This is a genomic window from Pseudomonas sp. R2-7-07, from assembly GCF_003852355.1.
In the GTDB taxonomy this organism is placed as follows: domain Bacteria; phylum Pseudomonadota; class Gammaproteobacteria; order Pseudomonadales; family Pseudomonadaceae; genus Aquipseudomonas.
Genome location: NZ_CP027759.1, coordinates 2755129 through 2811574, shown reverse-complemented (window position 1 = coordinate 2811574; position 56446 = coordinate 2755129). Strand labels below are relative to the sequence as shown.

55 protein-coding genes (2 of these 55 running past the window's edge) are annotated in these 56446 nt (G+C 61.1%); 31 read left to right on the top strand and 24 right to left on the bottom strand.

The genetic code is table 11. The features are described 5' to 3' along the window. The 3 genes in view from C4J86_RS12775 to C4J86_RS12765 are tightly spaced (at most 29 nt apart) and all read left to right on the top strand, a layout consistent with a single transcriptional unit that may run on beyond the window. On the top strand, positions 1-560 hold the 3' portion of the coding sequence (locus C4J86_RS12775; RefSeq protein ID WP_124370651.1) for a branched-chain amino acid ABC transporter permease. Its footprint begins 322 nt before the window's first position; only the last 560 of its 882 coding nucleotides appear in the window; the start codon falls outside the window, past its left edge; it ends in the stop codon at positions 558-560. 22 nt (positions 561-582) lie between these two features. Beyond that, the gene (locus tag C4J86_RS12770) at positions 583-1650 is read left to right on the top strand and encodes a branched-chain amino acid ABC transporter permease (protein ID WP_124370650.1); all 1068 of its coding nucleotides are present in this window, start codon (positions 583-585) and stop codon (positions 1648-1650) included. A gap of 29 nt (positions 1651-1679) precedes the next feature. Next, entirely contained in the window at positions 1680-3011 is a 1332-nt protein-coding gene (locus tag C4J86_RS12765) for an ABC transporter substrate-binding protein (protein ID WP_124370649.1), read from the top strand. Positions 3012-3029: 18 nt separating this feature from the next. Here C4J86_RS12765 and C4J86_RS12760 read toward each other — a convergent pair whose 3' ends face one another. Both C4J86_RS12760 and C4J86_RS12755 read right to left on the bottom strand, forming a co-directional pair. Beyond that, a complete protein-coding gene (locus tag C4J86_RS12760) occupies positions 3030-3569 on the bottom strand; it encodes a DUF2867 domain-containing protein (RefSeq protein ID WP_124370648.1) in 540 nt (179 codons plus the stop codon). Between the two features lie 41 nt (positions 3570-3610). Then, positions 3611-4231 (bottom strand): DJ-1/PfpI family protein, encoded by a 621-nt coding sequence (locus tag C4J86_RS12755; protein ID WP_124370647.1) that lies wholly within the window; start codon positions 4229-4231, stop codon positions 3611-3613. A 124-nt stretch (positions 4232-4355) separates the two neighbouring features. Here C4J86_RS12755 and C4J86_RS12750 point away from each other — a divergent pair, with 124 nt between their 5' ends. After that, on the top strand, positions 4356-4916 hold the full coding sequence (locus tag C4J86_RS12750; RefSeq protein WP_124370646.1) for a TetR/AcrR family transcriptional regulator: 561 nt from the start codon (positions 4356-4358) through the stop codon (positions 4914-4916). On the opposite strand, the gene C4J86_RS12745 is transcribed toward C4J86_RS12750, so the two are convergent. The 3 genes from C4J86_RS12745 to C4J86_RS12735 form a co-directional block, all read right to left on the bottom strand. After that, positions 4872-6197 carry a type II toxin-antitoxin system HipA family toxin gene (locus C4J86_RS12745; RefSeq protein ID WP_124370645.1) on the bottom strand — a complete coding sequence of 442 codons (1326 nt, stop codon included), beginning with the start codon at positions 6195-6197 and terminating at the stop codon, positions 4872-4874. The two genes, C4J86_RS12750 and C4J86_RS12745, sit on opposite strands and share 45 nt — an antisense overlap. Further along, positions 6190-6507 (bottom strand): helix-turn-helix domain-containing protein, encoded by a 318-nt coding sequence (locus C4J86_RS12740; protein WP_124366960.1) that lies wholly within the window; start codon positions 6505-6507, stop codon positions 6190-6192. Before C4J86_RS12740 ends, C4J86_RS12745 begins: the two co-directional genes overlap by 8 nt. Before the next feature lie 268 nt (positions 6508-6775). Next, positions 6776-7294: an SgcJ/EcaC family oxidoreductase gene (locus C4J86_RS12735; protein WP_124370644.1), complete on the bottom strand. Its 519-nt coding sequence runs from the start codon at positions 7292-7294 to the stop codon at positions 6776-6778. Positions 7295-7498: 204 nt separating this feature from the next. On the opposite strand from C4J86_RS12735, the gene C4J86_RS12730 reads away from it, so the two are divergent. The 7 genes from C4J86_RS12730 to C4J86_RS12700 all read left to right on the top strand — a co-directional run bounded on the left by C4J86_RS12730 (position 7499) and on the right by C4J86_RS12700 (position 14028). Next, positions 7499-8638 carry a sensor histidine kinase gene (locus C4J86_RS12730; RefSeq protein WP_372239268.1) on the top strand — a complete coding sequence of 380 codons (1140 nt, stop codon included), beginning with the start codon at positions 7499-7501 and terminating at the stop codon, positions 8636-8638. Further along, positions 8635-9288, top strand: a complete 654-nt coding sequence (locus tag C4J86_RS12725; RefSeq protein WP_124370642.1) for a response regulator transcription factor — start codon at positions 8635-8637, stop codon at positions 9286-9288. Before C4J86_RS12730 ends, C4J86_RS12725 begins: the two co-directional genes overlap by 4 nt. 10 nt (positions 9289-9298) lie before the next feature. After that, entirely contained in the window at positions 9299-11614 is a 2316-nt protein-coding gene (locus tag C4J86_RS12720; RefSeq protein WP_124370641.1) for an ATP-binding protein, read from the top strand. Then, positions 11611-12081, top strand: a complete 471-nt coding sequence (locus C4J86_RS12715; protein ID WP_124362759.1) for a response regulator — start codon at positions 11611-11613, stop codon at positions 12079-12081. The genes C4J86_RS12720 and C4J86_RS12715 overlap by 4 nt, the downstream gene beginning before the upstream one ends. A 219-nt stretch (positions 12082-12300) precedes the next feature. Continuing rightward, the gene (locus tag C4J86_RS12710) at positions 12301-12633 is read left to right on the top strand and encodes a carboxymuconolactone decarboxylase family protein (RefSeq protein ID WP_124370640.1); all 333 of its coding nucleotides are present in this window, start codon (positions 12301-12303) and stop codon (positions 12631-12633) included. Positions 12634-12674: 41 nt separating this feature from the next. After that, complete coding sequence (locus C4J86_RS12705; RefSeq protein ID WP_124370639.1) at positions 12675-13781, top strand: alkene reductase; 1107 nt, start codon at positions 12675-12677, stop codon at positions 13779-13781. A 28-nt stretch (positions 13782-13809) separates the two neighbouring features. Next, positions 13810-14028, top strand: coding sequence for a 4-oxalocrotonate tautomerase family protein (locus tag C4J86_RS12700; protein ID WP_057725565.1), 219 nt, complete (start codon positions 13810-13812; stop codon positions 14026-14028). A 240-nt stretch (positions 14029-14268) separates the two neighbouring features. Here the strand turns inward: C4J86_RS12700 and C4J86_RS12695 are convergent, their stop codons facing one another. From C4J86_RS12695 to C4J86_RS12665, 7 genes are all read right to left on the bottom strand, one after another. Next, positions 14269-14598: a co-chaperone YbbN gene (locus C4J86_RS12695; protein WP_124370638.1), complete on the bottom strand. Its 330-nt coding sequence runs from the start codon at positions 14596-14598 to the stop codon at positions 14269-14271. A 50-nt stretch (positions 14599-14648) separates the two neighbouring features. Further along, positions 14649-15347: a DsbA family oxidoreductase gene (locus C4J86_RS12690; protein ID WP_124370637.1), complete on the bottom strand. Its 699-nt coding sequence runs from the start codon at positions 15345-15347 to the stop codon at positions 14649-14651. 3 nt (positions 15348-15350) lie between these two features. Then, positions 15351-15941: a TetR/AcrR family transcriptional regulator gene (locus C4J86_RS12685; protein ID WP_124370636.1), complete on the bottom strand. Its 591-nt coding sequence runs from the start codon at positions 15939-15941 to the stop codon at positions 15351-15353. A gap of 50 nt (positions 15942-15991) precedes the next feature. Further along, positions 15992-16765, bottom strand: coding sequence for an SDR family NAD(P)-dependent oxidoreductase (locus tag C4J86_RS12680; protein ID WP_124370635.1), 774 nt, complete (start codon positions 16763-16765; stop codon positions 15992-15994). A 98-nt stretch (positions 16766-16863) separates the two neighbouring features. Beyond that, entirely contained in the window at positions 16864-17418 is a 555-nt protein-coding gene (locus C4J86_RS12675; protein WP_124370634.1) for an OsmC family protein, read from the bottom strand. A 163-nt stretch (positions 17419-17581) separates the two neighbouring features. Further along, positions 17582-18157 carry a TetR/AcrR family transcriptional regulator gene (locus C4J86_RS12670; RefSeq protein ID WP_124370633.1) on the bottom strand — a complete coding sequence of 192 codons (576 nt, stop codon included), beginning with the start codon at positions 18155-18157 and terminating at the stop codon, positions 17582-17584. An 85-nt stretch (positions 18158-18242) separates the two neighbouring features. Then, positions 18243-19112 carry an NmrA/HSCARG family protein gene (locus C4J86_RS12665; RefSeq protein WP_124370632.1) on the bottom strand — a complete coding sequence of 290 codons (870 nt, stop codon included), beginning with the start codon at positions 19110-19112 and terminating at the stop codon, positions 18243-18245. Between the two features lie 140 nt (positions 19113-19252). Here C4J86_RS12665 and C4J86_RS12660 point away from each other — a divergent pair, with 140 nt between their 5' ends. From C4J86_RS12660 to C4J86_RS12640, 5 genes are all read left to right on the top strand, one after another. Then, entirely contained in the window at positions 19253-20128 is an 876-nt protein-coding gene (locus C4J86_RS12660; protein ID WP_124370631.1) for a LysR family transcriptional regulator, read from the top strand. Positions 20129-20337: 209 nt separating this feature from the next. Beyond that, a complete protein-coding gene (mexE, locus tag C4J86_RS12655) occupies positions 20338-21579 on the top strand; it encodes a multidrug efflux RND transporter periplasmic adaptor subunit MexE (protein WP_124362756.1) in 1242 nt (413 codons plus the stop codon). A 15-nt stretch (positions 21580-21594) separates the two neighbouring features. Next, positions 21595-24774 (top strand): efflux RND transporter permease subunit, encoded by a 3180-nt coding sequence (locus C4J86_RS12650; protein ID WP_124370630.1) that lies wholly within the window; start codon positions 21595-21597, stop codon positions 24772-24774. Continuing rightward, complete coding sequence (locus tag C4J86_RS12645) at positions 24771-26186, top strand: efflux transporter outer membrane subunit (protein WP_124362754.1); 1416 nt, start codon at positions 24771-24773, stop codon at positions 26184-26186. The genes C4J86_RS12650 and C4J86_RS12645 overlap by 4 nt, the downstream gene beginning before the upstream one ends. 218 nt (positions 26187-26404) lie before the next feature. Further along, entirely contained in the window at positions 26405-26929 is a 525-nt protein-coding gene (locus C4J86_RS12640; protein ID WP_124370629.1) for a hypothetical protein, read from the top strand. A gap of 829 nt (positions 26930-27758) precedes the next feature. On the opposite strand, the gene C4J86_RS12635 is transcribed toward C4J86_RS12640, so the two are convergent. After that, positions 27759-28775, bottom strand: coding sequence for an AraC family transcriptional regulator (locus tag C4J86_RS12635; RefSeq protein ID WP_124370628.1), 1017 nt, complete (start codon positions 28773-28775; stop codon positions 27759-27761). A gap of 168 nt (positions 28776-28943) precedes the next feature. Between C4J86_RS12635 and efeU the strand changes: the two genes are divergently transcribed. From efeU to efeO (C4J86_RS12615), 4 genes are read left to right on the top strand one after another with little or no spacing between them, the layout of a single operon-like run. Then, positions 28944-29789 carry an iron uptake transporter permease EfeU gene (efeU, locus tag C4J86_RS12630; RefSeq protein ID WP_124370627.1) on the top strand — a complete coding sequence of 282 codons (846 nt, stop codon included), beginning with the start codon at positions 28944-28946 and terminating at the stop codon, positions 29787-29789. 10 nt (positions 29790-29799) lie between these two features. Then, the gene (gene efeO, locus C4J86_RS12625; protein WP_124370626.1) at positions 29800-31002 is read left to right on the top strand and encodes an iron uptake system protein EfeO; all 1203 of its coding nucleotides are present in this window, start codon (positions 29800-29802) and stop codon (positions 31000-31002) included. A gap of 13 nt (positions 31003-31015) precedes the next feature. Continuing rightward, a complete protein-coding gene (gene efeB, locus C4J86_RS12620; RefSeq protein WP_124370625.1) occupies positions 31016-32320 on the top strand; it encodes an iron uptake transporter deferrochelatase/peroxidase subunit in 1305 nt (434 codons plus the stop codon). Positions 32321-32346: 26 nt separating this feature from the next. Next, positions 32347-33165, top strand: a complete 819-nt coding sequence (efeO, locus tag C4J86_RS12615; protein ID WP_124370624.1) for an iron uptake system protein EfeO — start codon at positions 32347-32349, stop codon at positions 33163-33165. 64 nt (positions 33166-33229) lie between these two features. Here efeO (C4J86_RS12615) and pssA read toward each other — a convergent pair whose 3' ends face one another. After that, on the bottom strand, positions 33230-34573 hold the full coding sequence (pssA, locus tag C4J86_RS12610; protein WP_124370623.1) for a CDP-diacylglycerol--serine O-phosphatidyltransferase: 1344 nt from the start codon (positions 34571-34573) through the stop codon (positions 33230-33232). Between the two features lie 125 nt (positions 34574-34698). Between pssA and C4J86_RS12605 the strand changes: the two genes are divergently transcribed. Beyond that, on the top strand, positions 34699-35262 hold the full coding sequence (locus C4J86_RS12605) for a TetR/AcrR family transcriptional regulator (protein WP_124370622.1): 564 nt from the start codon (positions 34699-34701) through the stop codon (positions 35260-35262). A 42-nt stretch (positions 35263-35304) separates the two neighbouring features. After that, positions 35305-35784: a nuclear transport factor 2 family protein gene (locus tag C4J86_RS12600; RefSeq protein WP_124370621.1), complete on the top strand. Its 480-nt coding sequence runs from the start codon at positions 35305-35307 to the stop codon at positions 35782-35784. Positions 35785-35916: 132 nt separating this feature from the next. Here C4J86_RS12600 and C4J86_RS12595 read toward each other — a convergent pair whose 3' ends face one another. Beyond that, the gene (locus C4J86_RS12595) at positions 35917-37074 is read right to left on the bottom strand and encodes a PQQ-dependent sugar dehydrogenase (RefSeq protein ID WP_124370620.1); all 1158 of its coding nucleotides are present in this window, start codon (positions 37072-37074) and stop codon (positions 35917-35919) included. A gap of 11 nt (positions 37075-37085) precedes the next feature. Further along, positions 37086-37412, bottom strand: coding sequence for a hypothetical protein (locus C4J86_RS12590; RefSeq protein WP_124370619.1), 327 nt, complete (start codon positions 37410-37412; stop codon positions 37086-37088). A gap of 186 nt (positions 37413-37598) precedes the next feature. Here C4J86_RS12590 and C4J86_RS12585 point away from each other — a divergent pair, with 186 nt between their 5' ends. Continuing rightward, positions 37599-38438, top strand: a complete 840-nt coding sequence (locus C4J86_RS12585) for a Ku protein (protein WP_124362743.1) — start codon at positions 37599-37601, stop codon at positions 38436-38438. 24 nt (positions 38439-38462) lie between these two features. After that, positions 38463-40994, top strand: coding sequence for a DNA ligase D (gene ligD, locus C4J86_RS12580; protein WP_124370618.1), 2532 nt, complete (start codon positions 38463-38465; stop codon positions 40992-40994). 19 nt (positions 40995-41013) lie between these two features. Here ligD and lpxO read toward each other — a convergent pair whose 3' ends face one another. Further along, the gene (gene lpxO, locus C4J86_RS12575) at positions 41014-41913 is read right to left on the bottom strand and encodes a lipid A hydroxylase LpxO (RefSeq protein WP_124370617.1); all 900 of its coding nucleotides are present in this window, start codon (positions 41911-41913) and stop codon (positions 41014-41016) included. Positions 41914-42180: 267 nt separating this feature from the next. Further along, positions 42181-43518 carry a Wzz/FepE/Etk N-terminal domain-containing protein gene (locus C4J86_RS12570; protein ID WP_124366938.1) on the bottom strand — a complete coding sequence of 446 codons (1338 nt, stop codon included), beginning with the start codon at positions 43516-43518 and terminating at the stop codon, positions 42181-42183. Between the two features lie 332 nt (positions 43519-43850). Here C4J86_RS12570 and C4J86_RS12565 point away from each other — a divergent pair, with 332 nt between their 5' ends. The 4 genes from C4J86_RS12565 to C4J86_RS12550 all read left to right on the top strand — a co-directional run bounded on the left by C4J86_RS12565 (position 43851) and on the right by C4J86_RS12550 (position 48723). Continuing rightward, a complete protein-coding gene (locus C4J86_RS12565) occupies positions 43851-44237 on the top strand; it encodes a TIGR03067 domain-containing protein (protein ID WP_124362739.1) in 387 nt (128 codons plus the stop codon). A gap of 228 nt (positions 44238-44465) precedes the next feature. Continuing rightward, positions 44466-45704 carry an MFS transporter gene (locus C4J86_RS12560; RefSeq protein WP_124370616.1) on the top strand — a complete coding sequence of 413 codons (1239 nt, stop codon included), beginning with the start codon at positions 44466-44468 and terminating at the stop codon, positions 45702-45704. A 142-nt stretch (positions 45705-45846) separates the two neighbouring features. Further along, the gene (locus C4J86_RS12555; RefSeq protein WP_124362737.1) at positions 45847-47433 is read left to right on the top strand and encodes an ABC-F family ATPase; all 1587 of its coding nucleotides are present in this window, start codon (positions 45847-45849) and stop codon (positions 47431-47433) included. Between the two features lie 117 nt (positions 47434-47550). Continuing rightward, complete coding sequence (locus C4J86_RS12550) at positions 47551-48723, top strand: MFS transporter (protein ID WP_124370615.1); 1173 nt, start codon at positions 47551-47553, stop codon at positions 48721-48723. On the opposite strand, the gene C4J86_RS12545 is transcribed toward C4J86_RS12550, so the two are convergent. Continuing rightward, entirely contained in the window at positions 48717-49754 is a 1038-nt protein-coding gene (locus tag C4J86_RS12545; protein ID WP_124366929.1) for a dienelactone hydrolase, read from the bottom strand. The genes C4J86_RS12550 and C4J86_RS12545 overlap by 7 nt on opposite strands. Positions 49755-49946: 192 nt before the next feature. Next, positions 49947-50558, bottom strand: a complete 612-nt coding sequence (locus C4J86_RS12540) for an FMN-dependent NADH-azoreductase (protein WP_124370614.1) — start codon at positions 50556-50558, stop codon at positions 49947-49949. A gap of 126 nt (positions 50559-50684) precedes the next feature. Between C4J86_RS12540 and C4J86_RS12535 the strand changes: the two genes are divergently transcribed. Both C4J86_RS12535 and C4J86_RS12530 read left to right on the top strand, forming a co-directional pair. After that, positions 50685-51593: a LysR substrate-binding domain-containing protein gene (locus C4J86_RS12535; protein ID WP_124362733.1), complete on the top strand. Its 909-nt coding sequence runs from the start codon at positions 50685-50687 to the stop codon at positions 51591-51593. Further along, positions 51590-51940 (top strand): MmcQ/YjbR family DNA-binding protein, encoded by a 351-nt coding sequence (locus tag C4J86_RS12530; protein WP_124362732.1) that lies wholly within the window; start codon positions 51590-51592, stop codon positions 51938-51940. The genes C4J86_RS12535 and C4J86_RS12530 overlap by 4 nt, the downstream gene beginning before the upstream one ends. On the opposite strand, the gene C4J86_RS12525 is transcribed toward C4J86_RS12530, so the two are convergent. Together C4J86_RS12525 and C4J86_RS12520 are read right to left on the bottom strand one after the other, a co-directional pair. Then, positions 51935-52318: a DUF1294 domain-containing protein gene (locus tag C4J86_RS12525; protein ID WP_124370613.1), complete on the bottom strand. Its 384-nt coding sequence runs from the start codon at positions 52316-52318 to the stop codon at positions 51935-51937. The two genes, C4J86_RS12530 and C4J86_RS12525, sit on opposite strands and share 6 nt — an antisense overlap. After that, the gene (locus C4J86_RS12520; protein WP_124362730.1) at positions 52315-53145 is read right to left on the bottom strand and encodes an undecaprenyl-diphosphate phosphatase; all 831 of its coding nucleotides are present in this window, start codon (positions 53143-53145) and stop codon (positions 52315-52317) included. Before C4J86_RS12520 ends, C4J86_RS12525 begins: the two co-directional genes overlap by 4 nt. Positions 53146-53371: 226 nt before the next feature. On the opposite strand from C4J86_RS12520, the gene C4J86_RS12515 reads away from it, so the two are divergent. Continuing rightward, the gene (locus C4J86_RS12515) at positions 53372-55006 is read left to right on the top strand and encodes a methyl-accepting chemotaxis protein (protein WP_124370612.1); all 1635 of its coding nucleotides are present in this window, start codon (positions 53372-53374) and stop codon (positions 55004-55006) included. Positions 55007-55254: 248 nt separating this feature from the next. On the opposite strand, the gene dnaQ is transcribed toward C4J86_RS12515, so the two are convergent. Continuing rightward, a complete protein-coding gene (gene dnaQ, locus C4J86_RS12510) occupies positions 55255-55995 on the bottom strand; it encodes a DNA polymerase III subunit epsilon (RefSeq protein ID WP_164485286.1) in 741 nt (246 codons plus the stop codon). A gap of 70 nt (positions 55996-56065) precedes the next feature. Next, positions 56066-56446, bottom strand: the 3' portion of a protein-coding gene (gene rnhA, locus C4J86_RS12505) for a ribonuclease HI (protein WP_057725161.1). The gene runs 72 nt beyond the window's last position; only the last 381 of its 453 coding nucleotides appear in the window; its start codon lies beyond the right edge, outside the window; the stop codon is at positions 56066-56068.

Sequence of the window (56446 nt, the reverse complement as noted above, 5' to 3'; positions counted from 1 at the left end):
TTGCGCAGTTCCTGTGGGGCGCACAGGTGCACGGGCTGGACCTGGGCATCGAAGACGAACCGCTGGAAATCCGCGGCATGCTGCTCTCGCAATTCGACCTGTTTGCCGCCGGCACCGCAGCCGTGCTGGTGATCGTCCTGTCGCTGCTGTTCAACAAGACGCGGGTGGGCCTGTCGTTGCGCGCGGTGGCCGGCGACCCGCTGGCGTCCATGGCCATCGGTATCCGCCTGCCCCGCATCTGGGCCCTGGTGTGGGCGGTGGCAGGGTGTGTCGGCCTGGTGGCCGGGTTGCTCTGGGGTGCGCGCCTGGGCGTGCAGTTCTCGCTTTCGCTGGTGGTGCTCAAGGCGCTGCCGGTGCTGATCATCGGCGGGTTCTCGTCCATCGGCGGGGCGATTGTCGGCGGCTTGATCATCGGCGCGGCAGAGAAAGTCGCCGAGATCTACCTCGGCCCGCTCATCGGCAGCGGCATTGAAAACTGGGTGCCGTATGTCCTGGCGTTGCTGTTCCTGCTGGTGCGGCCTGCCGGGCTGTTCGGCGAGCGCGCCATCGAACGGGTTTGATTGTCCCTGAGGAACTCTCTGCATGCTGTATCAAGAAACCGGTCAAATCAGCACCTCCTACGCGGCCGAGCGCCGTACCTTTCGCCTGCGCCAGGACCGCGTCGCGCTGTGGCTGCTGCTGGGCCTGGCGTTTTTTGCGGTGCCTTGGCTGGGCAATGACTACTGGTTCAGCGCAATCCTGGTGCCGCTGCTGGTGCTGTCGCTGGCCGGGCTGGGGCTCAACCTGCTGACGGGCTACGCCGGGCAACTCTCACTGGGCTCGGCGGCGTTCATGGCCGTGGGCGCGTTTGCCGCCTACAACCTGCATTTACGCGTACCCGGTCTGCCGCTGCTGGTGAGCTTTGCCCTGGGCGGCGTGATTGCCGCCGGGGTGGCGGTGTTCTTCGGGCTGCCGAGCCTGCGCATCAAGGGATTCTACCTGCTGGTGGCGACCCTCGCCGCGCAATTCGTGGTGGAGTGGGTACTCACCCGCTTCAGCTGGTTTACCAACGACAACGCGTCCGGCGTGATCACCTCCCCGCCGCTGCTGATTGCCGGACTGGATTTCAGCTCCCCGCGCGGCCGCTACGTGCTGACGCTGGCCGTGGTGGTGGCGCTGTTCTGGCTGGGTAAAAACCTGGTGCGCAGCGAACTGGGGCGTAACTGGATGGCGGTGCGCGACATGGACACCGCCGCTGCCGTGATCGGTATTGGGCTGTTGAAGGCCAAGCTGCTGGCGTTTGCAATCAGCGGCTTCTACCTGGGCGTCGCCGGGTCCCTGTGGGCCTTCGCCTACCTGGGCACGGTGGAACCTCACGGCTTTGACCTGAGCCGTTCGTTCCAGGTGCTGTTCATCATCATTATCGGCGGGCTGGGCAGCGTGCTCGGCAACATCCTCGGCGCCGCGTTCATCGTGTTATTCCCGATCCTGCTGGGCAACCTCTTCGCCCTGTTGCCCGCCGGGCTGATGGATGCGGGCCAGCTGGAGAACATCCAGAAGATGCTGTTTGGCGCGCTGATCATCGTTTTTCTGATCAAGGAACCGGAGGGGCTGGCCCGTCTGTGGCAGCGCTTTCGTCAACGGGCCAGGGTTTGGCCGCTGCGTTACTGAACTCAATAACCCCCCCAGGAATGACCTCCATGACACACCGCTTATCGCTGCGCCGCCTGGCCCTGTGCCTGGCCCTGATCACCACCGGGCTCACGGCCGGCGCCCAGGCCGCCAACGAACAATACTTCCCTTTGCAGAGCTACCGGGTCGGCCCTTACGCCGCTGGCGGCAGCGGTTTCTTCGGCGGTTTCATCGACTACCTGCAATACATCAATGCCAACGGCGGAGTGAACGGCGTCAAGCTGACCTGGAGCGAATGCGAGACCGAGTACGTGGTGGAAAAAGGCGTCGAATGCTATGAACGCCTCAAGGGCGGGCTCAACGGTGCGCCGGCCGCCGCCACCAACCCGCTGTCAGTGGGCATCGCCTACGCCACGCTGGAACGTTCAACGGCCGACAAGTTGCCGCTGATCACCATCAACCATGGCCGCACCGACTCCACCGACGGCAGCGTATTCCCTTACGTATTCCCGTTGCAGTTGAACCCGTATTCGGAAGTCTCGGCGATCATCAACTACATCGGCCAGCGCGAAGGCGGCGCCGACAAGCTCAAGGGCAAGAAAATCGCGGTGCTCTACCACGGCTCGCCCTACGGCAAGGAAACCAACGGCGTGCTCCAGACCCTGGCGAAAAACGCCGGCTTCGAACTGACCTTGCTGGAAGTGCCGCACCCCGGCAACGAGCAACAATCGCAGTGGCTGAACATCCGTCGCCTCAAGCCCGACTGGGTGATCCTGCGCGGCTGGGGCGTGATGAACCCGGTGGCGCTTAAATCCGCGCAGAAAGTCGGCTACCCGGCCGATCACATCATCGGCAATATCTGGAGCAACTCCGAAGAAGACGTGGTGCCGGCCGGTGCCGCCGCCAAGGGGTTTATCTCGATCACCACGCACCCGTCGGGCACTGACTTCCCGGTGCTGCAAGGCATCGCGCAAAGCGTGGTGAATGCCGGCAAGGGCAACCTGGCCGACCCCAAGCGATTTGGCACCGTGTATTACAACCTGGGCGTGGTCAACGGCATTCTCAACGTCGAAGCCCTGCGCCTGGCCCAGGAAAAATATGGCCAGAAGCCCCTCACGGGCGAGCAAGTGCGCTGGGGCTTCGAACACCTGAACCTGGACGACGCGCGCCTGCAAGCGCTGGGCGCCAAGGGCCTGGTGCAACCGCTGAAACTGTCCTGCGCCGACCACGAAGGCGGCGGCGCCGTGCGCTTCCAGCAATGGGACGGCCAACGCTGGAACCTGATCAGCGACTGGGTACAAGCCGACCGCGCGCTGCTGCGACCGATCATCGAAGCCTCCGCAGCCGGTTACGCGAAAGAGAAAGGCATCACGCCGCGTGATTGCAGCCAGGAGCAGTGAGGCATTTGCGATCCGCTGTCAGCGAGTTGCTCCTACGCCAGCCAGCGGCCAACCGACGCGCGCCGCCCGAGCGAGACTGGCCTTGACAACCCAGCGGTGAAACGGCGCGATAACAAAAATGTAGGCCCGGCCCAGGCGGTTGTGGCAGTGGACAACGGTTGAAAAAACCAGTTGGCGACTGCCGTCTGGCTCGGCCTCATCCGCACACAGGACCGATATGCGAAAGTCCAGGTGCTTGTCGTCTTCGCCCAACACGATTTCGCTGCGGTGGGTGCTATAGACCTTGAAGACGCCTACCCGATCAGCCAGTGATGCCAGGTACCTGGCGGTCTTGAGACCAAAACAGGCAACGATCGTGTCGCGCACCGTCATGAGCCAGCCGACCCACGCTGGCTGGTGGGACAGGATGAATCGCGCCAGCACATCCGCGTCACCGGACGTGCCCGCCGGGAGCCGAATCGCAAAAGCGTCAGCTAGGTGCATCGATTGATAAAGGTGGGTGATGCCGGACCTTGAGGGGACAGGCACGGCCGTAACGAGCGCGAATTCTCGGGGCATCGGGGGGATCTCTTCTGAGTGCCAAGGGACATGAGCATGGATCAAAGGGATGTCGTCAACGTGCCCACTTCTGCTTGCCGAATACTGAGCCCGATCAAGGCATCATAGAGCGCTTGCTGGCCGGTTGGCAGTACCGGAAGCAAAGTCGCACGGCGCTTGTCGACATCGAACCAGGACTCCACCAGCCATCCCACCAGATAGAGCGCCGAAAGGCATCCGCCAGCGGTTGCAACGTTTCCGTGGAAGACAAGAGGCCGGTCCATGCACTCAACTCCAAGAGCCTGCAGCTGTGATCGTGCATCCGGGTGCGTCGTGGCCTGGCCGCTGAGCAGCCCAAGCCGTTCGAGAATGAAAGCGCCGGCACAGATGGCGCCGATGCGCTGGCGTTTGGGGTCAAGTTCAAACACCGGCAGGAAATCCGGGGCGGCAAGTGCAGCGGGTATGCCTTCCTTACCGCTGACGAACAATACCGCGTCGGCACTGTTGGCCTCGCGAAGCGGACCGTGCACCGAAACAGGCAGGCCGTGCGCCGATCGCACCGTGGGACTGGCACCCACTATTCGCACGTGCCAGTCCTGCGTATTGCGGCCTAGAATGTCCCACATCAGGAACAGGTCGATATCGGTGAAGTGGTCGAAAGCAACCAGAACGATTTTCTTCAAGGCGAACTCCATGAACAGGCAGGCCTGCAAAACGCAGCGGCCATCTATGCGGGTGTTCGTAGCCTATCCATCGTTTGCGCACCATACACAGCCTGTATGGCGCTAAATAGGGAGTGAGTAACGGGTGAGCACACTAACGCGGCACCATTGGATAGCGGCGGGTTTTGAGGCGCTCGACCAAGCGGGGCATTCTGGCGTGTCGGCCGAGAGTCTGTCGCGCCGCTTGAATGTGACCCGTGGATCCTTCTATCACCATTTCCGCAATCGCGAAGACTTTGTCCGCACCTTGCTGGCCGCCTGGGAGGAAGACTACACGGAGCGCATGCTCGCTTATGCCGCGCAAGGTCGTAGCGCCGGCGAAACCTTGAAACGCTACTTGAGTATTGCCGCTGAGAAACAACCCGGGCGGGAAATTTCCATCCGCGCCTGGTCGCTGCACGATCCGTTGGTGGGCGAGTTCCAGCAGCGTGTGGACGCAAGACGCCTGGACTTCGCCATACGCACCTGCCGCAGCGTGGTACACAGGCCCGGCGAAGCCGAAGTGATGGGCCAGATGGCCCATCTGTGCCTGATTGGCGGCCAACAGGCAGGGCTACGCCGTGATGCCGCGCGCTTCAACCGTTTCCTGCACGGAGCCGTTTCACTTTTTGAAGGGGCTCTTTCGCCGTGGCGGCTTCGATCCTGAGCTGAGGGTTGTCTTTTGATCGAGTTGTAGCAGAGCCACGTTCTGATCGATGCGACCTTGGATCATGCGCAAGGTGTCTCGGGTAATCGCCTGTGGGTACAGGTCTTCGGCGATGCTTGCAAACCGGCTTGCTACCTCACAAATGCCGTCAATCACTCGGCCTGCAACCTCCGGGGGCAGCTCGGCTTCCTCGGCAAGCCTCAGCATGTGTGCGCGAGAAATCGACAGGACTTCTCCCATCACGTCCATCTGGTGGTAACCGCCTGGCCCCTCGCAGAAGGTCACGTCATAAGCCGGGGACAGTCTCCACTGACCGCCTTTGGACATGACATAGGCAAAATTCTTGGGATGATCGTCTCTGTTGTTGAACGCAACATTGAAGACGGCACGCTCGAAGGCCACCGCCATTTCTCGCACATCATTGGTACACATCTGCGTTGCCCGCAAGAAGTTGACATAGTCCAACACCCCAGGAGACCGGTAATTGGCCCCCGTAAAGGCCGCAAGGCTTTGCATGGGGATGCGCACGCCGTCCCGGCGGTCAAATCGCTTGCTGGCAAACGCTGCCAACCCACCGGGCAGACTGAAGTACTGCGTGTCAGCGGTCTCGATACCGCACAGGCGCAGGCATTGGGCATACACCATTTCGATGGCGCACACCTCGGCCTGTTCTTCTTTGGCCGGGAACTTGATCAACCATGCTTCAAAACCCGGCGTGACGGCGGTGGTGAATCTTCCCGTTTCCGGATCGCGATAGACGAGGGCCTTGGGCCTGGCGCCTTGAGGCGAGCCGCCCACCAGCAGCAACGTCTGCAGGAACTCGCCCCCATCGCCATGGAGCACTTGGTGCACTTCGGTGGCAAGCTGCTCCAGCGAAATGTGGGCAGTGGATTCCAGCCCTTCGGGTACCACGGGCTCGAACGTCATGGCGCCCATCGCGCTGCTGCCGACGTAGGCCAGCCGTTCCAGTGGGCCAATGCGCGCGGTGGTGAGCCCGCGGCGCCGGAACAGTCGGTCCATCAACAACATGCCCCACCCATCCGGCAACGCGTCGTAAACAGGCCCTGGCAAGTACAGCTGGTGGTCTGGAAAGTCGCGGCGCAGTTGAGCCCCCTCCAACGGCAGCGTATAGGAGGACAGTTCCAAGCCCCTTTGCCTGGCTTGATGGCTGTACTCGAACAGGATCAATGGGCGACCGGTCAAGGCGGTCGTGGACACCAGCGTGCCCCATTGCCACCGCTCGCCCCAGCCCTCGTAGAAGACGTTCACCTGCTCAAGCATTGCCGGGCTTCCTCTTGGTACGCAGACGATTGGCGCTGTTTTCGTAGCGTCGAATGTCCTCGATGCTGTCCAGCTTAGGCAGGAACAGGCCTTCGAGTTCCTTGGTCCGGCCAAGGGCCATCGCCACCCGGACCAGGTTCTCGAACCCGACATTGCGCCCGGCTTCAAGGTTGGAAACGGTGTTGGTGCCGATGCCGGCACGTCCGGCCAGGTCGGCTTGTGTCATGTCCAGCGCCAGACGCTCTGTGCGCAAGCGATCGCAGAGGCGCTTGACGACCTCGCTCGGCTTGCTGAAGCTTAAATCCAACATAGTGTGTACCCAGCCCATGCTCTGCCAGTTAACCCCCGTAACTATAGAATTAACCACAGTGACTAACAAGCTTGTTAACTCCAGTATTTTGGGTGTTAACGTCTGAAACTATACGATTACCCACGATTTATTGGATTTATAGAGCAAAGAATGGGCGCAAGAAAAACGCCATTCGTGCATTACAGCCGCGTAACGCCAGCCCTTCAACGGCGCTGAACGCAAAAAAAAGCCCACACCGGCACAGGCATGGGCATTTTTGCTCAAGCGGTTACTTCCCGGCGTGTTTGGCCTGCACTTCCGGCATCGCCGAAGAGTGATGGTTAAGAATTTTCCACTGCCCGCCCACCTGCTCATAGACAAAGGTATAGCGTGCCTGCACCTGGCGCACCTTGCCGTCCGATTCGGTCAGGGTGAAGGTGTACACACCGCTGTCCATGGCGACGTTGCTGCCCAGTTGGCGGATCTCGCGGTAGTTGATCTGGCCCACCGGCTTGAGCATCAGGAAGTGGTCGAAGTAGTCGGTGATCTGCTCCGGCGTGGTGCGCACCTGGTTGGACACGGTCGGCTGCAACACGGCGCCCGGTGCGTAGAGGTCCACTACCGATTTAACGTTGCCGGTCTGCAAGGCGCTGTTCCAGCGGTCGAACAGCCCGGCAATCTCGCGGTCTTTCATATTGGCCGGCGCCTGGGCCACCTCACGGTAGACATAGGGGGCTGTCTCGGCAGCGTGAACAATCGGTGCGCTCAGGGCAAACATCAGGGCAAGCGGCGCGATCTTGAATTTCATGGCGTTACTCCAGTGGTCGTCGTTGAGCCCACTTTGCCCTCCTCTCCCGCGCCCGCCATCGGCCAACCGGAGGTGTTTACCTATGCCATTTGGCAGATAGCGCCAAGGTGTTCAACGATGTTTAATACATCCCCCTCGCGCCCGCCGTCCACTGGAGCATTATCCGTGAATGACAACCCCCATGACCCCGGCAGCGCCTTGGCCATGCGCGCGCATTTCCGCCAGTCGGAAAGCCGTACGGCGCGCCTGCGTCTGTTGGTGGATACCGGGCAGCAATTGCGCGAGCTGGGCCCCGACGCCATGCGCGAGCGCGTACTCGCGCGGGCCTGTGGGTTTCTGGCGATGGACCACGGGCTGCTGCAGGAGTGGGACGCCGACGGCATCGCCCACACCAGCGCCCGCCATGGCAACCCAGCACGATTGAGCAGCCTCGCCGGCCTCGCCGACCGCAGCCTGCGCTCGCCGTGTTGGCAGGAACGGCCATCAGAGGACTTGCCCAGTGTCCTGCAAGTGCCGTTGCGCGCCGGCGACGGCCCTGCCATTGGCGTGCTGGTGCTGGGCAATAGCGTCAGCCTGCGCACGCCGGAGCATGAGGACAGCGAATCGCTGCAACTGCTCGCCACCTTGCTGGCTGCCCACCTTGAAAACGATCGGCTGCTGAGCACCCTCAAGACGCGCGACAAAACCCTGTCCGACCTGGTCAACCGCTTGCTTCGCGCCCAGGAGGATGAACGCAAGCGTGTGGCCTACGACCTGCACGATGGCCTGGCGCAAACCCTCGCGGGTCTGCACCAACGGCTGCAAGGCTTCGCCGGGCGTTGCCCGCCGCTGCCGGACGCATTGGCCGCCGACCTGCAGGCGATACTGACCCTGGCCCAACACTCGGTCGGCGAGGGCCGGCAACTGATCGCGGGCCTGCGTCCCACGGTGCTGGATGATTTCGGCCTGTTCAAAGCGCTGGACAAAGAAGCCGACCGCCTGCGTGACGCCGGCATCAACGTGCTCTGGCAGGCGCACTGTGACACGCGCTTACCCAGCCAGGTGGAGATCGCCCTGTTCCGGATCGGCCAGGAAGCCATCAACAATGTGCTCAAGCATGCGCGCGCAAGCCAGGTGCAATTGACTCTGGCGCTGCGTGACGGTCACGCGTCGCTGCGGGTTGATGACAATGGCAAGGGCTTCACGTCGGAGCCGTCACTCGATGACGCCCAGCACCTGGGCCTCGCCACCATGCAGGAGCGCGCCAGCCTGCTGGGCGGCAGCTTTACCTGCGCCAGCGCCACCGACGGCGGCACCCAACTGCACGCTCGCGTGCCGGCCCACTGGATCGGAGTCCCTCAATGACCCACGTCTTGCGCCTGGTGCTGGCGGACGATCATGAAGTCACGCGCACCGGCTTCGTCTCCCTGCTGGCCGGCCATCCGCAGTTCGAAGTGGTCGGCCAAGCCAGCAATGGCCTGCAAGCGGTGGAGCTGTGTGAGCGACTGCTGCCGGACATAGTCATCCTCGACATCCGCATGCCCGGCCTCAACGGTTTGGGCGCCGCCCGCTTGCTGCAACAACGCCTGCCGGAGGTGAAGGTGGTGATGTTCACCATGGACGACAGCCCCGAGTACCTCGAGGCGGCCATGCAAGCCGGTGCAGTGGGCTACCTGCTCAAAGATGCCAGCCGCGCCGAGGTGATCCAGGCGTTGCAACAGGTGGCCGCCGGCGGCGAAGCGCTTAACACGGCGGTCAGCGCCCGGCTGCTGCGGCGCATGACCGAACGCCAGGCCAGCGGTGCCGCCCCCGGCGAGCCACTGACCCCACGGGAGCGCCAGGTGCTCGGCCTGGTCGCCAACGGCATGAGCAACCGGGCCATCGGCGAACAGTTGGGCATCACCACCGGCACGGCCAAGGCCCATGTCGAGCGGGTGATCGGCAAACTCGGCGCGGCCGACCGCACCCAGGCCGCCGTGCGGGGCATCGCCCTGGGCCTGGTAACGCCATCATGAAGCGCCGCCGATGAAAAAATATTGGGCCGACCTGCCGTTACGCGGCAAAGCGCTGGTGGTCATTTCGCTGCCCCTGGTGGTGCTGTTGCTATCCCTGGTGCTGATCTACACCACGGAGCGCCAGACCGCTCGCGCCGAAGAAGATGTGCGCCGCGTGTTGCGCGTGCAAGGCGATATCCAGGCCGTGCATACCCTGCTCGCCGAAGCCGCCGCCAGCGTGCGCGGTTACCTGCTCACACACCGCGAAGACTTCCTGCCAACCTACCTGAACGCCAAGCCGCAGATCGAGTCAGCCCTGCGCCGGCTTGACCGCAATGTGCGCGATCAGCGCGTGCGCGAGCAGCTCAGCGCGATCAAACCGCTGATCGAGGCCAAGGTCGACGGGCTGGAGCAGATGCTCAAGGACAGCAAGGCCACACCGCAAGCCATCAGTGCCATCCTGATCAGCAACAAGCAGATCCTCGATGCCCTGCGCCAACACATCAGCACCATGCTCACCCTTGAAGACTCGCTGCTGGCCGAGCGCAGCGCTGCGGCGTCCGACACCCGCCAAAGGCTGTTGCTGTCCACCTGGCTGGCGGCGATCTGCGGGCTGTTCGGGGCGATTGTCGCGGTGCTGTTTCTGTCCAAGGGCATCGTGGCCCGGGTGCAGAATGTGCAGCGCAACGCCCAGCGCCTGGCCCAGGGTTCGCCGCTGCTACCACAGCCCCCGGAAAAAGACGAAATCGGCCAGTTGGGCACCCGCCTGGTGGAGGCCGGGTTATTGCTGGCCGAGCGCGAACGCGCATTGCGCGACAACGAAGAGCGCCTGCGGCTGATCATCGACGGGGTCAAGGACTACGGGATCTTCGCCCTCGACACAGCGGGCCATGTCACCAGTTGGAACAACGGCGCGCAGCGGATCAAGGGCTATACCGAACAGGAGATCATCGGTCAGCATTTTTCACTGTTCTACCTGCCCGAGGAATGCCCGCAGCACCCCGACCTGGCATTGCGCGAAGCCACCCGCAACGGCGACTACACCGAAGAAGGCTGGCGCTGCCGCAAGGACGGCACACGGTTCTGGGCCAGCGTGGTGATCACCGCGCAACACGACGCCACCGGGGCGCTGCGCGGGTTCTCCAAGATCACCCGCGACATTACCGACCGCCGTGCAGCGGAGATCGCCCTGCGCACCGCCCGCGAGGAAGCCGAACGCGCCAGCCGTGCCAAAAGTGAATTCCTCTCGCGCATGAGCCATGAACTGCGCACGCCGCTCAACTCGATCCTGGGCTTCGCACAGTTGTTGGACCTGGACGTGCCCAAGGCGCAACAGGCCAATGTCGGGCACATTCTGCGCGCCGGCCAGCACCTGCTCACGCTGATCAACGAAGTGTTGGACATCGCCAAGATCGAGGCCGGCAGCCTGGCGTTGAGCATCGCGCCGATCCCCCTGGCGAGTGCCCTGCAGGAGGCGTTGACCCTGGTGTCGCCCATGGCCGCCGACGCGGGCGTGCAGCTCCAGCCGCTGCCGGCACTGGCGGCGGATACCGGCATCGTCGCCGACCGCCAACGCCTGACCCAGGTGCTGCTGAACCTGCTGTCCAATGCGATCAAATATAACCGCCGCGATGGCCAGGTGAGCCTTGAGATCGGCATCCAGGGGCAGCGGATCAGCGTGTCGGTGTGCGACACCGGCAACGGCATCGCCGCCGATCACATCGGGCAACTGTTCAAGCCGTTCGAACGCCTGGGGGCCGACCCGAATGTGGAAGGCAGCGGCCTGGGCCTGGCCCTGAGTAAAAGCCTGCTGGAAAACATGGACGGCCAACTCAAGGTGCAGAGCCAGCCCGGCATCGGCTCGCGCTTCACCCTGGAACTGCCCTTCGTGCGCGTGGCCCACGCCCACAGTGGCGCCGCACCCGGCATCGAGCCCGAATTGAAGCGCCCTGCCCCCGTCGTCAGCACGTTCCAGGGCAAGGTGTTATGCATCGAAGACAACCTCTCCAGCCTGGCGCTGATCGAAACCCTGCTGCAACGCCGGCCCGGCATACGCCTGCTGTCGAGCATGCAAGGCCAGCTGGGGCTGGACCTCGCCGCGCAGCATGCGCCACAGCTGATCCTGGTGGATGTGGCGCTGCCCGACATCGACGGCTTGAAGGTGCTGCAACGCTTGCGCCAGTCACCGATCAGCCACGACACACCGGTGCTGATGATCACCGCCGACGCCAGCGACCTGACCCGCCAGGCATTGCTGCAGGCAGGCGCCACCGCCGTATTGAACAAACCGATCAACGTGCCTGGGTTTCTTGCCCAGCTCGACCAAGCTTTTCCGGAGCCTGCGTGAACCTCGACCTGCGTATCCTGATCATCGACGACCAACGCCCGAACCTCGACCTGGTGGAGCAGCTGTTGGCGCGCGAGGGCCTCACCAACGTGCTGAGCAGCACCCAGCCGCTGCGCACCCTGGAGTTGTTCAACAGCTTCGAGCCGGACCTGGTGATCCTCGACCTGCACATGCCGGAGTTCGACGGCTTTGCCGTGCTGGAACAACTCAACCGGCGCATCCCTCAAGGCGAATACCTGCCGATCCTGGTGCTCACCGCCGACGCAACCCGCGACACACGCCTGCGCGCCCTGGCCCTGGGCGCCCGGGATTTCATCAGCAAACCCCTGGACGCACTGGAAACCATGCTGCGGGTGTGGAACCTGCTGGAAACCCGAGTGCTGTACAAGACGCTGCGGACGCTGGTGCCAGCGGATCAGATTGAATTGCTGCAGCGCTGCGGTTCGACGGCGATACGGCGCTGCTAGTGCGGTTGAATCACAATCCGGCACGTTGCCGGCCCCTGGTCGTCATAAGAGTACAAGGGCCGTGAATGGCAATTGCGATAGCACGTCAAATCAAAACAATCATCTGCCCTACTGAAAATCTCATTGATAGTGGATATCGACACAACGACATTGATTGCCTACCAACTGGATGGTAGCTTTGTTTTAGTTTTAATCCCTACACCGCCAATGAGAATGACCATGCAAGATTGGAAGCAAACTCGTAAAGACATCAACGCTCGCCTGATGGAACTCAATACGCTGACCCCGGAAACCATGAAAGGCATGGCCGCGCTCGGCGGTGCCGGTGCCAAGACCAATCATCTGGATGCCAAGACCCGTGAGCTCATTTCGCTGGCGGTCGCAGTGACTACTCGCTGTGACGGTTGCATCGCCTTCCACGCCGCCGAAGCCAAGAAAGCGGGCGTGACCAGTGAGGAAGTCGCTGAAGCATTGGGAGTGGCGATCAACATGAACGCCGGTGCCGCACTGGTCTACAGCACACACGTGCTGGACGCGTTCGACAAGTCCTGATCTCCCTCCAGCGTTCAACCCTTACGACATCGAGATACCCCATGAATAAGCTATTTGCTCCTTACGATCTATCCGGCCTGCCTTTGGCTAACCGCGTGGTGATGGCTCCAATGACACGGACACGTACTCCGGAAAACATTCCCGGCGATTTGACGGTGCTTTATTACGCACAACGTGCTTCGGCCGGTTTGATCATCACCGAAGGCCTGCCGGTGTCGGAAGAAGCTCGCGGCTATCTATATACACCCGGCCTGTATACCGATGAGCAAACCGCCGGTTGGCGCAAAGTCACGGCTGCGGTGCACGCAAAAGGTGGCAAGATTTTCGCCCAACTGTGGCACGTAGGCCGTTTGTCTCACGTCTCGCTCCAACCGGGCAATGCGGCGCCTGTTTCGTCGGGTACGGTGCCTGCGACCACGACCATGGTTTATGCCTGGGTCGAGCCAAGCAAGGGAGGCCCTGTGCTTCCAAGTGCACCGCGCGCCCTGACAACCGCTGAAGTTCAGCGCGTCATCCAGGATTTCGTCGCTTCTGCGCGCAGAGCGATGGAGGCGGGCTTTGATGGCGTCGAGGTGATGGCGGCCAACGCGTTCCTGTTCGATCAGTTCCTGAGCAGCAAATTGAACACGCGTACTGACCAATACGGTGGCTCTATCGCCAATCGCCAACGCTTGCTGCTGGAAACTGTTGATGCACTGGCGGCCGAGATCGGCGCAGAAAAGGTCGGTGTACGGGTTTCTCCCTTCGGCAGAATCTATGACATGGAGGCCTTCGACGGCGAGGCTGAAACCTGGATGAGCGTTGCCTCGGCGCTGAACGAGCGCGATCTGGCGTACGTGCATCTCAACTACCAGACGACCATTTCCGCAGCCGGCACACCTGAAGGCTTCGGCGCGGCATTTCGCAAGGCCTACCGCGGCACCCTGATCGGCGCAGGCGGTTTCACCCAGGCGCTGGCCGAACAGGAACTGGAGAAGGGTGAACTCGACCTGATCGCCTTCGGTACTGCCTTCATCTCCAACCCGGACCTGGTGGCGCGCATGAAGAACGGCTGGCCGCTGGCCAAGCCAGATCACTCCACGTTCTATGGCGTTATCGGCGCCAAAGGCTACACGGACTATCCGCAATACACCGATACCCAAGCCTGACCTCACTTCAAACATAAGGAGTCCCTCCATGCCACTCGTTACCATCAAAGGCATTGAAGGCGTTTTTACCGATGAACAGAAAGCAGAGGTCATTCGTAAAGTGACCGACGCCATGGTCTCGGTGGAGGGTGAAAACATGCGCGCCCTCACCTGGGTCATCTTCGAAGAGGTCAAGAGCGGAGACTGGGGTATCGCCGGCAAACCGATTACGGCGCAGGAAGTCTTGAAGCTGCAAGCCGGTCAATAAGAAGCGCTGTCAGCTTCAAATTCCACAGCTCCCGGCCGTTGAGCATCTATACGTTCAATGGCCGGGAGTTTTCCGATTTCAATATTGACGTCGACGCACCGGTGGCGATCACGATCATTTCGACATCGGTGAATACCCAGGCTTCGCAACAACCGCGCCCATCCTATCGATAACGGTCCAGGTAAACCTCAACCGGCCACACGAGCACGCGAGACCGAATGAGCGCAAAAAAAGCACCGCTCAGCGCGCCTCCTCCAGCTGCGCCAGTACGGATTTTTTCAGGGCCGCGACTGAGCGAGATCCAGGCATCACTCGCAGCAGCCGCCCCTGGTGGAACACCGCTAAGGACGGTACCGCGCGAATGCCATACATCTGCGCGATGGTCGGTGACACTGCTATATCGATCTTTCCAAAGGAGGCCAGCGCGTGAAGCTTCTCCTCCAAGGCATGAAATACAGGCTTCATCTCCTGGCATGGCTTGCACCAGGAAGCTGAAAACAACACGACGCTGCTACCTTTGGCAACAAAGCGAGCGAACTGTGGGGCACTCAATTCAACGATACGGCTCATCGGGACCTCATTGAGCGCAGCCCCTCGCGAGGCCGCGCGAGCATTGCCAATCAAATTTTACAGCCATCGATGCCACAGACCTCGCCAATGAATGCATCACCGTCGACTCGCGCATTTTCCTGCATTTTGTTCAGCGCCTCGAGAAACGCCGTCACAGGCTGGGCACCTGACACGGAGAACGCATTGTCGAAGACGAACAGCGGTACGCCGGAGCCCAGCCGGGCGGCGAAATGCTCATCCCCTTCCATCTCCACACGCAGCGCCACGGATGACCATGCCAGCTCGATTGACTCATTCGATACACCGGCGGCTTTGGCGATAGCGATCAGGCTACTGCGGTCAAACAGCGACTTGCCGTGGGTGGTGCTCTGTTCGTAGAGCATCTCTACGAGACGTTTTTTCGCCACAGGGTCGGCGACCGCCTTGACCAGAACATGGGCGTCGGCCGTATCGCCAAACAACATCGTGCTGAAGCGATAATCCAGCCCGTCAGAGCGTCCGTATTTAGTCACGGTATCCATCATCGCATCGGCAGAATGGGGATTGCCGAGCTTGCGCTTGAGCGCCGCGACCATAGGTTCCGGCGCATGATTGGCGGCTAGACGGTAAGCTCTGACGTTGACTTGAACACTGTCCTTGCCGGAAAACTGTCCAAGCGCTTTTTCAAAACGACGCTTGGCAATCCAGCACCAAGGGCAGACGAAATCGGACCAGATATCGACGACGTACTTTTTCGAAGGGGTTTGCATAACTCATCCTGCACAAATAAGTGAAGACCGCGTTGCCAGCGTTTCAAGTAAATGATTGAAACCCGACAAAGAGTCGTTTGATCGGCCCAATGCCCAATTGATCAGGCTCGCGCCCTCCAGCGCGCCCAGCAACATGAACGCGTAGACGTCAACGGGTTTATCCAACACCCAGCGGTGCTTCTCGACTGCGTCACCTAGGATGCTTTGAAGCCAATGGAGTTGGGACTCGAAGAAACGCCGAGTGAGCGCTTGCAGCGACAGCGGCAATGCCGCCATTTCTGCAGCTAAGGCACCGCATAACGGCAGCAACCCGTCATTGGCGCTGATCACGAAAAGTCGAGAAAAACCACGCAGCCGCAGCAACGGATCGGCGTGCATCGCTTCAATCGCTTTCAGCGTCTCTTCGAAGCGCTGTACGTAATCCTTGATGAGCTTTGCCCCCAGACTCTCCTTGGTGGGAAAGTGATGGTGGATACTGGCTTTGCGGATGCCGATCTGCGCCGCAAGATCGGCATAGCTGAACGCTGAATAGCCTTTGGAGCGCATGTGTGTTTCCGCGGCATGCAACAGCGCGGCCTTTGTCGTGATAGACATTCGAGCCTCCTGCGCTAGCGTTCAGCCCTTGATGGTCAGCTACCTGGGATTCAGGCGCGCACGGCCATGACACCGGCGTCCACGTCCCAGATTGCGCCGGTCACCCATGAGGTTTTATCCGACAGCAGGAACAGGATCGTGTTAGCCACATCTTCCGGCACCCCGACGCGTCCCAGCGGATGGAAGGCGTTGAGCGATTTCATCGCTTCCGGGATCGCATCCTTGTCCATGAAGCCCTCGTAAATCGAGGTATGCACGATGCCGGGGGAAACCGCATTGACGCGAATACCCGAATGCGCCAATTCAATCGCCAAGTTGCGTGTCAGCGCATGCAAACCCGCTTTGGCCATGGAGTAGGCCGAAGCTGGCGAGCCCGCCAGCGCGGCCTGAGCACCAATGGAGCCGACATTGACAATCGAACCTTCACGCTTGGCGGCGAGCATGTTCTTGACGACCGCCTGAGTGATAAAAAACGTCGCACGGTTGAGGGACATGTACATGTCGTACTCGGCCGCATCATGCTCGGTGAACGGCTTGGGAATGAAGATCCCGGCGGAGTTGACCATCAGGCTGATGTCGCTGTGGTTGGCGTTGATGTCCTGGAGAACGGTGTGCATGCCCTCTTCAGTCATCAAGTTGGCCACGATGACAGAGACATTGCCCAACGGGCTCAATTCATTACGCACCGCATCGGCCTTGTCTTGTTTGCTGCCGGTGAGGACAACACTGCCACCGGCCTTCAGCACCATGCGTGCCGTTTCCAAGCCCATGCCGCTGGTGCCGCCAACGACCAACAGTTTTTTGCCTTTAAAATAATCGCTCATCACAGACTCCGGATTTCAACATTTCGTAGGTGTTGCACCAGGGCAATCAATCGCCTGCTGGTGCACGCAAGGTGTCTCATTTGTTTGAAACGAGTGAGTCAGCCTTCACGCACTTCCAGAGTCGGCACCATGCGGATGGCTTTCGAGAAGTTGGCGTAGTTCACCGACGTTTTCAGCACCACGTTATGCAGCTCTTCAACCCGCTCACGCGGGGCGTCGGTGTGCAAGCGAATCACGACGCTGACTTCGTCGTAGCCTGGATTGACGCTTTCGTCGATGCCAAGGAAGCCACGCAAGTCGAGGGTGCCGTCAGTTTCAATTTCCAGACTGTGAATCTTGATGCCCATCATCGCCGCATTGGCGGCGTAACCGACCGACATGCACGCATTGAGCGCGGCCATCAGCAGTTCCTGCGGGTTGGGCGCGGAGTTCTGGCCCAACAGTTCGTTTGGCTCGTCTGCGGCAATTTCAAAGTCACGCGAATAGGTTTCACCGGCCAGGCTGTAGCGATTGACCTTCGCTACGGAACGGGTCTGACCCTTCCATTGGGTTTTGACATTGAAGCTGGCATGGCGCTTGGTCGCATCTTCGGCAACGCCTTGGGCAAACTGCTGGAGCGCGGCAACATCGATACCGTTCAAGTTAGTGCTCATGTGTACATTCCTCTGCGGATGGGCCGGGCCGTTGGCTCGGGACAAAACAAGCCTACCAACTAGTAGGTGTTCAATCAATGGCTTTAACTTCAAACTTTTCCAGAGCCGATTTTCAAGCAAAAAAAAGCCTCGAATAATCGAGGCTTTTCAATGAATCAAGTCTTCAATGAGGCTTGGGCGCTGTACACATCGCCTCCAGAATGAAGTCAAATCCGGACGCTTGCTCGTACTGATCGCTCATCGCCCACGCCACAAAACTACCGCCTTCCAACGTGTTCAGGATCATCCTGGCGGTCTTTTTTACGTCCAACTGCACCTTGAGCTCGCCGTTCGCCTGACCAAGAGCGATATTGGCCTGAAGCCACTCCAGATGAATTTCGAAAAAGTGCCGGGTCAGTTCCTGGAGGCTTTCAGGCAGTGCCACCAACTCGGCAGCCAACGCGCCGCACAGCGGCAACAAGCCGTTCTCGCTGCTCTGTGCGAACATCAGCGCAAATGCCTTGAGGCGATCGACGACATCGGCATTGTCTTCATTCACTTGTTCCAGGTTTTTTTTGAACCTGAACAGGTAGCTCTCGACGATAGCGATCGCCAAGCCTTCCTTGGTCGGGAAGTGGTGATGAATACTCGCCTTCTTGATACCTATTTCAGCGGCTAGGTCAGCGTAGCTGAAGGCTGCATAGCCCTTGGTACGCAACAGGATTTCAGCGCTGCTCAAAAGGTCGGAACGTGTACTCATGATGCCGCATCCAGATTTTATCAATCGGCCATCATAAATCAGGCATCCCTGAGTTGACAGTGCGCGTCCCCCACTGCCCTGGCTTCTAGACGCCGGCCGTCGCTTCACGCACAAAGTCCTCATAGGCACGCAACGGATGCCCGATGATCGCCTCCAACCGCTCCACGGTACCTTCGGCGGCGTGCATGCCGAACGTCTGGATAGCGGCCATCATCAGGCGCATGTCGTACGCCAACCAACCGGGGCCGTAGGCCGCCAATTGCCCTTCGAAGGCCACCACGTCGTAACCGCCGTAGGCGATCTCGCGGCCCAGGGCGGCACTCCAGATCTTCGCCACGGAGGCACCCGTCAGGGCGGTTGGCCCGACCAACTCCAGTGTTACGCGCTCAAGCGCGGAAGGCGCTTTATCGCGTCGCAGCAGTTCTGCCACGGCCACATCGGCGATGTCGCGCGTATCGATCATTGAAACCCCGGCCGAGCCAATGGGCATCGGGTATACCGAGTAGTCCTGGATCGTCTGCCGGACCATCAGGTCGTTTTGCATAAAGTAAGCAGGACGCAGGATCGTCGCGGGCATATCGAGGCTTTCGAGCATGCGCTCAACCGTGTGCTTGCCGGTGAAGTGCGGCACATGGGTGAAGGTGTCGGCATGGATCACCGACAGGTAAACGATGCGCTCGATCCCCGCCTCACGCGCGAGGTTCAGCGTGATGAGGGCTTGGGTGACCTCGTCGGGCGTCACGGCATTGAGCAGAAACAGCGTGCGCACCGACGACAGCGCGGCGCGCAGGGAGACGACATCGGTAAGGTCCGCAACAACCTCGATGACGCCTGCCGGGAAATCACGCTTGCCCGCCTGGCGAACCAGGGCCTTGACGTCGGCGCCCGCCTCGGCAAGGCCTTGGGTGACGAGTGAACCAATTGTGCCGGTGGCGCCGATAACCAGAATGCTCATGGTGAAACTCCTGCAGTGGGTTTAGATAAGTTAGTGAGTGAAATGCGCAACGCTCGCTGCGATGTGTTCAACGATATGCTGTTGCGCAAGCGGAGCACAGACGCCAAAATCCAGACACTTCGTTTCAAAAGTGGAACACCATGAACCTGAACGCATTGATCGACTTTGCCCTCGTCGCCACCAATGAGGGGCTCGGAAGGGCCAGCCGTGCGAGCGGCATCGCCAAGGCGACCTTGTCGCGCCGCATCGCTGACCTGGAAGAACAGTTGGGCGTCAGGCTGATCGAGCGCAGCGCACGCGGCTTGAAACTCACCGAAGCCGGCGAAGTGCTGATGACACGCACGGAAGGTCCGCTGGGCGAGGTGATCGAAGCCTTGACGGCGGCGCGCGAGGGCATCTCGACACCGCGCGGACGCTTGCGCGTAGCTGCCCCGATTTTGTTCTCGCAGCTTGCAATGGGGCGCATTGGCGCCGAGTTCTGCGCCGTCTACCCAGAAGTCGAGATCGAAGTCGTCGCCGAGGATCGCCTGGTTGACCTTGTAGAGGAACGCTTTGACGTTGCCATCCGTATCAACCCCAGCCCGGACAGCAGCCTGGTTGGCCGCTGTTTCGCCAAAGACCGACTGATCGTGGTGGCGGCGCCGGAGGTGCTCAAGCCGCTGCCCGGCGCGGTCCGGCCCGTTGCCGCTATCGTGACGTCGAGTTTCGAGCCCACCCACTGGCATCTCGATGGCGGGGAACTGGTGCTGGAGCCCAACCCGAAGCTACGGTTCTCTTCATTACTGATGGTGCGGGATGCGGCTGTCGCCGGTGCAGGCGCCGCCCTGATTCCACAGTCCATTGCCGGGGACCAGCTTGCCCGTGGCGAGTTGGTCCAGTGGGGCACAGTGCACGGAATGGAACCCGCGCTGTGGGTGCTGCACACATCCAGGCGCCTCGCTGCGCCAAAGGTTCGCGCATTCGTTGAGTTCATCTGCGCGCACTATCCGGACATGTCGTTGGTGTTGAAGGGATAACGGCCCTTCCGTGTGAGTCTCTTGCAGCCTGCGCAATAGACTGTTGCCATCAAGGGCATTGATAGCACCCTAACGAAACCCCCATGCTAGGGGGCTGTCCCCGCGCTTATATCATTCCGAATGATAGTTACCTTTGCTTCATTCGATTCGTGACATACCGTCTCCCCGCGCATGATCCGCCCATCTCAATACATTGGCGGATGCACCTCATGGAACAGTCACTCAAACATTTGCGCTTCCCCCTGGCGATCCTGGCCGTGGTGGTGATGAGCGCGTGCGGCAAGACCCCGGACCAAGCGGCCGCCATGCCAGCGGCGAAAGTCAGCGTGGCCAAGGTGCTCGAGCAGCCGGTCAACGAGTGGGATGAATTCACCGGGCGCCTGGAAGCACCGGAAACCGTACAGATTCGTCCACGCGTGTCGGGCCAGATTGACCAAGTCGCTTTCACCGAAGGCGCTTTGGTCAAGAAAGGCGACCTGCTGTTCCAGATCGATCCACGTCCGTTCCAGGCCGAGGTACGCCGCCTCGAAGCCCAGCTTGCGCAAACGAAGGCCGCCGCCACCCGCAGCGATAACGAAGCGCAACGCGGCGACCGCCTGCGCCAGAGCAATGCGATCTCCGCCGAACTGGCCGACTCGCGCACCACCGCCGCCCAGGAAGCCCGCGCCGCTGTTGCCGGGATCCAGGCGCAGTTGGACCTGGCCAAGTTGAACCTGAGCTTCACCCGCGTCACGTCGCCGATCAGCGGCCGCGTCAGCCGCGCCGAGATCACCGCCGGCAACCTGGTGACCGCCGACACCACCGCGCTGACCAGCGTGGTCTCCACCGACAAGGTCTACGCCTACTTCGACGCCGATGAGCGTGTGTTCCTCAAGTACACCGAGCTGGCTCGCCAAGGCCGTCGCGGCGCGACCACCCCGGTGTACCTGGGCCTGTCGAATGAAACCGGCAACCCGCACCTGGGCCAGATGAACTTCGTCGACAACCAGGTCAACCCGGCCACCGGCACCATCCGTGGGCGCGCGGTGTTCGATAACAGCAAGGGCGAATACACCCCTGGCCTGTATGCGCGCTTGAAGCTGGTGGGCAGCGGCACCTACTCCGCCGTGCTGATCAACGACGAAGCGGTGGGCACCGACCTGGGCAAGAAGTTCGTGCTGGTGATGGAGGGCGACAAGCCCGCCTATCGCGCCGTCGAACTGGGCCCGAAGATCGAAGGCCTGCGCATCGTGCGCAGCGGCTTGAACAAAGACGACACCATTATCGTCAAGGGCCTGCAGCGCGCACGCCCAGGTTCGCCGGTCGCACCGGAAACCATTCCGATGGCCAGCCAGGAAACCCTCGCCGCCTTGGCCCAACAACGACAAGCGCTTGAAGCCAGCAACCTGGAGCAAGTGGCGCCGGAAAAACCCGCGCCCAAGCTCGCCAGCAGCGCGACTCCACGCGGTTAAGGGATACGACTCAAGATGAATTTTTCCAAGTTCTTCATTTCGCGGCCGATCTTCGCAGCGGTGCTGTCGCTGTTGATCCTGATCGCCGGTGCAATCTCGCTGTTCCAACTGCCCATCAGCGAATACCCGGAAGTGGTACCGCCGACCGTGGTGGTACGCGCCAACTTCCCCGGTGCCAACCCTAAAGTCATCGGCGAAACCGTGGCGGCTCCGCTGGAGCAAGCCATTACCGGCGTCGAGAACATGTTGTACATGTCCTCGCAGTCGACCGCCGACGGCAAGCTGACCCTGACCATCACCTTCGCCCTGGGCACCGACCTGGACAACGCGCAGGTGCAGGTGCAAAACCGGGTGACGCGGACTCAGCCAAAACTGCCTGAGGAAGTAACGCGCATCGGTATCACCGTGGACAAGGCCTCTCCCGACCTGACCATGGTGGTGCACTTGACCTCCCCGGATCAGCGTTACGACATGCTGTACCTGTCCAACTACGCGATCCTCAATATCAAGGATGAGCTGGCCCGCCTGGGCGGCGTCGGCGACGTGCAGTTGTTCGGCATGGGCGACTACTCGCTGCGCGTCTGGCTGGACCCGAACAAGACCGCTTCGCGCAACCTGACCGCAACCGATGTGGTCAACGCGATCCGCGAACAGAACCGCCAGGTGGCCGCCGGTGCCCTGGGCGCCCAGCCGGCGCCGAGTGACACCAGCTTCCAGTTGTCGGTCAATACCCAGGGCCGCCTCGTCACCGAGGAAGAGTTCGAGAACATTGTGATTCGCGCCGGCGCCAACGGTGAAATCACCCGCCTGAAGGACATCGCCCGGGTCGAGCTGGGCTCCAGCCAATATGCGCTGCGCTCGCTGATCGATAACCAGCCTGCCGTCGCGATTCCGATTTTCCAGCGGCCAGGCTCCAACGCCATCGATATCTCCAACGATGTGCGCGCCAAGATGGCCGAGCTGAAAAAGGGCTTCCCGGCCGGCATGGATTACCGCATCGCCTATGATCCTACGATCTTTGTACGCGGCTCCATCGAAGCGGTGGTGCATACCCTGTTCGAAGCGCTGATCCTCGTGGTGCTGGTGGTGATCCTGTTCCTGCAGACCTGGCGCGCCTCGATCATTCCATTGGTGGCGGTGCCGGTGTCGTTGATCGGTACGTTTGCGGTGATGCACCTGTTCGGGTTCTCACTCAATGCCTTGTCGCTGTTCGGTTTGGTACTGGCCATCGGCATCGTGGTGGACGACGCCATCGTGGTGGTGGAGAACGTCGAACGTAATATCGAACTGGGCCTGGAGCCGTTCCCGGCCACCGAAAAAGCCATGCGTGAAGTGACCGGCCCGATCGTCGCCACGGCGCTGGTGCTGTGTGCGGTGTTCATTCCGGCCGCCTTTATCAGTGGCTTGACCGGGCAGTTCTACAAACAGTTCGCCTTGACCATTGCCATCTCGACGGTGATCTCGGCATTCAACTCGTTGACGCTGTCCCCTGCCCTGGCGGCCGTGTTACTGCGCGCCCATGACGCACCGAAGGACCGTTTCTCGAAGGTCCTCGACAAGATCTTCGGCGGCTGGCTGTTCCGTCCCTTCAACCGCTTTTTCGAAAAGGCCAGCCATGGCTACGTCGGTACCGTGCGCCGGGTGATTCGCGGCACGGGTATCGCCCTGTTCGTGTACGCCGGCCTGATGGTGCTGACATTCTTCGGGTTTGCCCACACGCCGACCGGTTTCGTACCGGCCCAGGACAAGCAATACCTGGTGGCCTTCGCCCAACTGCCCGACGCCGCGAGCCTGGACCGTACCGAAAGCGTGATGAAACGCATGTCGGACATCGCTTTGAAGCAACCCGGCGTGGAAAGCGCGATTGCGTTCCCCGGCCTTTCGATCAACGGTTTCACCAACAGCCCGAACAGCGGCATCGTGTTCGTGACCCTGAAGCCGTTCGACGAGCGTAAAGACGCGAGCATGTCAGCGGGTGCGATTGCCGGTGCGCTGAACGGCCAGTACGCCAGTATCGAAGAAGCCTATATGGCGATCTTCCCGCCGCCGCCGGTACAAGGCCTGGGCACGATCGGCGGGTTCCGCCTGCAGATCGAAGACCGTGGCAACCTCGGCTATGACGAGCTGTACAAAGAAGTGCAGAACGTCATCACCAAAAGCCACGGCGTGCCTGAGCTGTTCGGCCTGTTCACCAGCTACACAGTCAACGTGCCGCAGGTCGATGCCGCCATCGACCGTGAAAAGGCCAAGACCCACGGCGTGGCAATCAGCGACATCTTCGACACACTGCAGGTCTACCTGGGTTCGTTGTACGCCAACGACTTCAACCGCTTCGGGCGTACCTATCAGGTCAACGTGCAGGCCGAGCAACAGTTCCGCCAGGACTCCGACCAGATCGGCCAGCTGAAAGTGCGTAACAACAAAGGCGAGATGATCCCGCTGGCGACCTTCATCAAGGTCAGCGACACCTCGGGCCCGGACCGCGTGATGCACTACAACGGCTTTATCACCGCTGAAATCAACGGCAACGCCGCACCGGGCTACAGCTCCGGCCAGGCGCAGGCCGCGATTGAAAAACTGCTCAAGGATGAACTGCCCAACGGCATGACCTACGAGTGGACCGACCTGACCTATCAGCAAATCCTCTCGGGCAACACCGCGCTGTTTGTGTTCCCGCTCTGCGTATTGCTGGCGTTCCTGGTACTGGCCGCCCAATACGAAAGCTGGAGCCTGCCATTGGCGGTGATCCTGATCGTACCGATGACGCTGCTGTCGGCCATCACCGGGGTGATCATCTCCGGCGGCGACAACAACATCTTTACCCAGATCGGCTTGATCGTACTGGTGGGCCTGGCCTGCAAGAACGCGATCCTGATCGTCGAGTTCGCCAAGGATAAACAGCAGGAAGGCCTCGACCCGCTCGCTGCGGTACTGGAAGCCTGCCGCTTGCGTCTGCGGCCGATCCTGATGACTTCGTTCGCCTTCATCATGGGTGTGGTGCCACTGGTGTTGTCCAGCGGTGCCGGTGCCGAGATGCGGCATGCCATGGGCGTGGCGGTGTTCTCCGGGATGATCGGGGTGACCTTCTTCGGTCTGTTGCTGACGCCGGTGTTCTACGTACTGATCCGTCGCTATGTGGAGCGCAGCGAAGCACGCAAAGCGGCCAAGGCCTTGAAGCTGGAGACACAGCAATGAGCGTGAAAGTATTCCTGCCGAGCTTGCTGGTACTGGCGCTGAGCGCCTGTGCCGTGGGCCCGGACTACAAAGCCCAGACCCCGGAAGCGGCCAACATCACGGCCGCCGCCGATGCCAAGCAATATGACCATGCCAGGTTCGAAGGCATCTGGTGGCAGCAGTTCGAGGACCCGACCCTCAACCAGTTGGTCACCCAGTCGCTGCAGGGCAACCGCGACTTGCGCGTCGCCTTTGCCCGTCTGCGGGCGTCCCGTGCGATCCGCGATGACGCCAGCAACGACGCCATGCCGACCATCACCAGCCGCGTCAGCAGTGACCAGGGCAAGGGCCAGATTCCCGGCCAGACCACCCGCCGCGTCAAGACCGAGCGCTACGACCTCGGCCTGGACATGGCCTGGGAACTGGACCTGTTCGGTCGCATCCAGCGCAACCTGGAAGCCACCGACGCCGACCAGCAGGCCGCCGAGGCGGACTTGTACCAGCTGCAAGTCACCATGATCGCTGAACTGGTGGACGCCTACGGCCAACTGCGTGGCGCGCAACTGCGTGAACGCATTGCCCTGGACAACCTGAAAAACCAGCAGGACTCCCGCGGCATCACCGTCAGCCTGCGCGATGCCGGCGTGGGCGACCAACTCGACGTCGAACGCGCCGATGCGCGCCTTGCGTCGGTGGAAGCCAGCGTGCCGCAACTGCAGGCCGAGCAAGTGCGCGAGCGTAACCGCATCGCCACCCTCCTCGGCCAGCGTCCCGACAAACTCAGCGTGGACCTGAGCCCGAAAGACCTGCCGGCGATTGCCAAGGCGCTGCCGATCGGCGACCCGGGGCAACTGCTGCAACGGCGCCCGGACATCCTCAGCGCCGAGCGCAAACTGGCGGCCGCCACCGCACGCATCGGCGTGGCCAAGGCCGACCTGTTCCCACGGGTCAGCCTCAGCGGCTTCCTCGGCTTCACCGCCGGGCGCGGCTCGCAGATCGGCTCGTCCGCCGCCAATGCCTGGGCCCTTGGCCCGAGCATCACCTGGGCTGCCTTCGATCTCGGCAGCGTGCGCGCCCGCTTGCGCGGCGCGGACGCCGAAGCCGATGGCGCCCTGGCGAACTACGAACAGCAAGTGCTGTTGGCCCTGGAAGAATCTGAAAACGCCTTCAGTGACTACGGCAAGCGTCAGCAACGCCTGGTCTCGCTGATCCGCCAAAGCGAATCCAGCCGCGCCGCCGCCGACCTGGCCGCGATCCGCTACCGCGAAGGCACCGTGGACTTCCTGGTCCTGCTCGACGCCCAACGCGAACGCCTGGCCGCCGAAGACTCCCAGGCCCAGGCCGAAGTGGATCTGTATCGCGGCATCGTTGCGATCTACAAGGCGCTGGGAGGTGGCTGGCAGCCGGATACGGTGGTCGCTACCGCCAAGTGATGTAAAGAGCTCCTTTGGTTGGTCGCATCCAGCCAATTTTTAGCCCTGCGATTCATTCGGTTGCGGGGCTTTTTTTTGCCCGGTTATCAGTGAGTCAAACAGTTTTTGCCTGTTGGTAATCCTTATCCGTCAGACACTTCCCAAATTTCCAAATGTCTTAAATATCATTCAAAAGAGGTCGATAACGGGACGTACCCTTCATCTATAAGGAAACGAACATGGACATGAGAGTGACAATACCTAATGTACTTTCCAAACAGACGGATGCGTTCGTCATCAAGAACCCGGAAAAGGTCACGAATGCGTTCACAATCACGGAAGAGTCAAACGCCGTTGACGAACTGCGAATGTGGCGGCAAGGTGAGCTAGCGGATTTGAAAGAGTTTTTGAAGAAGTATGATATGACGTCTATCAGCACCGATGAGCTTAAGCAGGTGGGGAGGCGGTTGTTCGATAGTAAAGTAATCGATGAGCAGGCTTTCCTGATTTTCATTTCCGGAGATGGCGCCTCTGACGCCACCGGCAAACAAACGAACACGCATGTAAAATTCAATGCAATTGCGCTGTTCGACGAAAAGCTGGAGGGCTACCTTGCATTTGTAAAAAGCAACCCAGACGTAGGCCGCTCACAGGGCATTCCGGAATATATACAGGGCATGTTTGACGCCAATCGTGCCATTAATGCCCTCGCGTATTTCGCAAATTCGTCAAAACATGATTTGTCGGTGGAGGAGCGGGCCTGATAATGAAGCAACAAGAAGGTAGCAGCGTGCCAGGGCTCTGACACACTGCTATCACTGCTGCCTAGCGTCCGTATCTGACAGTTCCGGAAAAGGCCTTCAAGCCGGTATCAGGATTGTGCGCCCTGACTCTATATGTACCGAGAGGCCCCAGCCAAGACACCCGAGGAGACAAAGGATTGGCCGCAACCTTCGTCCAAGAGGAGCCGACTTCACGCTCGATGGATATCTGGGGAGCTCTCCCCGCACCCGCCGCTGAAATCACTGCCTCAATATTCGCATTAGAACATCCATTACTACCCGTTATTACGAACGGCCCATGTACGGTAACTTCAGTTTCCGGCTCTACTGTCCCGCTAAAACTCTCCGAGATATTCAAGCACAGTGCAGATGCCTGAGCGGATACCAATATCAACGCTGCAAAAGGTAATGCAATAAAACGACTCATAAGCTCACCCTACGTAGGTTGGTTAATAACTCAACGCGTACGGCTTACCCAACTTTGGCTTCGCACCATTATCTGTAATTTGCGCATAACCACAAAGTAAGACCGTGGTTAAAACGGTGCACGATTTGTTGTTCCAAGTATGCCAGTCACATCCTAAAAACAAGAAGGACCGCTCTGTCATACCAAGGAGTAGGAATTAGTCAGTTATTTCCTAGTCCCGCACCAGCGCTATGTGTGCGGCGTTGATCGTTCCCACGCTCCGCGTGGCAATGCATCCCGTGACGCTCCGCGTCACCATTGCGCAAGTGCCTGAGTTTTCGCTGAAAGCGGACGCGGAGCGTCCCGGGTGGCATCCCCACGCAGAGCGTGGGAACGATCATTGTTCTACGTTGCGTCGTTAAGAATCAAACTCCGATAATGCCCCGGATTCGACCCGCTCCACTTACGAAACGCCTTATAAAACGAGCTCGTATCGGCAAACCCCAACCGCTCGGCAATCTGGGCGAAGCTGATCTGCGGTTCAGCCAGCCACACAATCGCCAGTTCCTTGCGCACGCTGTCCTTGAGGCCCTGGTAGGTCTGGCCTTCTTCCGCCAGGCGGCGGCGCAGGGTGGATGCGGAGATACACAGGGTGGCCGCAAGGCCGTCGGTCTCCGGCCAGGTGTGTGGGGGCATGTGGCGCAGGTCATGCTTGATGCGGCTGGCAAGGCTTTGCGGGTCGCGGTATTTGACCAGGATATTCGCCGGCGCGTGGCTGAGGAAACGCTGCAATTCCTGTGGGGTTCGTTTGATCGGCAGGTCCAGGCACTCGGCGGAAAAAATCATGCGGGTGCGTGGCCGATCAAAGCGCAGGTTGTCGGAAAACATCACTTGGTAATCATCACAAAAGTCCGGCCGTGCGCAGCGCAATTCGATGGCCAGGATCGGGATGCGCCGCCCCGCCAGCCAGCAGGCGACGCCGTGGACGATCATCCAGTAAGTGAAATAGGTGAACGCGCGCTTGGGCTCGGGCTCCGGTTCGAGCAACACGATTTCCGCCAGGCTTTGTTGGCGCACCAACTGGGCAGGCAGGCGCTCAAACATCAGTGAAAGAAAATCCAGGCCGGTTTCCAGGCCGGCCACCAGGCTCGGTTGTGCCATAGCAGCACGACAGAGGAACGCCAAGCTGCCGGATTTGAGCTTGCGCGGGTCCATGCCAAAAAACTCGTCATCACTGCGCCGTGCGAGCAAACGCCACAAGCGCGCATAAGCGGTGGCGGCCACGCGTGCACCGGGCTGTTCCAGCAGCGCAGGGTCAATCCCGACTTTGCTCAACGCCTCGACGGTGGCCGCGCCCGGCGCACAGCTCTGCAGCAGGGCTTCGCGCACGAGGTGGATAGAGATGGTGTCTTTTTCCGACATGGGCTGTTAGGCAATCCGGCTGCGGTTCGGGTGGCCTGCATGATAAGGGCGGTTGCGCTTCGCCACCACCGTTCAGCCCACGTTCAGCAAAGGTCAATATTTCTTGTTTGGCAATGAGTATCATTATGTTACAACTTAGCCTCCTATCTAGTTACGCCCTGGTGCCCGATGCTTGTTCCCTTTTTAATCATGCTGCGCGAAGGCATTGAAGCGGCGTTGATCGTCGGCATCATCGCCAGCTACCTGCAACAGACCGGGCGCGGTCAATGGATGCCCGCTGTATGGATCGGTGTGTTTCTCGCAGCTGCGCTGGCCCTGCTGGTGGGCGGCGGGCTGGAACTGGTCAGTGCCGAATTCCCGCAGAAACAGCAGGAATTGTTCGAAGGCATCGTCGGACTGGTCGCGGTGGGCATTCTCAGTTCCATGGTGTTCTGGATGCGCAAGGTGGCGCGCTCGATCAAACATTCGCTGCATGCGTCCCTCGACCACGCATTGGCCGGCTCGCGGCATCAAGTCTTCGCGCTGATCGCCATGGTGTTCTTCGCCGTGGCCCGCGAAGGGTTGGAAACGGTGTTCTTTCTGCTCGCCGTGTTCCAGCAGAGCGAGGGCCCGGGTGCACCTATCGGCGCCCTGCTCGGCCTGATCCTGGCGATCATCGTCGGTTTCCTGATCTACACCGGCAGCATGCGCCTGAACCTCGGTGCGTTTTTCCGCTGGACCGGCCTGTTCATCCTCGTGGTGGCGGCCGGCATTCTCGCCAACTCGGTGCAAGCCTTGCACGAAGCGGGCGTGTGGAATCACCTGCAGACCGTGCTGTTCGATTTCAGCGCCGCGCTGCCCATGGACAGCCCGCTGGGCTCAGTGCTTGCCGGTATGTTCGGTTATCAGGAAGCGCCGACCGTCAGCACCCTCGGCGCCTATCTGATTTACCTGGTGGTGGCGCTGGTGATGTTCTTTCTGCCGTCGCCTTCGGCCAAGCCTGTCACCCCCACTTCTTCCGTCTCCAGCCAGTAAGGACCGCCTCTTGTCCAACCCAACCCCTCAACCGGTTCCGTCGTCCCGCGCGCTGCGCTGGGCCGTGGCCGGCTCGGTGGTCGTGATGATCGCCGCCGGTGGCCTGTTCTATTACGCCGCGCAGTTGGCTGCCAGCAAGCGCCAGGCCAACCAGAATGAGATCGCGGTGACCATCCACGGCCACGCTTGCGAGCCCAACGCCCTGACGGTGCCCGCCGGGCGTGCGAGTTTCCGCATCATCAACCGCTCCGACCGCGCGGTGGAATGGGAAATCCTCGACGGCGTCCTGGTCGTCGAAGAGCGGGAAAATATTGCCCCCGGCCTGAGCCAGATGATTAATGCCAATCTGCAGCCCGGCGACTACGCGATCACCTGCGGTCTGCTGAGCAACCCCCGCGGCACCTTGCATGTCACACCGACTGCGCAATCCGAGGCCCAGGCCAAGGCCAAGCCGTCGATGGTGGCGTTTATCGGGCCGCTGTCGGAGTTCCGCGTTTACCTGAGCGGCCAGGGCACTGCACTGGTGAAGGCGGTCACCGCGTTGCAACACGCGATCGATGCCGGCGACCTCGCCCAGGCCCAGGCCCTGTATGTACCGGCCCGCGAAGCCTATCAACGGTTGGCGCCGGCATCGCAACGCCTGGCCGAGCTGGACAACGCGATCAACGCCCGCGCCGATTATTTTGAAAAGCGCGAACAGGACCCGGCCTTCAGCGGCTTCCACCGCCTGGAATATAGCCTGTTTCAGCAGCGCAGCCTCGACGGCCTGGCGCCCGTCGCGCAACGGTTGGCCAACGATGTCAGCGCGCTCAAGCAGCAACTGCTGGCCCAGACCCTGCCACCGGAGCAACTGGTGAGCAGTGTGGTGCGCAACCTCAATAGCCTGGCGGATGTACGCGCCAACAGCGGTGAAGAGGAACGCTACAGCCACATCGACCTCAACGGTTTTGCCGCCAATCTGGAGGTTGCTCACAAGGTCGTCGCGCTGATGCGGCCGCTGTTGGCCAAGTCCGCCGCCGAGCTGCTCCCCACCGTCGACAGCGCCCTCGCCGCCTTTGATGCCGAACTCCAAGGCTTCAAGGTCGACAAGGGCTACGCCACCTATGACAGCGTGAACGCCGATCAGCGCAAGCAGATCGCCGACAAGGCCAAGGCCCTGGCCGCCGTACTCGATGGAATCGACCCCGCCCTTGGCCTTTCCGGCCTGCAGTGAGACGAACGCATACATGAGTGATTCAGCACAATTTGACCTCCAACGTCGCCGTGTCCTGTTCGGCATGGCCGCCACCGGCGCCGCGATTGCCGGTAGCACCCTGACCTGCCCGGCCATGGCTGCGGCCGCCGAGCAAGTCACCACCGCGCCACGCAGTGACAAGACCCAGGACCACCACGCGTTCTTCGGCAAGCACCAGAGCGGCATCGTCACCCCACGTCCCGCCTGCGGCATGCTCGTGGCGTTCGACGTATTGGCCAGTGACCGTGAAGACCTGGAGCGCCTGTTCCGCACCTTGAACGAGCGCATCGCCTTCCTGATGACCGGCGGCACCGTGCCTCAAGTCGACCCGAAACTGCCGCCCACCGACTCCGGCATCCTCGGCCCGGTGGTGACACCGGATAACCTCACCATCACGGTCTCGGTCGGTGAGTCGTTGTTCGATGAACGCTTCGGCCTCGGCGCGGCCAAGCCCAAGCGCCTGACGCGTATGGTCGGTTTCCCCAACGATGCGCTGGAACCTTCGCAGTGCCACGGCGACCTGAGCCTGCAGTTCAGCTCCAACACCCCGGACACCAACATCCACGCCCTGCGCGACATCGTAAAGAACCTGCCCGACCTGCTGCTGGTGCGCTGGAAACAGGAAGGCAGCGTACCGCCCCAGGCGCCGGCCAAACCCGGCGAGCCGGCGCAGAGTGCGCGTAACTTCCTGGGTTTTCGCGATGGTTCGGCCAACCCCAATTCCAACGACGCCAAGGCCATGGACCAGATCGTGTGGGTGCAGCCAGGCAGTGACGAACCGGCCTGGGCGGCCAACGGCAGCTACCAGGCGGTGCGCATCATCCGCAACTTCGTCGAGCGCTGGGACCGTACCCCACTGCAGGAACAGGAAAGCATCATCGGCCGCGTCAAACCCACCGGCGCGCCGATGGATGGCACCAAGGAATCCCAGGTCCCGGACTACAGCAAGGACCCGAAAGGCAAGCTGACCAAGCTCGATGCCCATATCCGCCTGGCCAACCCGCGCACTCCGCAGACCCAGGCCAACCTGATCCTGCGGCGGCCGTTCAACTACTCCAACGGCGTCAATAAAAACGGTCAGCTGGACATGGGGCTGTTGTTCATCTGTTACCAGGCTGACTTGGAGAAAGGCTTTATCAGCGTGCAAACCCGGCTCAACGGCGAGCCCCTGGAGGAATACCTCAAGCCGGTCGGCGGCGGCTATTTCTTCACCTTGCCGGGGGTCACGGGGCCCGACGATTTCATCGGGCGCACGCTGCTTGCGGCAACGCACCCTCAAACCACTGCCTCCACCTAAAACACACTCAGAGCGGATACCGTCCCATGAAGAAGTCGACCCTCGCGTTGTCGTTGCTGATGACCCTTTCGCCACTGTCCGCCTTTGCCGCCACGGCGCCGCTGGACCTGGTCGGTCCGGTGTCGGACTACAAAATCTATGTCACCGAAGAGATCGGTGAATTGGTCACCCAAACCCAGGCCTTCACCGACGCCGTGAAAAAAGGCGACCTGCCCACCGCCCGGAAACTCTATGCGCCGACCCGCGTTCATTATGAATCCATCGAGCCGATCGCCGAGCTGTTCAGCGACCTCGACGCCTCCATCGACTCACGGGTCGACGATCACGAAAAAGGCGTGAAGGCCGAAGACTTCACCGGCTTTCACCGCATCGAATACAGCCTGTTCTCCGAAAACACCACCCAAGGCCTCGACGCCCTCGCCGACAAGCTCAACAGCGACGTGCTGGACCTGAAAACCCGGGTCGACGGCCTGACCTTCCCACCGGAAAAAGTTGTCGGCGGCGCCGCAGCGCTGCTCGAAGAAGTCGCCGCCACCAAGATTTCCGGCGAGGAAGACCGCTACAGCCATACCGACCTGTACGACTTCCAAGGCAACATCGACGGCGCGAAGAAAATCGTTGACCTGTTCCGTGGCCAGATCGAGAAACAAGACAAGGCGTTCCTGGCCAAGGTCGACAAGAACTTTGCCACCGTGGACAAAATCCTGGCCAAGTACAAGACCCCGGACGGCGGTTTTCAGACCTACGACAAGGTCAAGGATAACGACCGCAAGGCCTTGGTGGGTCCGGTCAATACCTTGGCTGAAGACCTGTCGATGCTGCGCGGTAAATTGGGCCTGAACTAAGCCCCCGCGCAAAAAAAACACCCAGGCCCCGTTCGGAGCCTGGGTGTTTTTTTGCCAGGTGTTTTTACAGAATCCGGTAGAGCAACCGCTCGATGCGCACCCGGCTGACCCGGCGCAGGAACTTGCCCACCGCCACCGGGTAATCCACCAGCGTCTGCAGTTGTTGGTAGCCGGCGATGCGCGTGGTGTGTTGGAAAATATGCGCAAGCTCTTGCGCACGCGGTGCCAACCACTGGCCCTGGGGGTCGTCGATCAGCAAGGCGTTTTCCAGGTCGAGCCGGAAAGCCCTGGGGTTGAGGTTATTGCCGGTCAGCAGGGTGTAGCGCTCGTCGACCCACAGGCCTTTGAGGTGGTAGCTGTTGTCACCGTCGTGCCACAGGTGCAGGTTCAACTGGCCGCTGTCGATCATCGGCTGATGGCGCTTGGCAAAGCGGCGCAGGCTGATTTCATACAGATACGGCAACGCCGCGATCACCTTGAAGGGTTCGCTGGGCGGAATGTAGAAGTCGTTGGCGGTCTTGTCGCCGACGATGATGTCGATCTTCACCCCGCGCGCCAGGGCCCGGTTGATCTCGCGCGTCACCGGCAGCGGCAGGTTGAAGTACGGCGTGCAGATAGTCAGTTGCTGCTGGGCGCTGGCGATCAGCTCGAGGATCACCCGGCTGAGCGGGTTGTTTTTGCCGACACCGAGTAACGGGCTGACCTGCAAATGCCCATTGGGCAACTGCCCGGCGCTGGTGTCATACGCCGCATGCTTGAGGCGGCTGCGCAGGTCACCGATGTCGTTGCGCAGACTGCGGGTGGTGGGCGGGTTGGGCAGGTCGAGGCGATGCACCGCCTTGGACGCGACCAGGCCATGTTCCACCAGGTGCTGCATGGAGTCGGCCAGGGCCTGGCTGTGGATCAGGTGATAACGGTCGAAGCGGTACTTGTCGAATTTGTGCAAGTACACGTTGTTCAGGCTGGCGCCGCTGTACAGCACCGTGTCGTCGATCACAAAACCCTTGAGGTGCAGCACGCCGAACAGCTCGCGGGTTTGCACCGGCACGCCGTACACCGGCACTTCACTGGCGTGACCCTGGGTCATGGCCTGGTACCAGGCGCTATTGCCCGGCTGCTTGCCGGCGCCGATCAGGCCACGCTGGGCGCGCAGCCAGTCGACCACCACGACGATGTCCAACGCCGGCCGTGCGGCTTTGGCGGCGTGCAGTGCGTCGTAGATCTCCTGCCCCGCCTCATCCTGCTGCAAGTACAACGCAACGATGTAGATGCGCCGGGTGGCCTGGGGGATTTTTTCCAGCAGGCAACGCCGATAGGCATCGGCGCTGGGCAGCACCTCGATGGCATCGGTGGACAGCGGGAAACCGCGCAGTTTAGGCAACAGGGAGCGTTTGAAGAACGACGGCATAAGGCTCGCAATGGGTCGAATCCGAAGAGGCCCAAAGCTTACACCATGGGGGTGCTCAGGTCTCGTCGCCGCACAGGGAAAAATGCCCATTGACCGAGAAGAACGATCGTTCTACTGTCTGAGGCATGAACGATATGATTCTTAATGAAACCCGCGACATTATTCTCGACGTCACCGAGAAGTTGATTTATCGCCACGGCATCGCCGCCACCGGCATGGACTTGCTGGTGAAAACCGCCGGCGTCTCGAGAAAAAGCATTTATCGCTACTTCAGCAACAAGGATGAGCTGGTGATTGCCGCCCTGCAGCGCCGCGACGAACGCTGGATGCACTGGTTGCGCACCGAAGTGGAGCGCAGTGAGGGCAGTGGCGAGCGCCTGCTGGCGCTGTTCAGCGCGCTGAAAAGCTGGTTCGGCTCGGCGGATTTTCGCGGCTGCGCCTTTATCAATACCAGTGGCGAAACCGGCAACGCGCAAGCCCCGGTACGCCTGCTGGCCAAGGCCCACAAACAGAAACTGTTCGAGTACGCACTTGAACTGTGTCAAGCACATGGCACCCCCGACCCGGAGCGGCAGGCCGCGCAGCTGCTGATCCTGATCGATGGTGCCATTACCGTTGCCCTGGTGATGGGCGATTCAACGGCTGCCGATACTGCGCAAGCGATGGCGCGGACCCTATTGGGGCTTTGAACTACTGTCGATGCACTTTCATAACTTTTCAGGAGCCGTTCCATGTCCTCTAACCCAGAAGTCCGCCCACCGCTGCCGCCCTTTACCCGCGAGTCGGCCATTGAAAAAGTGCGCCTGGCCGAAGACGGCTGGAACTCACGCGACCCACAACGGGTGTCACTGGCTTACACGCTGGATACCCAGTGGCGCAACCGCGCCGAGTTCGCCCATAACCGCGAAGAGGCCAAGGGCTTCCTCACGCGCAAATGGGCCAAAGAGCTGGATTACCGACTGATCAAAGAACTATGGGCCTTCACCGGCAACCGCATCGCCGTGCGCTATGCCTATGAGTGGCACGATGACTCCGGTAACTGGTTTCGTTCGTACGGTAATGAAAACTGGGAGTTTGACGAAAACGGCCTGATGGCCAATCGTTTTGCCTGCATCAACGATTTGCCGATCAAAGAAAGTGAACGCAAGTTCCACTGGCCGCTGGGACGGCGTCCGGATGCTCATCCGGGGTTGTCCGAATTAAGTCTGTAGCCCGATCGTTCCCACGCTCTGCGTGGGAATGCCTCCCGGGACGCTCCGCGTCCCTAATACGCACAGGTGACGCGGAGCGTCAGGGGCTGCATTCCCACGCGGGAGCGTGGGAACGATCCGCGCGGCTGTTACTCAGTCCTGATTCAGCCCAACTCGATACAGCACCCCATCATCCTCATCCGTGAGCACATACAGATAGCCATCCGGCCCCTGCCGCACATCGCGAATCCGCGCGTTCAAATCACCCAGCAGACGTTCTTCATGGACGACCTTGTCGCCATCGAACTGCAGCCGGATCAGTTCCTTGCTGGCCAGCGCGCCGATAAATAGGTTGTGCTGCCAGGCCTTGAAACGGTCGGCGTCGTAGAACGCCATACCACTGATCGCCGGTGACTTCTCCCACACATGGTGCGGTGCCACGGTGCCTTCGGCGGTCTTGCCCTTGGCCTCGGGGATCGGCGTGAGGGAATAGTTGATGCCGTGCGTCGCCAACGGCCAGCCGTAGTTCTTGCCGCGTTCGATGATGTTGATTTCATCACCGCCCCGTGGCCCATGTTCGTTTTCCCAGATCGTCCCGCTCCAGGGGTTCAACGCCAGGCCCTGTGGGTTGCGTTGGCCGTAGGACCAGATCTCGGGGCGTACCCCAGGCTGGCCAACAAACGGGTTGTCGTCGGGCACGCGACCATCCGGATAAATGCGTACGACTTTACCTTGCAGCTTGTCCAGGTCCTGGGCGGTGGGCCGCACATTGTTTTCGCCCAGGGTCACGAACAGGTAGCCGTCACGGTCAAACGCCAGGCGCGAGCCGAAGTGGTTGCCGGTAGACAGCTTGGGCTCCTGGCGCAGGATCACCGTGAAGTCCTTCAAGCCGCTCAAGTCATCGGCCAGGCGCCCTCGCCCCACGGCGGTCCCGGCCTTGCCATCCTCGCCGCCTCCTTCGGCGTACGACAGGTAGACCATGCGGTCTTGCTTGAAGTCAGGCGACAGCACCACATCAAGCAAACCGCCCTGCCCCTTGGCCCACACCTGGGGCACGCCGGTCAACGGCGCGGACAGCTTGCCGTCCTGGCTGACAAAGCGCAGCTGGCCGGGCAATTCGGTCACCAGGAAACCTTGCCTGTCCGGCAGGAATGCCACTGCCCAGGGGCGATTCAGGCCCTTGGCGACGGGCGTCGCAGTGATGCTGCCTTGTTCACTGGGAAACTGTTGGGCATCGGCAGCTTGAACCGCAGCCATTGGCAGCAGCGTGGTTGCGCAAAGAGCGGCTAGCAGGGTTTTGCGTAGAAACATAAGACGGATCCTTACCGGCGATTGCCGTTGGCATCATAGGTGGGAGCTTTGGTTTCGGTGTTCGGGCGACTGGGCGCGGCGTCACGTTTGGGATAACTGTTGCCGATCCCGCTGTTTTCCACGGTAGGCCGAGGTTGGGTCGGCGCGGTCTGGATGCCGCGAACGGCCGGCGCATTGGGCTGGGTGCCCTGCATGCTGTTGGGGTTGGCCCGGTGGATAGGGCTGTTGTTGGAGTCGTAACGACCCGGCAGGTTCTGCGCCTGGGCCAGTGGAGCCAGGGCCAGGCTCGATGCCAGCACTGCAACCAGCGCTGCAAGATGACGCACATAACGGTTCATGACGATGCCTCTCTATGCCGAGGAGTACGTGCTTTCGATAACACGCTACCCCAGGGGTTCGTCTGGCGACATTAAATAGTTGCTCATCAGGTGTAACACGATCTGTCCGAGCATCCGCTCGCCGAAACTTTTGCCCGGGCCCACGAGTCACCAGAACACAGACTTATCTTTGTAGGAGATGCACTTATGCCCCGGGCAATCTGGAAAGGCGCCATCAGTTTCGGTTTGGTTCACATCCCGGTGTCGCTGGTGTCGGCGACGTCTGCCCAAGGCGTCGATTTTGACTGGCTGGACAAACGCAGCATGGACCCGGTGGGCTACAAGCGCATCAACAAGGCCACGGGCAAGGAAATCACCAAGGAAAATATCGTCAAGGGCGTAGCTTACGAAAAAGGCCGCTACGTGGTGCTCAGCGAAGATGAGATCCGCTCAGCCCACCCCAAGTCGACCCAGACCATCGAAATCATCGCCTTTGTCGCCAGCGACCAGATCCCCCTGCAGAACATCGATACGCCTTACTTCCTGGCCCCGGATAAACGCGGCGGCAAGGTCTACGCGCTGCTGCGCGAAACCCTGAAAAAAACCGGCAAGGTCGCCCTGGCCAATGTGGTGTTGCATACCAAGCAGCACCTTGCCGCATTGATGCCGCTGGAGTCGGCCCTGGTGCTGGTCATGCTGCGCTGGCCCGCCGAGGTGCGCAGCCTGGATGAGCTGGAGCTGGGCAGCGATGTGACCAAACCCACCCTGGCCAAGGGCGAGCTGGACATGGCCAAGCGCCTGGTGGAAGACATGAGCGCCGACTGGCAACCCGAGGAGTACCGCGACAGCTTCCAGGAAAAAATCATGGCGCTGGTGGAGAAAAAGGCCAAGGCCGGCAAGATCGAAGACGTGGAATCGACCGAAGGCAGCGAAGAGCGCAAATCGGCCGATGTGATCGACCTGACGGAACTGCTCAAGCGCAGCCTTGCGGGCAAACCTGCGGCGAAAAAACCCGCTGCGAAGAAGTCCAACAAAAAGGCCTCTTGAGCCTGCCATTGGCTGGAGAACGACATGGCAAAGCCCCTGAGCGAGTACAACCGTAAACGCGACTTTGGGATCACCGCCGAACCCGCCGGCGACTCACCGGCCGGCAAGCGCAAAGCCTCGGCCTTGAGCTTTGTGATCCAGAAGCATGACGCGCGTAACCTGCACTATGACTTTCGCCTGGAACTCGACGGCGTGCTGTTGAGCTGGGCGGTGCCAAAAGGCCCGAGCCTGGACCCGAGCCAGAAGCGCCTGGCGGTCCACGTGGAAGACCACCCACTGAGTTACGGTGGCTTCGAGGGCAGTATTCCCGCCGGCCAATACGGCGCCGGGGATGTCATCGTGTGGGACCGCGGCATCTGGCAACCCCATGACGACCCGCACAAGGCCTACGCGGCCGGCAAACTCAAATTCAGCCTGGTCGGCGAAAAACTCTCGGGGGATTGGACCCTGGTGCGCACCCGGCTCAAGGGCAGCGGCGACAAGCAACAATGGCTGCTGATCAAGGAAAATGACCAGCAGGCACGGCCCATTGCCGAATACGATATCGTCCAGGCCGAACCCGCCAGCGTGCTGAGCGACGCGGTGGTCGGCAAGCCCAAGGCCAAGGCTCAGGCAAAAACCAAAGCGGCAGCCAAGGCAGCTCCCAAGGCGAGCACGCGCAAGCGGGCCACCGCCGTGCCCGAGCAGTTCTCCCCGCAACTGGCCACCCTGGTCGATCGGGCACCCGAAGGTGACTGGCAGTACGAGATCAAGTTCGACGGTTACCGCATCCTCGCGCGCATCCAGGGAGGTGAAGTGCGCTTGTTCACCCGCAACGGGCACGACTGGACCGAGCGCCTGCCGCGTCAGGCCAAGGCTTTGCAAGCGCTCAAGCTCAAGGACAGCTGGCTGGACGGCGAGGTGGTCAGCCTCAACGGCGACGGCCTGCCGGATTTCCAGGCGTTGCAGAATGCCTTCGACATCGGCCGCAGCCTCGACATTGTCTATTACCTGTTCGACGCGCCCTTCCTGAATGGCCGCGATCAGCGCGAAGACCCGGTCGAAACGCGTCGCGCCGCGCTCAAATCCGCGCTGTCCGCCAGCAAGAGCAAGCTGCTGCGCTTCTCCGAAGCGTTTGCGGCCAACCACCACGACATTTTCGAAAGCGCCTGCGACCTGGCCCTGGAAGGCGTCATCGGCAAACGTGCCGGCAGCCCTTATGTGTCCAGGCGCAGTGACGACTGGATCAAGCTCAAATGCCGCTTGCGCCAGGAGTTCGTAATTGTCGGTTATACCCGCCCCCAAGGCTCGCGCACCGGGTTTGGCGCGCTGCTGTTGGCGGTCAACGACGACGCCGAGCTGGTATACGCCGGGCGCGTGGGCACCGGCTTCGACCAGGCATCGCTGAAAGCCATCTACACCAAGCTCACCGCGCTCGAACGCGACGACTCGCCACTGCAAAAGCCGTTGACCAGCGCCCAGGCGCGTGGCGTGCACTGGGTCGAACCGAGCCTGGTCGGCGAGGTGCAATTTGCCGAATGGACCCGTGAAGGCGTGGTGCGCCAGGCCGCGTTTGTGGGCATGCGCACCGACAAGCCCGCCGCGCAGATCATTCACGAACTGCCGCGCGCGGCCAAATCGGTCAAGGCGTCTGCGGCGAAAAAAACCGAGAAGCAGGTGAAAACCGTGAAGGACCTGAAAATCACCCACCCTGATCGCGTCATCGACAAGCAGAGCGGTACGCAAAAGCAGCAACTGGCACAGTTCTACGCCGACACCAGCGCGTGGATCCTGCCGTTCCTGCGCAACCGGCCGGTGTCGCTGCTCAGGGCGCCGGAGGGCATCGAAGGCGAACAGTTCTTCCAGAAGCACATCGAACGCATGACGATCCCCCACATCAAGCAACTGGACCAGGCCCTGGACCCCGGCCATGCACGCCTGATGGAAATAGACACTGCAGACGCCCTGGTCGGCGCCGTGCAAATGGGCACGGTCGAGCTGCACACCTGGGGCGCCACGACGGACAAGATCGAAACCCCCGACCTGTTCGTACTCGACCTCGACCCGGACCCCGCCCTGCCCTGGAAGGCCATGCTGGAAGCTGCGCAACTGACCCTCTCGGTGCTGGATGAATTGGGCTTGCAGGCCTTCGTCAAAACCAGCGGTGGCAAAGGCTTGCACCTGATCGTACCGCTGGCCCGGCGAGATGACTGGGACAACGTGAAAGCCTTCGCCAAGGCGATCGCCCAATTCATGACCCAGCAATTGCCCGAGCGCTTCACGGCCACCAGCGGCCCGAAAAACCGCGTGGGCAAAATCTTCATCGATTATCTGCGCAACGCCCGGGGCGCCAGTACGGTTGCCGCTTACTCCGTGCGGGCGCGGCCCGGCCTGCCGGTTTCGGTACCGGTCAGTCGGGAAGAGTTGAATGGATTGCGCAGTTCCCAGCAATGGACAGTCGCCAACCTGCACGAACGCTTGCAGAGTTTGCAGGGCGACCCGTGGGCCGGCTATGCCAACCGACAGAAGATCAGCAAGAAGATGTGGGACAAGCTGGGCGCGAAGCCACCGAAGTGATCCGCGCCACCGGTGGGGCTCAGATAAGGATGAAGATCAGCGCGAGGCCAGCGAAGATCGCCCACTTTTCCAGGTAGTAGCGCGTACGGTTGCGCTTTTTCAGCTCTTTGCCGCGCAACCGGATCTTGTACAAGCGGGTAAAGGCGCGGTTGAGGCCGCCGGTCTTGTCGCCTTCATCATTGGGCGAACCCGCAGCGGCCATCACATTGCGGCTGAACCAGCGGTTGAACGCGGCTGCCCAGCGGTATTTCATCGGCCGCTCGATGTCGCAGAACAGAATGATGCGGTTGTGGGTCGTGGTGTTTTCCGCGTAGTGGATATAGGTCTCGTCGAACATCACCGGCTCGCCGTCGCGCCAGTAATAGCTCTCGCCGTCCACATTGATATAGCAACCCGGATCGTTTGGGGTATCCAGCCCCAGGTGATAGCGGTAGGAGCCCGCATAGGGGTCACGGTGACGCACCAGTTTGGAGCCCGGCGGCAGCTCGGCGAACATCGCGGCCTTGATCGAGCCGATGCTTTGCACCAGTTCGGTGGTGCGCGGGCACAGCTTCATTGCCGAAGGATGACTGTCGCCGTACCACTTCAGATAGAAGCGCTTCCAGCCGGACTTGAAGAACGAGTTGAAGCCCACGTCATTGTATTGCTCCGAGCGTTTGATCTCCCCGGCGCGCATCAGGTTCTGGGCTTCCTGGCGGATCTCTTCCCAGTGCGCCTGCAACGGGCTCAGGTCCGGAAAATCGCTGGGCGACAGATAGGGGCGACTGGGTTGCTTGGAGAACAGATACAGGAAGCAGTTGATCGGCGCCAGGAACGTCGAGTGGTCGCTAAGCTGGCGGCCCAACTTGTGTCGCACCCGGCCACGCAAATGTACATACGCGATGGAGGCAACGTAGAGAGCAACAATGATGAGTTTCAAGGGATTCGTCACACGTCAGGGAGAGAACAGGCTGCTCCTGCGTGCCCACAACGGCCGAGGATGGATAAGCAGCACCTGAAATCACAATTCACATACAGGCGACACGACCGGCTGGAGGACCCTCCGATGTGTGACCATTGGCCGTTATTTAGCCATACTTTGTAACCAAAGGTTAACTAAGAATTGTGAAAAGCTGTCCACTGAGTGTGTTGGGGAGGTTGCGCAGGCGGGCCCCCAGGACCCGCCGGCCAGAGACGTCGCTACGGCTTAAAGCTGATCGTCCTTACGTTCACGGCGTGAAAAACTGCTGTCTTCCAATGCCGAATACGGTACCGCCTGACGCTGGGTAAACATGAGGTGGCGGACCAGCGCGACCATCAGCCCGAGCAGTAACCCGCCCACCAGGCTTAACGCAATGACCAGAGCTTTTTTCGGTTTGATCGGTGCCAGAGGCTCCTGGGCGCGACGGTCAATTGTCACCAGCTTCAGGTTGCTCATGTCGATGTTCAAACCACGCAACCTGGCGACTTCGGCGCGAAGCGGCTCGACGTCCTGCAGGAAGATGTCTTCATTGCCACGTTTGCGCAGCACTTCAACTTCGCGGTTGGCGTCCAACAGCTGGAGCTCCTTGCCAATTTCGGCAATACGCGGATTGGTGAAGTCATCGCTGGTGCGCTTTTGCAGCGCGGCGCGTTCGGCCTCCAGGGCCTCGGTACCCATGAAGTACAGCGGAATCTTCTGATTGTTGACTTCGGTGCGCATCACCTGGCTCGAGCCGGTTCGCGCGGAGTCGGCCATGGAGGATGGCGTGGTCGGTGTCCTGATCCCCATGGACTGAGCGATGCCGATGGCTTCAGCCAATTCCGCCAGGCGGTTGGTCCGCTCCATTTTCATCTGCAAGCGCAGGGCGCTGAGTTCGTCCTGCAATTGGGCGCGCTTGAGACGGTCCGCCTCGAGCAACTTGGCGATTTTCGATTCCTTTTCGGTGTCGTAGTTGGCTCGGGCGGCGTCGATCTTGCCCTTGAGCTCAGCCAGCCGGTTGTTCACGATCACCTTGAGGTCGGCGCCGACCTGCTGACGCTCTGCGGCAATGGCGTAGTCGACAAACCCGTTGAGAATTTTCACCCCATCAACATCGGTCGGGTACTGCAATTCCAAACGGATGTAGTTGCTCAGCGAGTCGGACTTCTTCGGGTCCGGCAGGATCAGATTGACCGAGTTCCGATTGAAGGCTTCAAAACTCTGCTCCAGGGTTTGCCCCGGTTTCTGAAACGCCTTGAACAATTCCTCGTGATCCTTGAAGAACCCAAGGCGAGCCTCGTAGGAGTCCAACTGCGCGCCCACTTTGAGCAACGCATCGGCGGGCGGCAATTTATACACTTCAGAGCGGTTCAACGCGTCCAGCTCGTTGATCGCCGCAGGCCGTAGCACGCTGCTGACCTCGTAGGTCTTGGGCGCCAGGAAGGCATACCCCGCGCCTAAAACGCCCGCCAGAACCGTACACCCCACGATCAGCTTTTTTTGTCGCCAGATGGCGTGAAACAATTCAAACAGATCAATTTCATCAGACGCTACAGCGGGCGCAGGCGGGGAAGTACGATTCAAAATAAGCACACCTTAATTAATACTAAAAGGCCATCACTCGAAGAAGCTCTAAAAGCTTCAAATCAGGGACAACGCCCTGAGCACGGCGGACCAATGGCAATCTGACTACTGAGTCTGACGAAAAATCCCGCGTATTTAAGGATTATTTCTGCTTTATGTCGATGTGTAGCCAGAAAGATATTTTGATGTGGGATTAATCACGCTACAAGCGTAGCTAATACAACATGAAAATGCTGTCAAATAGCTGTCCTATAAAGAAAAATCCTGCCACCTGAAAGCACTGGTCCTGTGCGGATACAATCCCCCTCCCCCCTTCAGCAAAAGGAAGTTGCATGTCATCCCCTTCAGTCACGGATTACCACGCCCTGCAAGGTGCCTGGGAGCAAACCGCCCTGGAAGACAATGGCGTACTCAATCCTGCCGATGCACATAGCGCGCCAGGTGCCATCACCAGGATCAGCGGGGACACGTTTGAAGTCGTCACGGTCGAGGGCGACCTCTTGCTGGCGGGGCGTTTTGTCCTGGACGCCGACACCACGCCCAAGAGCATTACCTGGGTGGACGCCATCGGCGCGGACGCCGGCAAGTCGCTACCGGCCAGCTACCGGCTCGAAGGTGATCATTTTGTATTTATCGCTGCCGATGAAGGCATGCCCCGGCCCACCGTATTCAGCACCGGCCCGGGGCAAACCATGCGCACCTTCGTACGCCGGGCATGAACGGCGCTCTTATCCGCTTTGATCACCGCATTTTCACAAGGCCTTCACTTTCAGGCCTATAGGGTGAAGCCTACCTACTCCAGTGATTCCCTTGGCCCGCCGTTATGTGCGGGCTTTTTTTTGCGCGCAGAAAAATGCCCTGGGCCAGCGCGAAACTTATCGCCAGGCGCGCAGGTCACTAGCCCAACGCGTGTCCGGCCCCTGGACAGCGCTCTGGAAGGTTGCATCGTGGCCCATCACTCAGACCTGCGCACTGCCTTGTCCCTGGACAGCCTGAATTTCTTCCTCGCGGATGTGCGCGACGGCCTGGGCCCGTACCTGGCGATTTATCTGCTGGCGGTCCATCAATGGGACCCGGCCAGCATTGGCGTGGTCATGACCCTGGCGGGCATTGCCGCGCTGATCACCCAGGGTCCGGCAGGCGCATTGATCGACCGTACCCGCAGCAAGCGCGCGGTGATCGCACTTGCCGCGCTGCTGGTCACGCTCAGTTGCCTGATGCTGCCCTTCGTCAGTTCGTTTGGCTGGGTGGCGCTGACCCAGGCCGCCAGCGCCATCGCCGCGTCGGTGTTCGCCCCGGCGATTTCCGCGATTTCCCTTGGGATTACCGGGCCGCGTGCGTTTACCCGGCGGACCGGGCGCAACGAAACCTTCAATCACGCCGGTAACGCCGTGGCCGCACTGCTGGCCGGGGGCTTGGCCTATCTGTTCGGGCCGGTGGTGGTGTTTTACCTGATGGCGTTTATGGCCGTCGCCAGTGTCATCGCGGTCGGTTGCGTGCCGGGCAAGGCGATCGACCATGAGGTGGCCCGGGGCTTCGACCCCGCGCATCACACTGACCATGAGCAGCCCTCGGGCCTGAACGTCTTGCTCGCCAACCGCCCCTTGTTGCTGTTCGCCATCTGCTGTGCGCTGTTTCACCTGGCCAATGCCGCGATGCTGCCGCTGGTCAGCCAGAAGCTGTCGCAGATCAACCTGCAGATGGCCACGCCATTGACCTCGGCCTGCATCGTCGCCGCGCAATTGGTGATGGTGCCGACGGCTATGCTGGTGGGGGCCAAGGCCGACCTCTGGGGGCGCAAGCCGCTGCTGCTGGCCGGCTTCATGATTCTGCCGTTGCGCGGCGTGCTTTATACCCTCTCCAGCGACCCCTACTGGCTGGTTGCCGTGCAGATGCTCGACGGCATCGGCGCCGGCATTTTCGGCGCGCTGTTCCCCGTGATCGTCAAGGACCTGACCCAAGGCACCGGCCGCTTCAATGTCAGCCTCGGCGCGCTGTCCACGGTATTTGGCCTGGGCGCGGCGCTGAGCAGCAGCCTGGCAGGCTTCGTGGTGCAAATGGCCGGCTACAACGCCGCCTTCCTGACCCTGGCCGGGGTGGCGGCCGTCGCTTTGCTGCTGGTAGGGCTGGCCATGCCCGAGACACTGGCAAAACCATCCTTCGCTCGCCATACACCTGTCGCCTGACATATGCGACAATGCGCGCCAAATTCCAACACACATCCCAGATTTTGCGCTCAGCGACCGGGTTTCGCGCCTCGATGTCGCTGTTGACGCATGCCTGAAGGCTCCTGCCGTCACGCTCGCAACCCATTGATAGGTAAAGTAATTGATCTCCACAGCTAACATCACCATGCAGTTCGGCGCCAAGCCGCTCTTCGAGAACGTCTCGGTCAAGTTCGGCGCCGGCAACCGCTATGGTTTGATCGGTGCCAACGGTTGCGGCAAGTCGACCTTCATGAAAATCCTCGGCGGCGACCTTGAACCGTCCGGCGGCCAGGTCATGCTCGAGCCAAACGTGCGCCTGGGCAAGCTGCGCCAGGACCAGTTCGCCTACGAAGAATTCACCGTGCTCGACACCGTGATCATGGGCCACGAAGAGCTGTGGAAGGTCAAGGCTGAACGCGACCGCATCTACTCGCTGCCGGAAATGAGCGAAGAAGATGGCATGGCCGTGGCCGAGCTGGAAACCGAGTTCGCCGAGATGGACGGCTACACCGCCGAATCCCGCGCCGGTGAGCTGTTGCTGGGCCTGGGTATTCCCCTGGAACAGCATTTCGGCCCGATGAGCGAAGTGTCGCCCGGCTGGAAGCTGCGCGTATTGCTCGCCCAGGCGCTGTTCTCCGACCCGGAAGTGCTGTTGCTCGACGAACCGACCAACCACTTGGACATCAACACTATTCGCTGGCTGGAAAACATCCTGACCCAGCGCTCCAGCCTGATGATCATCATCTCTCACGACCGTCACTTCCTGAACAGCGTGTGCACCCACATGGCTGACCTGGACTACGGCGAGCTGCGCCTGTTCCCGGGCAACTACGACGAGTACATGACCGTGGCGACCCAGTCCCGCGAGCAACTGCTGTCGGACAACGCCAAGAAGAAGGCGCAGATCTCCGAACTGCAGTCCTTCGTCAGCCGCTTCTCGGCCAACGCCTCGAAAGCCAAGCAGGCCACTTCCCGCGCCAAGGCGATCGACAAGATCCAACTGGCCGAGGTCAAGCCTTCGAGCCGTGTGAGCCCGTTCATCCGTTTCGAACAGAACAAAAAGCTGCACCGCCAGGCAGTCATGGTCGAGAAGATGGCCAAAGGTTTTGACGGCAAGCCGTTGTTCAAAGACTTCAGCTTCCAGGTTGAAGCCGGCGAGCGCGTGGCGATCATCGGCCCGAACGGCATCGGCAAGACCACCCTGCTGCGCACCCTGGTCAACGAACTGACCCCGGACGCCGGCAGCATCAAGTGGACCGACGCCGCGGAACTGGGCTACTACGCCCAGGACCATGCCCATGACTTCGAAGACGACCTCACCCTGTTCGACTGGATGGGCCAGTGGACCCAGGGCGAGCAGATGATTCGTGGCACCCTGGGCCGCATGCTGTTCTCCAACGACGAAATCCAGAAGTCGGTAAAAGTGATCTCCGGTGGTGAACAAGGCCGCATGCTGTTCGGCAAGCTGATCCTGCAAAAGCCGAACGTGCTGATCATGGACGAACCGACCAACCACTTGGACATGGAATCCATCGAAGCGCTGAACCTGGCGCTGGAGAACTATCCGGGCACGCTGATCTTCGTCAGCCACGACCGCGAGTTCGTATCGTCCCTGGCTACCCGCATCATCGAGTTGAGCGCAGACGGCGTGATCGACTTCAGCGGCACCTATGACGATTACCTGCGTAGCCAGGGTGTGGTGTTCTAAGAACAGCGCATAGCTGCCGGGCCAAACAGGTTCAAATGTGGGAGGGGGCAAGCCCCCTCCCACATTGAACAGCGCAGTGGCATCATGACCGCACCGCCCGCCAGCGAACGAGTTCACATGCCTGCCGCCCCCTCCTCCCTGTCGATCACCCTGCAGATCGTCTCCATCGTCTTCTACACGTTCATTGCCTTCATCTGCATCGGCCTGCCGATTGCGGTAATTCCAGGCTATGTGCACGAGCACTTGGGCTACAGCGCCGTGGTGGCCGGGGTCACCATTGGTTCGCAATATCTCGCCACCTTGCTCAGCCGGCCGATGGCCGGGCGCATGTCGGACAACGTCGGCACCAAGCGCGCCATTGTGCTGGGCCTGGCTGGCATCCTGATCAGTGGCGTGCTGACGTTTATCGCGGTGCTGCTGGAGGGCCTGCCGGCGCTAAGCCTGACCATCCTGATCGCCGGTCGGCTGTTGCTGGGCGTGGCCCAGGGCTTGATTGGCGTGGGCACCATCAGTTGGTGCATGGGCGCGGTCGGCACCGAACACACGGCCCGGTCGATTTCCTGGAACGGTATCGCTTCCTACGGCGCCATCGCCATTGGCGCGCCGCTGGGTGTGGTGATGGTGGCCGACTATGGCTTCGCCAGCCTGGGCCTGGCGCTGACGGGGCTGGCCGCGCTGGGCCTGGTGTTGATCCGCAACAAACCCTCGGTGCCAGTGGTGCGCGGCGAACGCCTGCCGTTCTGGGCGGTGTTCGGACGTATCGCACCGTTTGGCGCCAGCCTCTGCCTGGCTTCGATTGGCTACGGCACGCTGACCACCTTTATCACCTTGTACTACCTCAATCGCGGCTGGGCCGGCGCAGCGTACTGCCTGACGGTATTTGGCGTGTGTTTTATCGCGTCGCGCCTGGTGTTCATTTCCGCCATCAGCCGCGTGGGCGGCTTCACCGCCGCTATCGCCTGCATGCTCATCGAAACCCTGGGCCTCACCCTGCTGTGGCTGGCGCCGTCGACCGGCGTGGCGCTGATTGGCGCGGGGTTGACCGGCTTTGGCTTGTCACTGGTCTACCCGGCGCTCGGGGTCGAGGCTATCAAGCGCGTGCCAGACAGTAGCCGTGGCGCCGGGCTGAGTGCGTATGCGGTGTTTTTCGACCTGGCCCTGGCGATTGCCGGCCCGTTGATGGGCGCGGTGGCGCTGAACCTCGGCTATGGCTGGATCTTCTTCTGCGCGGCGCTGCTGTCAGTCACGGCGCTGGCACTGACCGTGCTGCTCAAGCGTCGCGCTTACTGATCGGCCGTCTGTAACCCGGCACGGGTGGCCTCGCCGAGGGTGTGACTGAAAAAGCGCCCGGCCTCGGAGACTAGGTCGCGATGGATGCCCTCACGGTCAACACCGTCGGCATCGGTGCAGATGGCCGGCATCGTCGCCAATTGGTCGCTGTCGCACGGCGCCATGAACACGAAGTGCCCTGCCCCGGCCAACAGTTTGAAGTCCGGCGGCTCCGGCAGTTTGCGCGCCAGGGCGGCGGCGTTCTTGTCCACGGCCACCAATTTGTCGCCATCGCCACTGTAGAGCAGCACCGGTACGTGCACGTCAGCCAGGGTGTGGCGACCAAACATCAGGCTCAGCGGCGCCATCAGCATCAGGGCATGGATGCGCGGGTCGGCCTGGGGCTGCAAGTCGTCACGGTCGACCACCAGTTCGCCTTTGGTGGTGCAGGCGTCACGGTCCTCCGGGCGCTGCTGGCAATAGCGGCGCAAACGCTCGAAATCCGGCTTGGCCCCCGCCAGGATCAGCGCAGTTTCACCGCCGGCCGAATAGCCGATCACGCCCACCTGGTCGATGTCGACGAAGGGCGACAGCATCGGGTCGTCCAGCGTCGCGGTGATTGCCTGGGAAATCTGGATCGGCCGGCCATACAGATTGCTCACGGTGCCCAGGCGGCTGTGATCCTTGTAGTTGTCGCCGGGGTGCAGCACCGCCACCACCACAAAGCCCTTGCGCGCCAGCGAGGTGGCCAGGTCATGCAGGGCCAGCGGCGTACCGGTATTGCCGTGAGACAGCATCAGCATCGGGAAACGGCCGATGGCAACCTTGGCGTCTTCGCCGGCAGCCACATGGTAGGCGCCCAACGTCGTGGTGTGCTCGGTGTCGGTGGAGGGGTAGAACGCAATGGCCTTCATCGGCTGCGAATCCAGCGGGTCCAGGACGCTCATGCGATGAAAGCCCACACTCCAATGGGGGTGCGGCGCAGGCGCGGCGTGCACTGAAAGCAGGCCGCCGCACAGGGAAAGAACCAAAACAGCACAGAGACGCATCATGGGGATGTCCACCTTTGCTGCGTGAGAACCGGCATGCCGTATGAAAATTCCAGGGTAGTCAACCCAAGCGTGCATAACCTGGGCCATAAATGCAAAAACTCCGTACCCCGCTCGCGCTCAGGCGAACAGAATACAGAGTTTAGACGCCCGGCTTCAGATTGAAACCGGCCGCGACGAACATTTACACAAGCCTTACGCAGCGGCGAACAAGTGCTCGCTGATCAGCACGTTGGCGTCGCTCAAGGCTTTGCTGCGCACTTCGTCGCCGTAGGCCAGGCCTTCAGCACGTACGATTTCGATATCAGTGATGCCGAGAAAGCCGAACAGCAACTTCAAGTAGCCTTCATGGGCGGCACCGGACGCCTGGCCGGCATGCAGGCCGCCGGCGGTGGAGACGATGATGACTTTCTTGTTGCCGCACAGGCCTTCAGGGCCGGCTTCGGTGTAGCGGAAGGTCTGGCCGGCAACGGCGATGCGGTCGATCCAGGCTTTGAGCTGGGTCGGGATGGTGAAGTTGTACATCGGTGCACCTAGCACCACGGCATCGGCGGCGAGGAATTCAGCCAGCGACGATGCGCTCAGTTCGGCTTCATGCTTTTGCGCGGCATCGCGCAGTTCGGCAGCGGTGCCCAACGCACCCAGGGTGGCGCCGGAAAAATGGTTGATGCCTTCGCTGGCGAGGTCACGGTAAGTCACTTCCACGCCCGGCTCGGCGGCCTGCCATGCCTTGACCACGCCGGCGCTGAGCTGACGGGAAGCGGAGTTGTCGCCGAGGATGCTGGAATCGATATGCAACAGTTTCATGGTGGATCTCCGAGGGTGGGATCGACAGGGGCGATCAGATGGTGTTGATGCTACGCATCCAACCAATAGTCGATAAGCCATCTGGAATGCGATAGATTGTCCCACTGACAGGACAATAGGCTGACCATGCAAGACCTCAACGACCTCTACTATTTCGCCAAAGTCGTCGAAGCCGGCGGTTTCGCCGCCGCCGGCCGCCTGCTGGGAATTCCCAAATCGCGCCTGTCGCGGCGCATTGCCGAGCTGGAGGAACGCCTGGGCGCGCGCCTGCTGCAACGCACCACCCGGCAACTGACCCTGACCGCCGTCGGCGAGCGCTACCTGCGCCACTGCCAGGCGATGTTGCTGGAAGCGGAGATGGCCGATGAGGCCGTGGCCAGCATGTCCACCGAGCCCCGTGGGCGTCTGCGGGTGACTTGCCCGGTCGGCCTGGCCCAACAGATCCTGCCGGAACTGGTGGCCGGCTTTCTCGCCGCCCACCCGCTGGTGCAACTGGACATGACCCTGGTCAACCGCCGCGTCGACCTGGTGGGCGAAGGGATCGACGTAGCCTTGCGCGTGCGCGAACTGGGCGACGAAGACCCGTTGCTGGTCACCAAACGCCTGCGCCAGGCACACACAGTGCTGGTGGCCAGCCCGGCACTGCTGCGTGATCGGCAGGTCGACAGCCTGGACGACCTCAGGCAATTACCGATAATGGGCGCACTCGAGGCGGACCGCATGGTGCACCAGCGCATCATCGACCCGCAGGGCAACGCTCACGAGCTGGTCATGGAGGCGCGCCTGGGCATCGAAGACTTTATCGTACGCAAGACCAGCGCCCTCATGGGCGTGGGCTTCACGGTGCTGCCGATGATGTATTGCGAAGAGGAACTGGCCAGTGGCCGACTGGTGCAGCTGCTGCCGCAATGGTCGTTGCCCGGCGGCTGGTTGCAGGCCGTGTACCCGCACCGGCGCGGCGTGCTGCCGGCCATTCGCGCCTGGATCGACTACCTGGAAGAAGGTTTCAAAGGCTGTGGAGATCGCCTGCTATGAGCATGACCGAAGCGCAAGTCGCGCAATTCTGTCTGAGCCTGCCGGGCGCACGCGAGGACTACAAATGGGGCGGCGTACGGGTGTTCTCGATTGCCGGCAACAAGATGTTCGCGCTGCAGAACCTGCGCGGCGACTCGCTGGCGTTCAAGGTCGACAAGGAACTGTTCCTCGGCCACGTCGACCGCCCAGGCATCCACCCGGCGCCGTACCTGGCACGCGCGCAATGGATCATCATGAACACGCCCTACCCGCTGGCGCCCGAGGAACTGCGTGGTTTGTTGCAGCGCTCCCACCAACTGGTGGTGAGCAAGTTGCCCAAGCGCACGCAGGTGGGGTTGTTGCTATAGAACCGACAGCAGCGTGCCGCCGAGAAACAGCTGGTCCAGCCAGAACACCTGGTGCAGCAGCACGATCACCCAGAACAGCACCTGGTAAGACACCTTGCGCGTCTTGTGCCGGAACACTTGCTGGGCGATCAACGCCCCCGGCCAACCGCCCGCCAGCTCGACGGCGTGCAGGATGTTTTCCGGGATGCGCCGGCCCTCGGTCTGGGCCTTGCGCTTGTCACTCCAGTACAGAAAGAACGCCACCACGCTGACCACCCCGTAGGCCGCCAACGGCATGACCGTCTCGCCGCGCTGCCACAGCAGCGCCGCACCCAGCAGCGGCGCGGCGCACAGCACTAGCAGGACCAACGCCTTCAGGCGCGGATGCTGAATGTTCATGGCTTGACGGCGGTCCAGTCGATCCAGCCGAATTGCCAGGTCGCCAGGATCACCAGGCCGAACGCGATCCGGTACCAGGCAAAGGCCGCGTAGCTGTGGTTGGCGATAAACTTGAGCAGGCCCTTGACCGCGATCATCGCGAAGATGAACGAGGTGACAAAGCCGATAGCGAATACCGGCAGGTCCGCCGGCTGGAACAGGTCGCGGTATTTGTAGCCCGAGTACAGCGCTGCACCGACCATGGTCGGCATGGCCAGGAAGAATGAAAACTCGGTGGCGGTCTTGCGCGACAGGCCGAACAGCAGGCCGCCGATAATCGTCGCACCGGAGCGCGAAGTGCCTGGGATCATGGCCAGGCACTGGGCGACGCCGACCTTGAGCGCGTCTTTCCAGGTGATGTCGTCCACGGTTTCGGCATGGACGGCATGTTGGCGGCGTTCAGCCCACAACATGACCACGCCGCCCACCACCAGGGCCGTGGCCACGGTGATCGGGTTGAACAGGTAATGCTTGATCAGGTCAGCGAAAATCACCCCCAGCACCACCGCCGGCAACACGGCAATGATCAGGTTCACGGTGAAGCGCTGGGCGTTGCGCTGAGTGGGCAAGCCGATGACCACGTCGAGGATCTTGCGGCGAAATTCCCAGACCACGGCCAGGATCGCGCCCAGCTGGATAATGATATTGAATGCCTCGAAACGCTCGCCGCCGAAGTTGATCAGGTCGGCGACGATGATCTGGTGGCCGGTGCTGGAGATCGGCAGGAACTCCGTCAGCCCCTCGACCACGCCAAGAATCAATGCCTGTATGGCAGTCCAAAAATCCATGCTTTCTCCAAAGGTCACGCGCCTGGCATGCCTCTTATGTTTTTTAAGTTCACTGACAACGAGCGCGCTGCAGCGCCCGGCATCGATTCTCAATGCCGGACTGCAAAAATTCCGTGAAAAATCAGGCAGTACTCAGGTTTTTCGATTACGGGCCGAAAGCCTATCAGACAAGCCGAAAAAGTCGATGCAACACCCACAATTATAAAGGGCACGGAGTGACAGGACGATGAACAGTTTGCGCAATATGTCGATCAGCCGACGCCTCTGGCTGATCCTGGTAGTCGCCGTGCTGATGCTGCTGACCTTGGGCGCGTTGATGCTCAAACAGATCCATGACGACCTCTACCAGGCCAAGCGTCAACAGACCCAGCACGTGGTGCAAACCGCCAGCGGGGTATTGGGCTACTACCAGAACCTGGAGAAAACCGGGGTGCTCACCCGCGAAGCGGCGCAGCAGCAAGCCCTGAGCGCAGTGCGCGGCCTGCGTTACGACCACGACGATTACTTCTGGATCAACGACCTCACCCCCGTGATGATCATGCACGCGGCCAATCCCAAGCTGGACGGCCAGAACCTCTCGGCGATCCGCGATCCGGACGGGTTTGCGGTGTTCAACGAGTTCGTGAGCCTGGCCAAGGCCAAGGGCGCCGGCATTGTCAATTACCGCTGGCCGAAACCGGGGGCCGATGCGCCCGTGCAGAAAACCTCCTACATCCAGTTGTTCGCACCCTGGGGCTGGATTATCGGCTCGGGCGTCTACGTGGACGACGTTCAGGCCGAGTTCACCGTCCAGGTGTGGAAAGCCTCTGCCATCGGCCTGGGCATCGCGCTGATCATGGCCTTGCTGGTGCTGTTGATCGCGCGCAGCATCCTGCAACCGTTGCAGGCGGCGGTGAATGCCATGGGCAACATCGCCAGCGGTGAAAGCGACCTGACCCGCAGCCTCGATACCCACGGGCGCGACGAGGTCACCCAGCTGTCCCAGCACTTCAATACCTTCACCGCCAAATTGCGCCAGGTGGTCGGCCAATTGCAGGTGTGCGCCAACGCCCTGGGCGAGTCGTCCATCGAGCTGGGCCACAACGCCAGCCAGGCCCACGACCGCAGCCAGCAGCAGTCGCAACAGATGGAACTGGTGGCCACCGCGATCAATGAAGTCACCTACGGCGTGCAGGACGTGGCCAAGAACGCCGAGCACGCCGCCAGCGAAATGCGCGACGCCCAAGCCCAGGCGCAACAAGGCCAGGTCAACATCGACGGCAGTTTGCAGCAGATCGACCAGCTCTCCAGCACCATCAGCCAGGCCGTGGAGGTTATCCGAACCCTGTCCAGCGAGAGCACCCAGATCGGCGGCGTGCTGGAAGTGATTCGTTCAATTGCCGACCAAACCAATTTGCTCGCCCTCAACGCTGCCATCGAGGCCGCACGCGCCGGCGAGCAGGGTCGTGGGTTTGCCGTAGTGGCCGATGAGGTACGCTTGCTGGCCCAGCGCACGCAGAAATCCACGGCTGAGATCCAGGCGATGATCGAGCGGCTGCAGGGCCATTCGGAAGCGGCGGTCAAGGTCATCAGCGACAGCCACAGCGCCTCGCAACTGACCATCGAACAAGCCGGCCTGGCCGGTGCAAGCCTCAGTGCCATCGGCCAGGCGCTGCATAATCTCAACGGCCTGAACGCCTCGATTGCCAGTGCCACCCTGCAACAGGCTCATGTGGTGGAAGACATCAACCAGAACGTCACCCAGGCGGCCGGCTTATCCCACAGCACCGCGCTGGCGGCTGAACAGTCGAGCGTGGCGAGCGCGCAATTGCGCGGCTTGAGTGAGCAGCTTGACGGGCTCTTGCGCCAGTTCAAAGTCTGACGCCCATGTCATGAGCACCCTGTGGGAGGGGGCAAGCCCTAATGCCAGTCAGTTAAGGCGACACCGAACCTGTGGCGAGGGAGCTTGCTCCCGCTGGACTGCGCAGCAGTCCCATTGTTTGGGGCCGCTTCGCGCCCCAGCGGGAGCAAGCTCCCTCGCCACAAGTTAGTTCTCGCTCCTGCTACTTCTTAACTGACCGGCATTAGGGCTTGCCCTCTCCCACATTTTTTTTCTGCATCAAACCAGGATCATTGCTGGGTCAATTGAGTCCACAACGCCGGCGCACCGGCTGCCTTGGCGATCGCGTCCAATCGCGCGGCATGCTCGGCCAGATCCTGCTCGCTGGCACGGATGATAGCCGTAGGCCTGCGATCAGCCGGCAGGCGACGGATCTCCGAGGGACGATTGCCCGAGCCTTCTGCCGAACCGTTGCCATCGGAGGCATTACCGGCCAGCGACAGGCTGGTCTGCCCACCGGTCATGGCCAGGTAGACCTCAGCCAGAATCTCGGAGTCGAGCAAGGCGCCGTGCAGTTCACGGCCGGAGTTGTCCACGCCGTAACGTTTGCACAAGGCATCGAGGCTATTGCGTTGGCCCGGGTGACGCTCGCGGGCCATCATCAAGGTGTCGAGGATCGAGCAGTGCTGGGAAATATCCGCTCGATCCATCTGCCCCATCAGGGAAAATTCATTATTGATGAAGCCGACGTCGAACGCCGCGTTATGAATGATCAGTTGGGCGCCGTTGATGAACTCGAAAAACTCATCGGCCACTTCGGCAAAGCGCGGCTTGCCCTTGAGGAACTCGTCGGTGATGCCGTGGACGCCGATCGCGCCTTCGTCACTGTCGCGGTCCGGTTGCAGGTAGACGTGAAAGTGACGACCGGTCAGACGGCGGCCCATCAGTTCGACACAGCCGATTTCGATGATCCGGTGACCATCGGTCACCGGCATGCCGGTGGTTTCGGTATCGAGTACAACGGATCGGATGGCCATCAGGGTTCAGCTCTCAACGGTGTGGGGTGAGTCAAAGGGCGCGATGTTAACACGTCAGCCGGCTTCAGCTCTGCTTGTAGCCGCGCACTTCATCCACGCCCCTGTTGGCGAGCTGGTCAGCCCGTTCATTGCCGGGATGACCGATATGCCCACGCACCCATTTCCAGGTGATGTCATGCCGGTTGCATTGCTCGTCGAGCAATTGCCACAGGTCGGCATTCTTGACCGGTTCCTTGGACGCCGTTTTCCAGCCGCGCTTCTTCCAGTTGACCATCCACTCGTTGATGCCCTTCATCACATATTGCGAATCGGTCACCAGCAGGACGTTGCAGCGCCGCTTGAGCTCTTCCAGGCCGCGAATGGCGCCCATCAGCTCCATGCGGTTGTTGGTGGTGTTGGCTTCGCCGCCCCACAACTCCTTCTCCACGCCCTTGCACACCAGCAA

Coding starts and splice junctions, on each gene's coding strand:
- C4J86_RS12770 (WP_124370650.1), top strand. CDS start 583: ATGCTGTATCAAGAAACCGGTCAAATCAGCACCTCCTACGCGGCCGAG.
- C4J86_RS12765 (WP_124370649.1), top strand. CDS start 1,680: ATGACACACCGCTTATCGCTGCGCCGCCTGGCCCTGTGCCTGGCCCTG.
- C4J86_RS12760 (WP_124370648.1), bottom strand. CDS start 3,569: ATGCCCCGAGAATTCGCGCTCGTTACGGCCGTGCCTGTCCCCTCAAGG.
- C4J86_RS12745 (WP_124370645.1), bottom strand. CDS start 6,197: ATGCTTGAGCAGGTGAACGTCTTCTACGAGGGCTGGGGCGAGCGGTGG.
- C4J86_RS12740 (WP_124366960.1), bottom strand. CDS start 6,507: ATGTTGGATTTAAGCTTCAGCAAGCCGAGCGAGGTCGTCAAGCGCCTC.
- C4J86_RS12735 (WP_124370644.1), bottom strand. CDS start 7,294: ATGAAATTCAAGATCGCGCCGCTTGCCCTGATGTTTGCCCTGAGCGCA.
- C4J86_RS12730 (WP_372239268.1), top strand. CDS start 7,499: ATGCGCGCGCATTTCCGCCAGTCGGAAAGCCGTACGGCGCGCCTGCGT.
- C4J86_RS12725 (WP_124370642.1), top strand. CDS start 8,635: ATGACCCACGTCTTGCGCCTGGTGCTGGCGGACGATCATGAAGTCACG.
- C4J86_RS12720 (WP_124370641.1), top strand. CDS start 9,299: ATGAAAAAATATTGGGCCGACCTGCCGTTACGCGGCAAAGCGCTGGTG.
- C4J86_RS12710 (WP_124370640.1), top strand. CDS start 12,301: ATGCAAGATTGGAAGCAAACTCGTAAAGACATCAACGCTCGCCTGATG.
- C4J86_RS12705 (WP_124370639.1), top strand. CDS start 12,675: ATGAATAAGCTATTTGCTCCTTACGATCTATCCGGCCTGCCTTTGGCT.
- C4J86_RS12700 (WP_057725565.1), top strand. CDS start 13,810: ATGCCACTCGTTACCATCAAAGGCATTGAAGGCGTTTTTACCGATGAA.
- C4J86_RS12695 (WP_124370638.1), bottom strand. CDS start 14,598: ATGAGCCGTATCGTTGAATTGAGTGCCCCACAGTTCGCTCGCTTTGTT.
- C4J86_RS12690 (WP_124370637.1), bottom strand. CDS start 15,347: ATGCAAACCCCTTCGAAAAAGTACGTCGTCGATATCTGGTCCGATTTC.
- C4J86_RS12685 (WP_124370636.1), bottom strand. CDS start 15,941: ATGTCTATCACGACAAAGGCCGCGCTGTTGCATGCCGCGGAAACACAC.
- C4J86_RS12680 (WP_124370635.1), bottom strand. CDS start 16,765: ATGAGCGATTATTTTAAAGGCAAAAAACTGTTGGTCGTTGGCGGCACC.
- C4J86_RS12675 (WP_124370634.1), bottom strand. CDS start 17,418: ATGAGCACTAACTTGAACGGTATCGATGTTGCCGCGCTCCAGCAGTTT.
- C4J86_RS12670 (WP_124370633.1), bottom strand. CDS start 18,157: ATGAGTACACGTTCCGACCTTTTGAGCAGCGCTGAAATCCTGTTGCGT.
- C4J86_RS12665 (WP_124370632.1), bottom strand. CDS start 19,112: ATGAGCATTCTGGTTATCGGCGCCACCGGCACAATTGGTTCACTCGTC.
- C4J86_RS12660 (WP_124370631.1), top strand. CDS start 19,253: ATGAACCTGAACGCATTGATCGACTTTGCCCTCGTCGCCACCAATGAG.
- mexE (WP_124362756.1), top strand. CDS start 20,338: ATGGAACAGTCACTCAAACATTTGCGCTTCCCCCTGGCGATCCTGGCC.
- C4J86_RS12650 (WP_124370630.1), top strand. CDS start 21,595: ATGAATTTTTCCAAGTTCTTCATTTCGCGGCCGATCTTCGCAGCGGTG.
- C4J86_RS12645 (WP_124362754.1), top strand. CDS start 24,771: ATGAGCGTGAAAGTATTCCTGCCGAGCTTGCTGGTACTGGCGCTGAGC.
- C4J86_RS12640 (WP_124370629.1), top strand. CDS start 26,405: ATGGACATGAGAGTGACAATACCTAATGTACTTTCCAAACAGACGGAT.
- C4J86_RS12635 (WP_124370628.1), bottom strand. CDS start 28,775: ATGTCGGAAAAAGACACCATCTCTATCCACCTCGTGCGCGAAGCCCTG.
- efeU (WP_124370627.1), top strand. CDS start 28,944: ATGCTTGTTCCCTTTTTAATCATGCTGCGCGAAGGCATTGAAGCGGCG.
- efeB (WP_124370625.1), top strand. CDS start 31,016: ATGAGTGATTCAGCACAATTTGACCTCCAACGTCGCCGTGTCCTGTTC.
- efeO (WP_124370624.1), top strand. CDS start 32,347: ATGAAGAAGTCGACCCTCGCGTTGTCGTTGCTGATGACCCTTTCGCCA.
- pssA (WP_124370623.1), bottom strand. CDS start 34,573: ATGCCGTCGTTCTTCAAACGCTCCCTGTTGCCTAAACTGCGCGGTTTC.
- C4J86_RS12605 (WP_124370622.1), top strand. CDS start 34,699: ATGAACGATATGATTCTTAATGAAACCCGCGACATTATTCTCGACGTC.
- C4J86_RS12600 (WP_124370621.1), top strand. CDS start 35,305: ATGTCCTCTAACCCAGAAGTCCGCCCACCGCTGCCGCCCTTTACCCGC.
- C4J86_RS12595 (WP_124370620.1), bottom strand. CDS start 37,074: ATGTTTCTACGCAAAACCCTGCTAGCCGCTCTTTGCGCAACCACGCTG.
- C4J86_RS12590 (WP_124370619.1), bottom strand. CDS start 37,412: ATGAACCGTTATGTGCGTCATCTTGCAGCGCTGGTTGCAGTGCTGGCA.
- C4J86_RS12585 (WP_124362743.1), top strand. CDS start 37,599: ATGCCCCGGGCAATCTGGAAAGGCGCCATCAGTTTCGGTTTGGTTCAC.
- ligD (WP_124370618.1), top strand. CDS start 38,463: ATGGCAAAGCCCCTGAGCGAGTACAACCGTAAACGCGACTTTGGGATC.
- C4J86_RS12565 (WP_124362739.1), top strand. CDS start 43,851: ATGTCATCCCCTTCAGTCACGGATTACCACGCCCTGCAAGGTGCCTGG.
- C4J86_RS12550 (WP_124370615.1), top strand. CDS start 47,551: ATGCCTGCCGCCCCCTCCTCCCTGTCGATCACCCTGCAGATCGTCTCC.
- C4J86_RS12545 (WP_124366929.1), bottom strand. CDS start 49,754: ATGATGCGTCTCTGTGCTGTTTTGGTTCTTTCCCTGTGCGGCGGCCTG.
- C4J86_RS12540 (WP_124370614.1), bottom strand. CDS start 50,558: ATGAAACTGTTGCATATCGATTCCAGCATCCTCGGCGACAACTCCGCT.
- C4J86_RS12535 (WP_124362733.1), top strand. CDS start 50,685: ATGCAAGACCTCAACGACCTCTACTATTTCGCCAAAGTCGTCGAAGCC.
- C4J86_RS12530 (WP_124362732.1), top strand. CDS start 51,590: ATGAGCATGACCGAAGCGCAAGTCGCGCAATTCTGTCTGAGCCTGCCG.
- C4J86_RS12525 (WP_124370613.1), bottom strand. CDS start 52,318: ATGAACATTCAGCATCCGCGCCTGAAGGCGTTGGTCCTGCTAGTGCTG.
- C4J86_RS12520 (WP_124362730.1), bottom strand. CDS start 53,145: ATGGATTTTTGGACTGCCATACAGGCATTGATTCTTGGCGTGGTCGAG.
- C4J86_RS12515 (WP_124370612.1), top strand. CDS start 53,372: ATGAACAGTTTGCGCAATATGTCGATCAGCCGACGCCTCTGGCTGATC.